The sequence below is a fragment of the Streptomyces sp. NPDC021093 genome, assembly GCF_044333135.1.
In the GTDB taxonomy this organism is placed as follows: domain Bacteria; phylum Actinomycetota; class Actinomycetes; order Streptomycetales; family Streptomycetaceae; genus Streptomyces.
The window spans coordinates 628,545-683,363 of record NZ_JBIRQJ010000005.1; the positions used below are offsets into that span (position 1 = coordinate 628,545).

Annotated in this window: 56 protein-coding genes (1 of these 56 cut by a window edge); 35 read left to right on the forward strand and 21 right to left on the reverse strand. The window is 71.5% G+C overall.

Features of this window, described 5'->3' with window-relative positions; all coding sequences use genetic code 11:
• Positions 1–87: the start of a neutral zinc metallopeptidase gene (locus ACH4SP_RS18745; protein WP_398416145.1), read on the reverse strand. 804 nt of this gene lie to the left of the window's left edge; the window shows 87 of its 891 coding nt (coding positions 1–87); the start codon lies at positions 85–87; the stop codon falls past the left edge of the window.
• Positions 88–380: 293 nt separating this feature from the next.
• Between ACH4SP_RS18745 and ACH4SP_RS18750 the strand changes: the two genes are divergently transcribed.
• The 4 genes from ACH4SP_RS18750 to ACH4SP_RS18765 all read left to right on the forward strand — a co-directional run bounded on the left by ACH4SP_RS18750 (position 381) and on the right by ACH4SP_RS18765 (position 4,451).
• Positions 381–1,154, forward strand: a complete 774-nt coding sequence (locus tag ACH4SP_RS18750; protein WP_398416147.1) for a hypothetical protein — start codon at positions 381–383, stop codon at positions 1,152–1,154.
• Positions 1,155–1,259: 105 nt separating this feature from the next.
• Complete coding sequence (locus ACH4SP_RS18755) at positions 1,260–2,858, forward strand: ABC-F family ATP-binding cassette domain-containing protein (protein ID WP_398416150.1); 1,599 nt, start codon at positions 1,260–1,262, stop codon at positions 2,856–2,858.
• A gap of 424 nt (positions 2,859–3,282) precedes the next feature.
• The gene (locus ACH4SP_RS18760) at positions 3,283–3,501 is read left to right on the forward strand and encodes a helix-turn-helix domain-containing protein (RefSeq protein ID WP_185035675.1); all 219 of its coding nucleotides are present in this window, start codon (positions 3,283–3,285) and stop codon (positions 3,499–3,501) included.
• A 158-nt stretch (positions 3,502–3,659) separates the two neighbouring features.
• Positions 3,660–4,451: an enoyl-CoA hydratase/isomerase family protein gene (locus tag ACH4SP_RS18765; protein ID WP_398416153.1), complete on the forward strand. Its 792-nt coding sequence runs from the start codon at positions 3,660–3,662 to the stop codon at positions 4,449–4,451.
• A 78-nt stretch (positions 4,452–4,529) separates the two neighbouring features.
• Here ACH4SP_RS18765 and ACH4SP_RS18770 read toward each other — a convergent pair whose 3' ends face one another.
• Entirely contained in the window at positions 4,530–5,297 is a 768-nt protein-coding gene (locus ACH4SP_RS18770) for a nucleopolyhedrovirus P10 family protein (protein WP_398416156.1), read from the reverse strand.
• A 101-nt stretch (positions 5,298–5,398) separates the two neighbouring features.
• Here ACH4SP_RS18770 and ACH4SP_RS18775 point away from each other — a divergent pair, with 101 nt between their 5' ends.
• From ACH4SP_RS18775 to amaP, 5 genes are read left to right on the forward strand one after another with little or no spacing between them, the layout of a single operon-like run.
• Positions 5,399–5,905, forward strand: a complete 507-nt coding sequence (locus ACH4SP_RS18775) for an Asp23/Gls24 family envelope stress response protein (protein WP_398416158.1) — start codon at positions 5,399–5,401, stop codon at positions 5,903–5,905.
• A gap of 43 nt (positions 5,906–5,948) precedes the next feature.
• On the forward strand, positions 5,949–6,167 hold the full coding sequence (locus ACH4SP_RS18780) for a hypothetical protein (protein WP_398416160.1): 219 nt from the start codon (positions 5,949–5,951) through the stop codon (positions 6,165–6,167).
• 5 nt (positions 6,168–6,172) lie between these two features.
• Positions 6,173–6,520 carry a hypothetical protein gene (locus tag ACH4SP_RS18785; RefSeq protein ID WP_398416162.1) on the forward strand — a complete coding sequence of 116 codons (348 nt, stop codon included), beginning with the start codon at positions 6,173–6,175 and terminating at the stop codon, positions 6,518–6,520.
• Positions 6,517–7,170 (forward strand): DUF6286 domain-containing protein, encoded by a 654-nt coding sequence (locus ACH4SP_RS18790; RefSeq protein ID WP_398416165.1) that lies wholly within the window; start codon positions 6,517–6,519, stop codon positions 7,168–7,170. The genes ACH4SP_RS18785 and ACH4SP_RS18790 overlap by 4 nt, the downstream gene beginning before the upstream one ends.
• A gap of 7 nt (positions 7,171–7,177) precedes the next feature.
• Positions 7,178–7,759, forward strand: coding sequence for an alkaline shock response membrane anchor protein AmaP (gene amaP / locus ACH4SP_RS18795; RefSeq protein WP_398416167.1), 582 nt, complete (start codon positions 7,178–7,180; stop codon positions 7,757–7,759).
• Between the two features lie 211 nt (positions 7,760–7,970).
• On the opposite strand, the gene ACH4SP_RS18800 is transcribed toward amaP, so the two are convergent.
• From ACH4SP_RS18800 to ACH4SP_RS18820, 5 genes are all read right to left on the reverse strand, one after another.
• The gene (locus ACH4SP_RS18800; RefSeq protein ID WP_398416169.1) at positions 7,971–8,726 is read right to left on the reverse strand and encodes an SDR family oxidoreductase; all 756 of its coding nucleotides are present in this window, start codon (positions 8,724–8,726) and stop codon (positions 7,971–7,973) included.
• Between the two features lie 4 nt (positions 8,727–8,730).
• Positions 8,731–10,668 (reverse strand): glycoside hydrolase family 15 protein, encoded by a 1,938-nt coding sequence (locus ACH4SP_RS18805; RefSeq protein ID WP_398416170.1) that lies wholly within the window; start codon positions 10,666–10,668, stop codon positions 8,731–8,733.
• Positions 10,669–10,742: 74 nt separating this feature from the next.
• Positions 10,743–11,543 carry an SURF1 family protein gene (locus ACH4SP_RS18810; RefSeq protein ID WP_398416172.1) on the reverse strand — a complete coding sequence of 267 codons (801 nt, stop codon included), beginning with the start codon at positions 11,541–11,543 and terminating at the stop codon, positions 10,743–10,745.
• A 178-nt stretch (positions 11,544–11,721) separates the two neighbouring features.
• A complete protein-coding gene (locus tag ACH4SP_RS18815) occupies positions 11,722–12,732 on the reverse strand; it encodes a DEDDh family exonuclease (protein ID WP_398416174.1) in 1,011 nt (336 codons plus the stop codon).
• A gap of 66 nt (positions 12,733–12,798) precedes the next feature.
• Complete coding sequence (locus tag ACH4SP_RS18820; RefSeq protein ID WP_398416176.1) at positions 12,799–13,416, reverse strand: TetR/AcrR family transcriptional regulator; 618 nt, start codon at positions 13,414–13,416, stop codon at positions 12,799–12,801.
• Positions 13,417–13,548: 132 nt separating this feature from the next.
• Here ACH4SP_RS18820 and ACH4SP_RS18825 point away from each other — a divergent pair, with 132 nt between their 5' ends.
• The 9 genes from ACH4SP_RS18825 to ACH4SP_RS18865 all read left to right on the forward strand — a co-directional run bounded on the left by ACH4SP_RS18825 (position 13,549) and on the right by ACH4SP_RS18865 (position 21,677).
• Entirely contained in the window at positions 13,549–14,349 is an 801-nt protein-coding gene (locus ACH4SP_RS18825) for an acetoacetate decarboxylase family protein (protein ID WP_398416178.1), read from the forward strand.
• A complete protein-coding gene (locus tag ACH4SP_RS18830) occupies positions 14,349–15,233 on the forward strand; it encodes an SDR family oxidoreductase (RefSeq protein ID WP_398416180.1) in 885 nt (294 codons plus the stop codon). The genes ACH4SP_RS18825 and ACH4SP_RS18830 overlap by 1 nt, the downstream gene beginning before the upstream one ends.
• 16 nt (positions 15,234–15,249) lie before the next feature.
• Positions 15,250–16,530: an amidohydrolase family protein gene (locus ACH4SP_RS18835; RefSeq protein WP_398416182.1), complete on the forward strand. Its 1,281-nt coding sequence runs from the start codon at positions 15,250–15,252 to the stop codon at positions 16,528–16,530.
• A gap of 59 nt (positions 16,531–16,589) precedes the next feature.
• Positions 16,590–17,816 carry an amidohydrolase family protein gene (locus ACH4SP_RS18840; protein ID WP_398416184.1) on the forward strand — a complete coding sequence of 409 codons (1,227 nt, stop codon included), beginning with the start codon at positions 16,590–16,592 and terminating at the stop codon, positions 17,814–17,816.
• Between the two features lie 25 nt (positions 17,817–17,841).
• Positions 17,842–18,555, forward strand: coding sequence for a VIT family protein (locus ACH4SP_RS18845; protein ID WP_398416187.1), 714 nt, complete (start codon positions 17,842–17,844; stop codon positions 18,553–18,555).
• Between the two features lie 83 nt (positions 18,556–18,638).
• Positions 18,639–18,899 carry a Clp protease N-terminal domain-containing protein gene (locus ACH4SP_RS18850; RefSeq protein ID WP_398416189.1) on the forward strand — a complete coding sequence of 87 codons (261 nt, stop codon included), beginning with the start codon at positions 18,639–18,641 and terminating at the stop codon, positions 18,897–18,899.
• Positions 18,900–18,982: 83 nt separating this feature from the next.
• Positions 18,983–19,921: a sterol desaturase family protein gene (locus ACH4SP_RS18855; protein ID WP_398416191.1), complete on the forward strand. Its 939-nt coding sequence runs from the start codon at positions 18,983–18,985 to the stop codon at positions 19,919–19,921.
• Positions 19,918–20,616, forward strand: a complete 699-nt coding sequence (locus ACH4SP_RS18860; RefSeq protein ID WP_398416193.1) for a lysoplasmalogenase — start codon at positions 19,918–19,920, stop codon at positions 20,614–20,616. The genes ACH4SP_RS18855 and ACH4SP_RS18860 overlap by 4 nt, the downstream gene beginning before the upstream one ends.
• A 17-nt stretch (positions 20,617–20,633) precedes the next feature.
• Positions 20,634–21,677: a zinc-dependent alcohol dehydrogenase family protein gene (locus ACH4SP_RS18865; protein WP_398416195.1), complete on the forward strand. Its 1,044-nt coding sequence runs from the start codon at positions 20,634–20,636 to the stop codon at positions 21,675–21,677.
• 119 nt (positions 21,678–21,796) lie between these two features.
• On the opposite strand, the gene ACH4SP_RS18870 is transcribed toward ACH4SP_RS18865, so the two are convergent.
• Positions 21,797–23,326 (reverse strand): S8 family peptidase, encoded by a 1,530-nt coding sequence (locus ACH4SP_RS18870; protein ID WP_398416197.1) that lies wholly within the window; start codon positions 23,324–23,326, stop codon positions 21,797–21,799.
• 243 nt (positions 23,327–23,569) lie between these two features.
• Here ACH4SP_RS18870 and ACH4SP_RS18875 point away from each other — a divergent pair, with 243 nt between their 5' ends.
• The 3 genes from ACH4SP_RS18875 to moaA all read left to right on the forward strand — a co-directional run bounded on the left by ACH4SP_RS18875 (position 23,570) and on the right by moaA (position 26,720).
• On the forward strand, positions 23,570–23,935 hold the full coding sequence (locus ACH4SP_RS18875; RefSeq protein ID WP_398416199.1) for a DUF485 domain-containing protein: 366 nt from the start codon (positions 23,570–23,572) through the stop codon (positions 23,933–23,935).
• On the forward strand, positions 23,932–25,572 hold the full coding sequence (locus tag ACH4SP_RS18880; RefSeq protein ID WP_398416201.1) for a cation acetate symporter: 1,641 nt from the start codon (positions 23,932–23,934) through the stop codon (positions 25,570–25,572). Before ACH4SP_RS18875 ends, ACH4SP_RS18880 begins: the two co-directional genes overlap by 4 nt.
• Positions 25,573–25,730: 158 nt before the next feature.
• Positions 25,731–26,720, forward strand: a complete 990-nt coding sequence (moaA, locus tag ACH4SP_RS18885; protein ID WP_398416203.1) for a GTP 3',8-cyclase MoaA — start codon at positions 25,731–25,733, stop codon at positions 26,718–26,720.
• Between the two features lie 43 nt (positions 26,721–26,763).
• Here the strand turns inward: moaA and ACH4SP_RS18890 are convergent, their stop codons facing one another.
• Together ACH4SP_RS18890 and ACH4SP_RS18895 are read right to left on the reverse strand one after the other, a co-directional pair.
• The gene (locus ACH4SP_RS18890) at positions 26,764–26,997 is read right to left on the reverse strand and encodes a hypothetical protein (RefSeq protein WP_398416205.1); all 234 of its coding nucleotides are present in this window, start codon (positions 26,995–26,997) and stop codon (positions 26,764–26,766) included.
• Positions 26,998–27,213: 216 nt separating this feature from the next.
• Positions 27,214–27,579 carry a DUF3099 domain-containing protein gene (locus ACH4SP_RS18895; protein ID WP_398416334.1) on the reverse strand — a complete coding sequence of 122 codons (366 nt, stop codon included), beginning with the start codon at positions 27,577–27,579 and terminating at the stop codon, positions 27,214–27,216.
• Positions 27,580–27,792: 213 nt separating this feature from the next.
• On the opposite strand from ACH4SP_RS18895, the gene ACH4SP_RS18900 reads away from it, so the two are divergent.
• Positions 27,793–28,068 (forward strand): GlsB/YeaQ/YmgE family stress response membrane protein, encoded by a 276-nt coding sequence (locus ACH4SP_RS18900; RefSeq protein WP_398416207.1) that lies wholly within the window; start codon positions 27,793–27,795, stop codon positions 28,066–28,068.
• A 153-nt stretch (positions 28,069–28,221) separates the two neighbouring features.
• On the opposite strand, the gene tyrS is transcribed toward ACH4SP_RS18900, so the two are convergent.
• From tyrS to ACH4SP_RS18915, 3 genes are read right to left on the reverse strand one after another with little or no spacing between them, the layout of a single operon-like run.
• Positions 28,222–29,490: a tyrosine--tRNA ligase gene (gene tyrS, locus ACH4SP_RS18905; protein ID WP_398416209.1), complete on the reverse strand. Its 1,269-nt coding sequence runs from the start codon at positions 29,488–29,490 to the stop codon at positions 28,222–28,224.
• Between the two features lie 46 nt (positions 29,491–29,536).
• Entirely contained in the window at positions 29,537–30,931 is a 1,395-nt protein-coding gene (locus tag ACH4SP_RS18910) for a metallopeptidase TldD-related protein (protein WP_398416211.1), read from the reverse strand.
• Positions 30,928–32,487, reverse strand: coding sequence for a TldD/PmbA family protein (locus ACH4SP_RS18915; protein ID WP_398416214.1), 1,560 nt, complete (start codon positions 32,485–32,487; stop codon positions 30,928–30,930). The genes ACH4SP_RS18910 and ACH4SP_RS18915 overlap by 4 nt, the downstream gene beginning before the upstream one ends.
• 187 nt (positions 32,488–32,674) lie before the next feature.
• Between ACH4SP_RS18915 and fabG the strand changes: the two genes are divergently transcribed.
• Together fabG and fabI are read left to right on the forward strand one after the other, a co-directional pair.
• Complete coding sequence (fabG, locus tag ACH4SP_RS18920) at positions 32,675–33,391, forward strand: 3-oxoacyl-[acyl-carrier-protein] reductase (protein ID WP_398416216.1); 717 nt, start codon at positions 32,675–32,677, stop codon at positions 33,389–33,391.
• A gap of 5 nt (positions 33,392–33,396) precedes the next feature.
• Complete coding sequence (fabI, locus tag ACH4SP_RS18925; RefSeq protein ID WP_398416218.1) at positions 33,397–34,158, forward strand: enoyl-ACP reductase FabI; 762 nt, start codon at positions 33,397–33,399, stop codon at positions 34,156–34,158.
• 73 nt (positions 34,159–34,231) lie between these two features.
• Here the strand turns inward: fabI and ACH4SP_RS18930 are convergent, their stop codons facing one another.
• The 3 genes from ACH4SP_RS18930 to ACH4SP_RS18940 all read right to left on the reverse strand — a co-directional run bounded on the left by ACH4SP_RS18930 (position 34,232) and on the right by ACH4SP_RS18940 (position 38,535).
• The gene (locus tag ACH4SP_RS18930) at positions 34,232–36,217 is read right to left on the reverse strand and encodes a helix-turn-helix domain-containing protein (RefSeq protein ID WP_398416220.1); all 1,986 of its coding nucleotides are present in this window, start codon (positions 36,215–36,217) and stop codon (positions 34,232–34,234) included.
• Between the two features lie 106 nt (positions 36,218–36,323).
• The gene (locus ACH4SP_RS18935; RefSeq protein WP_398416222.1) at positions 36,324–37,703 is read right to left on the reverse strand and encodes an MFS transporter; all 1,380 of its coding nucleotides are present in this window, start codon (positions 37,701–37,703) and stop codon (positions 36,324–36,326) included.
• Positions 37,704–37,758: 55 nt separating this feature from the next.
• Positions 37,759–38,535 carry a 3-hydroxybutyrate dehydrogenase gene (locus ACH4SP_RS18940; RefSeq protein ID WP_398416225.1) on the reverse strand — a complete coding sequence of 259 codons (777 nt, stop codon included), beginning with the start codon at positions 38,533–38,535 and terminating at the stop codon, positions 37,759–37,761.
• A gap of 279 nt (positions 38,536–38,814) precedes the next feature.
• On the opposite strand from ACH4SP_RS18940, the gene ACH4SP_RS18945 reads away from it, so the two are divergent.
• Positions 38,815–39,300, forward strand: coding sequence for a hypothetical protein (locus ACH4SP_RS18945; RefSeq protein WP_398416227.1), 486 nt, complete (start codon positions 38,815–38,817; stop codon positions 39,298–39,300).
• Here the strand turns inward: ACH4SP_RS18945 and ACH4SP_RS18950 are convergent.
• Positions 39,278–39,976, reverse strand: coding sequence for a FadR/GntR family transcriptional regulator (locus tag ACH4SP_RS18950; protein ID WP_398416229.1), 699 nt, complete (start codon positions 39,974–39,976; stop codon positions 39,278–39,280). The genes ACH4SP_RS18945 and ACH4SP_RS18950 overlap by 23 nt on opposite strands.
• Positions 39,977–40,084: 108 nt before the next feature.
• Between ACH4SP_RS18950 and ACH4SP_RS18955 the strand changes: the two genes are divergently transcribed.
• The 4 genes from ACH4SP_RS18955 to ACH4SP_RS18970 all read left to right on the forward strand — a co-directional run bounded on the left by ACH4SP_RS18955 (position 40,085) and on the right by ACH4SP_RS18970 (position 42,647).
• Complete coding sequence (locus ACH4SP_RS18955) at positions 40,085–41,434, forward strand: CynX/NimT family MFS transporter (RefSeq protein WP_398416232.1); 1,350 nt, start codon at positions 40,085–40,087, stop codon at positions 41,432–41,434.
• Between the two features lie 65 nt (positions 41,435–41,499).
• Positions 41,500–41,616 (forward strand): SGM_5486 family transporter-associated protein, encoded by a 117-nt coding sequence (locus tag ACH4SP_RS18960; protein WP_398416234.1) that lies wholly within the window; start codon positions 41,500–41,502, stop codon positions 41,614–41,616.
• 158 nt (positions 41,617–41,774) lie between these two features.
• Positions 41,775–41,981, forward strand: coding sequence for a hypothetical protein (locus ACH4SP_RS18965; RefSeq protein WP_398416236.1), 207 nt, complete (start codon positions 41,775–41,777; stop codon positions 41,979–41,981).
• Between the two features lie 147 nt (positions 41,982–42,128).
• Positions 42,129–42,647 (forward strand): SixA phosphatase family protein, encoded by a 519-nt coding sequence (locus ACH4SP_RS18970; protein ID WP_398416238.1) that lies wholly within the window; start codon positions 42,129–42,131, stop codon positions 42,645–42,647.
• Between the two features lie 100 nt (positions 42,648–42,747).
• On the opposite strand, the gene serB is transcribed toward ACH4SP_RS18970, so the two are convergent.
• Together serB and ACH4SP_RS18980 are read right to left on the reverse strand one after the other, a co-directional pair.
• Positions 42,748–43,962, reverse strand: coding sequence for a phosphoserine phosphatase SerB (serB, locus tag ACH4SP_RS18975; protein WP_398416240.1), 1,215 nt, complete (start codon positions 43,960–43,962; stop codon positions 42,748–42,750).
• A gap of 257 nt (positions 43,963–44,219) precedes the next feature.
• Positions 44,220–45,974: a streptophobe family protein gene (locus ACH4SP_RS18980; protein ID WP_398416241.1), complete on the reverse strand. Its 1,755-nt coding sequence runs from the start codon at positions 45,972–45,974 to the stop codon at positions 44,220–44,222.
• A 252-nt stretch (positions 45,975–46,226) separates the two neighbouring features.
• Between ACH4SP_RS18980 and ACH4SP_RS18985 the strand changes: the two genes are divergently transcribed.
• Complete coding sequence (locus ACH4SP_RS18985; protein ID WP_398416243.1) at positions 46,227–48,893, forward strand: FHA domain-containing protein; 2,667 nt, start codon at positions 46,227–46,229, stop codon at positions 48,891–48,893.
• 107 nt (positions 48,894–49,000) lie between these two features.
• Here the strand turns inward: ACH4SP_RS18985 and ACH4SP_RS18990 are convergent, their stop codons facing one another.
• Positions 49,001–49,699 carry a transglycosylase SLT domain-containing protein gene (locus ACH4SP_RS18990; RefSeq protein WP_398416244.1) on the reverse strand — a complete coding sequence of 233 codons (699 nt, stop codon included), beginning with the start codon at positions 49,697–49,699 and terminating at the stop codon, positions 49,001–49,003.
• Positions 49,700–50,238: 539 nt separating this feature from the next.
• Between ACH4SP_RS18990 and ACH4SP_RS18995 the strand changes: the two genes are divergently transcribed.
• From ACH4SP_RS18995 to ACH4SP_RS19010, 4 genes are all read left to right on the forward strand, one after another.
• Positions 50,239–51,396, forward strand: coding sequence for a GAF domain-containing sensor histidine kinase (locus ACH4SP_RS18995; RefSeq protein WP_398416246.1), 1,158 nt, complete (start codon positions 50,239–50,241; stop codon positions 51,394–51,396).
• Between the two features lie 34 nt (positions 51,397–51,430).
• On the forward strand, positions 51,431–52,066 hold the full coding sequence (locus ACH4SP_RS19000) for a response regulator (protein ID WP_398416248.1): 636 nt from the start codon (positions 51,431–51,433) through the stop codon (positions 52,064–52,066).
• A 160-nt stretch (positions 52,067–52,226) separates the two neighbouring features.
• Positions 52,227–52,475, forward strand: a complete 249-nt coding sequence (locus tag ACH4SP_RS19005; RefSeq protein ID WP_398416250.1) for a chaplin — start codon at positions 52,227–52,229, stop codon at positions 52,473–52,475.
• Positions 52,476–52,697: 222 nt separating this feature from the next.
• A complete protein-coding gene (locus tag ACH4SP_RS19010) occupies positions 52,698–52,937 on the forward strand; it encodes a chaplin family protein (RefSeq protein WP_398416252.1) in 240 nt (79 codons plus the stop codon).
• Positions 52,938–53,093: 156 nt separating this feature from the next.
• Here the strand turns inward: ACH4SP_RS19010 and ACH4SP_RS19015 are convergent, their stop codons facing one another.
• Positions 53,094–53,870 carry a hypothetical protein gene (locus ACH4SP_RS19015; protein ID WP_398416254.1) on the reverse strand — a complete coding sequence of 259 codons (777 nt, stop codon included), beginning with the start codon at positions 53,868–53,870 and terminating at the stop codon, positions 53,094–53,096.
• 157 nt (positions 53,871–54,027) lie between these two features.
• Between ACH4SP_RS19015 and ACH4SP_RS19020 the strand changes: the two genes are divergently transcribed.
• Positions 54,028–54,819 carry an ABC transporter ATP-binding protein gene (locus ACH4SP_RS19020; RefSeq protein ID WP_398416255.1) on the forward strand — a complete coding sequence of 264 codons (792 nt, stop codon included), beginning with the start codon at positions 54,028–54,030 and terminating at the stop codon, positions 54,817–54,819.

The following is a 54,819-nucleotide window of genomic DNA, read 5'->3' on the forward strand; positions in this document are numbered from 1 at the left end:
GATCGTGGCCTTTCCGCCGGGAATGCGGCTGCCGCGCACATCCCGGACCTCCGAGCTGTCCAGATTGGCGTCGTCGTCGAACTGCACGGGGCCGCACCACCCTCTGCTTCCGCTGACTCGGCCGGCCGCCCCGCCGGTCGGAGGGAAGGCGGTGCCGGCCGGGCGACGGCGGTCCGTCGCCCTGCGCCGAGTATCAGCCCATTCATTCGCTTGTGCCCTTCTTTCCAGTGCTACGGGGTCGCCGCCGAACGGGGGACGGGCCGCACACCGTCCGCCGTGTCGCCCTGACCCGGCCCTGCACCCGTTCCCGCGCCGATACGTTCTGAGCCAGGCCCGCCCCGTCCCCGGGGCAGCGGCAGCACAAGGGGGAACCCGTACCGATGACCGTCCCGGCCGCCCGCCGCCCCGCCCGGCTGCTCCCGCCCGCCCGGCTCCTCCTCCCGGTCCTCGCGGCGGCCCTCGCCGTCCCCCTCCTCACCGCCGCCCACCAGGCCCGCCCCGCCCCCTACGGCGACCGCCTCACCGCCCACGCACCGGACCCGGCGACCGCCCACGCACCGGACCCGGCGACCGGCCCCGCCCGCCGGGTCAGACAGCGGGCGGCCGACCCCGCGCTCCGGGTCCGCGCGGAGGCCGTCGAGGCGTACGACAGGGCCACCGGACGCAACCGCTGGACGTACGCCCGCACGGGGCACCGCCCCCTCGCCGTGCACCCGGCCCCCGGCCACGCCTTCACGCTCTGGAGCGACGGCCTGGTCACCGACACCGTCCGCGCCGACGGCCGCGCGGTCCGCTGGCACCGGGCCATCCCCGACTTCGACGGCCGCGCCGCCGGTGTGCTGCGGCCCCTCGACCCGGCGGCCGAGATGCTCGCCGTCGTCAGCCCGCGCCACATCGCCGCGTACCGCACCGCCGACGGGGACCTCCGCTGGGTGCTGCCCGCCAGGCCCGGCTGTGCCTTCGCCGCCGACCGCGTCGTCACCGCCGGGCGCACGCTCCTCGTCGCGCAGCCCTGCGCCGAGCCCGCCGCCTGGACCGACCAGGTCGTCCCCGTCGACTCCCTCGGCCGGGTGACACCCGACCGCACACCGCTCGGCAACGGGCGCGCGCCCCGGGGAGCCGGGCCCCGAAAATCGGTTGCGGACGACCGTTAGACTGGGCCGTATGGCACCTCTCCTTGCGCATTAAGCGGCGTCGAAGAAGTAAACCTCCCGCCCGTCAAAACTTCCGCCGTCAAACCCCCGCACAGGAGTTTTTCCGTGATCACCGCCTCCGGCATCGAGCTGCGCGCCGGCGCCCGCATCCTCATCGAGAACGCGTCCTTCCGAATCGCCAAGGGCGACCGCATCGGCCTCGTCGGCCGCAACGGCGCGGGCAAGACCACCCTCACCAAGTGCCTCGCAGGCGAGGGCACCCCGGCCGGAGGCACCATCACCAGCTCCGGCGAGGTCGGCTACCTCCCGCAGGACCCGCGCACCGGTGACCTGGACGTCCTGGCCAAGGACCGCATCCTCTCCGCCCGCGACCTCGACTCCGTACTGCGCAAGATGCGGGAGAACGAGGAGCGGATGTCCACCGGGCAGGGCGCCACCCGCGAAAAGGCGATGAAGAAGTACGAGCGCCTGGAGACGGAGTTCCTCACCAAGGGCGGGTACGCCGCCGAGGCCGAGGCGGCCACCATCGCCGCCGCGCTCGGGCTGCCCGACCGGGTGCTCGGCCAGCCCCTGCACACCCTCTCCGGCGGTCAGCGCCGCCGCGTCGAACTGGCCCGCATCCTCTTCTCGGACGCCGACACCCTGCTCCTCGACGAGCCCACCAACCACCTCGACGCCGACTCCATCGTCTGGCTGCGCGACTACCTGAAGACCTACCGCGGCGGCTTCATCGTGATCTCCCACGACGTCGAGCTCGTCGAGACGGTCGTCAACAAGGTCTTCTACCTGGACGCCAACCGCGCCGCCATCGACGTCTACAACATGGGCTGGAAGCTCTACCAGCAGCAGCGCGAGGCCGACGAGAAGCGCCGCAAGCGCGAGCGGCAGAACGCCGAGAAGAAGGCCACCGCCCTCCACTCGCAGGCCGACAAGATGCGCGCCAAGGCCACCAAGACCGTCGCCGCCCAGAACATGGCCAAGCGCGCCGACCGCCTGCTCGCGGGACTGGACGCCGTCCGGGTCTCCGACAAGGTCGCCAAGCTGCGCTTCCCCGAGCCCGCGCCCTGCGGCAAGACCCCGCTGATGGCGGAGGGCCTGTCCAAGTCGTACGGCTCGCTGGAGATCTTCACCGATGTCGACCTGGCCGTCGACAAGGGCTCCCGCGTCGTCATCCTCGGCCTCAACGGTGCAGGCAAGACGACCCTGCTGAGGCTCCTCGCCGGGGCCGAGAAGCCCGACACCGGACAGGTCATCGAGGGCCACGGCCTCAAGATGGGCTACTACGCCCAGGAGCACGAGACGCTCGACCCGGACCGCACGGTCCTGGAGAACATGCGCTCCTCCGCCCCCGACCTGGACCTGGTCGAGGTGCGCAAGACGCTCGGCTCGTTCCTCTTCTCGGGCGACGACGTCGACAAGCCGGCCGGTGTCCTCTCCGGCGGCGAGAAGACCCGGCTGGCGCTCGCCACCCTGGTCGTCTCGTCCGCCAACGTCCTGCTCCTCGACGAGCCCACCAACAACCTCGACCCGGCCAGCCGCGAGGAGATCCTCGGCGCCCTCCGTACGTACAAGGGCGCCGTCATCCTCGTCACGCACGACGAGGGCGCCGTCCACGCGCTGGAGCCCGAGCGGATCATCCTGCTCCCCGACGGCGTCGAGGACCTGTGGGGCCCGGACTACGCGGACCTCGTGGTGCTGGCGTAGACGCACCGGCACCACCCGCGCCGTTCCGTGGCCCTGGCATATACCGGAGACAAAGGACCAGGCAGTCGCCCTGGTCGGCGGCTCCGGACTGATCCACTTCGACTGGATCATTCGGCCTACGCGTGATCCTTCATCTGAGTGAGTGGCTCTCGTACCCCGGCGCGTCACACCCCGCACTGAGGCCCGCCCCGTCATGGGGCGGGCCTTCGGCGTTCACTGATCGTTTTACGGCGCTGACCTGGTAATTCCTCGCGGTGCCCGGAATCCGGTATGGCGAAGGACACGCGGAATTCGAAATTCCGGCCCCGGCTGTCACTTCCTCCGCGGCGAACCTTGTTGTACGGACCTTGCCGAATGGGTGGCCAGGAAGGCGGGAAGGGGTGATCATGAGAAGTCCAGAGCGCACTTCCTTGAGGAGGCACGGGTGGCCGAGACTCTGAAGAAGGGCAGCCGGGTAACCGGCGCCGCGCGCGACAAGCTCGCGGCAGACCTGAAGAAGAAGTACGACTCCGGTGCGAGCATCCGGGCGTTGGCCGAAGAAACCGGCCGCTCCTACGGATTCGTCCACCGGATGCTGAGTGAGTCCGGAGTGACGCTGCGGGGACGCGGCGGAGCTACGCGCGGCAAGAAGGCCACGGCCTGACAGTCACGCTTCCGGCTGTACCTGGCTGTACCTGTACGCGTACCCAGTGGTGCGCGTACACGGTCGGTGCGGGGCCGGTCGTGGACACGGTTCGCCGGGTGGTTACTGTGCAGTCACTTAACTGGTGACGGCACCGTATCCGACCCCGGAGGCACCCCATGGCTTCGCTCGACCCCGTACTCGACAAAGACGGCGTGCAACTCACCGTCGAGGACGCCGTAGCCACGGTGACCCTGGCCAACCCGGCCAAGCGCAACGCCCAATCTCCCGCTCTGTGGCGGGCGTTGACGGAGGCCGGGAAGGCGTTGCCCGGATCCGTCCGGGTGGTCGTGCTGCGCGGAGAGGGCAAATCCTTCTCCGCGGGCCTCGACCGGCAGGCGTTCACCCCGGAAGGCTTCGACGGTGAGCCGTCGTTCCTCGACCTCGCGCGTGGTTCCGATGCGGACCTCGACGCGGAAATCGCCGCGTACCAGGAGGCTTTCACCTGGTGGCGGCGGGCCGACATCATCAGCATCGCCGCGGTCCAGGGCCATGCGATCGGTGCCGGATTCCAGCTCGCCCTCGCCTGTGACCTGCGGGTCGTCGCCGAGGACGTGCAGTTCGCCATGCGCGAGACCAGCCTGGGCCTGGTGCCCGACCTCACCGGTACGCACCCGCTGACCGGCCTCGTCGGGTACGCCCGCGCGCTGGAGATCTGCGCCACCGGCCGCTTCGTCCACGCGGCGGAGGCCGAGCGCACCGGCCTCGCCAACCTCGTCGTGCCGAACGGTGAACTCGACGGCGCGGTGCGGGACTTGACCGATGCCCTGCTGGCCGCTCCGCGCGACGCCGTCATCGAGACGAAGGCGCTGCTGCAGGGCGCCTCGGGCCGTACGTACGAGCAGCAGCGCAGCGCGGAGCGTGCGGCGCAGGCGCGCAGGCTGCGGGACCTCGCGGGGCTCTCCGACTGATCGTCCGCCCGTATCGGGCTGTTGTCGCGCTACTTCTCGTACGTCACGACTTCTCGTACGTCACGTCGGTCTCGTACGTCACGACTTCTCGTACGTCACGTCGGTGACCAGTACGGCCACCGACGGGTGTTCCGGCAGCGCGTCCGCCACCGCGGCGCGGACCGCCAGGGCCACCTCCCGTGCGGGGTGCTCCCCGGTCACCGCCACCTCCATGAGGACGTGGTGGCCGGGGACCGCCGTGTCGTGGCGCACCGGGGAGCCGAGCACCGAGGTCAGGCGGGCCACGCCGGGGACGGCGGTGGCGGCGCGGGCGGCGACGGCCTCGGGGCTTCCGCCGTTCCCGGGCGCGTCGTCCCGCTGCCGCTGTCGCCCGGGTGGGTCAGTGGGGTCCGGCTTTTCCCGTACGTCGCGCGGTGCCTTCGGCGACTCGCCCAGCAGCCCCGTGACCCGGAGGTCCACCTCGGTCACGGTCAGGCCGAGACGGTCCTCGGCGGCCGAGAACAGGGCCGACCGCAGCCGGTCGGCCGCGTACGGAATCGGCTCCCTGGGCGAGGCCTCGAACTCCGCCTCGATACGCAGCGGTCCGGGCGGCAGCGCGCCGGGGGGAGGCGGCACGGCGGGCGGTTCCCGTACCCCGTCCGGGTCGGCGGGGCCCACCCGGAGCGCGCCGAGGCGCACCCCCGCAACGTCCTTTCCGGCGCGGCGCAGTACGGCGTCCGCCGCGCGTTCCGCGAGCCAGCAGCCGTCCGCCCGGGTGCCCAGCGGCAGCAGTCTGCCCAAGCCCAGCCGCTGTCGTACCGCCCGCGTCCAACCGCCGTCGGGCGCTGAGGGTGCTGTGGATGACATGGGGCTCAGCCTGCCGCATCCACGGCGCGGCATCGGGTATCCGGACTTAATGTGGCAACGGAGTCCAGTACCGCGTACCCCTCGGAAAGGGACGAACGGCGATGGCTGACACCGAACAACAGCGCAGCAACCGGGCCGGTGGCCCGGAGAAGCAACTGCCCCGCACGGGGACGGGCGCCGCACCCGGGGCGAGCACCCCGCAGCGCGGCGGCGGCGCCCCGGCGACCCGTGGCCGCACCACCATCGCCGACGGCGTCGTCGAGAAGATCGCCGGGCTCGCCGCCCGTGACGTGGTCGGCGTCCATGCGATGGGCGGCGGCCTCTCCCGTACCTTCGGCGCGGTCCGCGACCGGGTGCCGGGCGGCAGCACCAAGTCCGTGAGCCGAGGTGTGAAGGCCGAGGTCGGTGAGGTGCAGACGGCCCTCGACCTGGACATCGTGGTGGAGTACGGCGTCTCGATCGCCGACGTCGCCATGGCGGTGCGGGAGAACGTGGTCTCCGCGGTCGAGCGGATGACGGGCCTCGAAGTCGTCGAGGTCAACATCGCGGTCGGCGACGTGAAGCTGCCCGACGAGGAGGACGACGAGCCGGAGCAGCGGCTCCAGTGAGGGCGGCGGAGCGGCGACGGAGCACGAGAGTGAGGGCGGTTCGATGAGTCTGTCTGTGGTCGGCCTGGCGGTCGGCATCGCGCTCGGATTCGCCGGGTACTTCGGCGGGTTCGGAGCGTTCGTGGTCGTCGCGGCGCTGGGGCTGATCGGTTTCGTGGTCGGCCGGTACCTCGACGGCGACCTGGACCCCGGTGACTTCTTGCGGCCCCGGGACCGCGGCGAGCGTGACGACCGGCCCCGGACCCGGCCGCGGCCGCGGTGACTTCGGTGGCGCCGGCGCCCCCGGCCGTGGTCCCCGCCGCCGAGCGGGGCGCCACCCGGATCGCGGACCGGGTCGTCGCGAAGATCGCCGCGCGGGCGGCGCGGGAGGTGCTCGACGCGCCGCCGGAGGGCGGCAGGGCCCCGCACGCCGAGGTGACCGTGTCCGGCGCGGCGGCCCGGGTGCGGATCGGTCTTGAGCTCGGCTACCCGTCCGACATCGGTGGCCTGTGCGCCCTGGTGCGGCGCCAAGTCACCGCGCGGGTGGGCGAGTTGGCGGGCATGACGGTGCCTGAGGTGACGGTGCTGGTCGAGCGGCTGCACCGGGCGGATCCGGAGAGCGGGAGGACGCGGTGAGCGAGCACGTGCCCACGCTGGAGGCCAGGCGGAGTCCGGCCGGGCGGCGCGGCTCCGGGCCCCGCAGACGGTTCTGGTCCGCGCGGCGGATCCCGGCCGGGGTGGCGGCCACGGTGCTGTTCGGCGCGGCGGGGCTGCTGCTGTACGACGTACTGGCGGTACGGTCCGGGCGCCCCGGCATGCGCTGGCGCCGCGATCTCGCGAAGGCCCTGGCGGAGCGTCCGCTGGATCAGGTGTGGATACAGGTGGGCGCGGGCCTGGCGGTCGCGCTCGGTCTGTGGCTGGTGGTGCTCGCGGTGACACCGGGGCTGAGGTCTCTGCTGCCCATGCGGGATCCGCTGCGGGATCCGACGCGGGATCCCGTCCGGGAGGAAGGCGCAGGGGCCGGAGAGGTGCGGGCCGGGGTCGAACGGAGCGCGGCGGCGCTCGTGCTCCGCGACCGGGCGATGGAGGTACCGGGGGTGCAGGGGGCGCGGGTACGGGTGGGACGCGGCCGGGTCACCGTACGGGCGGTCTCGCACTTCCGCGAACTGGCCGACGTACGGGAGGACTTGGGGGAGGCGATGAGGCGCGGCGTCGACGAGCTGGGGCTGGCCCGCGAGCCGGGCATCGCGGTACGGGTGGAACGCGTGGAGGGCGGGAAGGGGTGAACGGCCCATGCGGAATCCGGTGAACAGGGCGCTGTTGGGAGTGCTGGGGCTGATTTTGGTGGGGGTGGGTGGTGCGGTGCTGACGGCGGGGCAGGGCGTCGGGGTTCCGACCTGGTGGCCCTTCGCCGGCCGCGACGACGTACTGCTGAGCGCGGCGGACCGCACCCGGTGGAGGGACGAGTCCTGGTGGTGGCCGGTGGTCGTGGCGACGCTGGCGGTGTGCGTACTGCTGGCGCTGTGGTGGCTGGTGGCGCAGGTGCGGAGCAAACGGCTGGGGACGGTCCGGGTCGCCGACGAGGACGGGGCGGGACGGGTGCTGTTGCGGGGGCGGGCGCTGGAGCGGGTCCTCCGGGAGGAGGCGGAGGCGATGGAAGGGGTCTCGCGGGCCGAGGTCTCCCTGAGGGGCAGCCAGGACGCACCCCGGGTACGGATCGGCCTGCTGCTCGGGCCGACTGCCGCCCCGGCCGCGGCGGTCGGGGAACTCGTGGGGGTGGGTGTGGGCAGGGCCCGCGATTCGGTACGTGTGGGGAGACTGCCGGCGGAGGTGCGGGTGAGGGGGCTCCGGCGGAAGGGGCGACGGGTCGCGTAAGGGTCGCTTGGCGCGGGGCGGCGGGTGGGTGAGCTTGCCTACAGGGCGGGTACGTGGTCGTCGTGCGGGTGCGTCGTGGCTGGTCGCGCAGTTCCCCGCGCCTCTAAATGCCTGCCCCCTAAGCCCCTAGCCCTCTTGGGCGGCGGGGCCGCCCCCCCACTGCGGCACGCCCCCTCCGCGACCGCACGTCCCCGCCGCCGCGCACGCCCGCTCAGAACCCGTGCCGTGCGCCCCCGTCCACCGGCAGCATGACCCCCGTCACGTACGACGCCGCCGGCGACAGCAGGAATGCCGCCGTCCGGCCGAACTCCTCCGCCGTCCCGTACCGCCGCAGCGGAATGCGCGATTCGTGGGTGGCCCGTGCCGCATCGGGGTCCGCGGCGAGGGAGTCCAGGTAGCGGACCCGGTCCGTGTCGATGCGGGCCGGAAGCAGGCCGACCACACGGATCCCGCGCGGCCCGACCTCCACGGAGAGCGACTTCGCGAAGCCCGCGAGACCCGGGCGCAGGCCGTTGGAGACGGTCAGGCCGGGGATCGGCTCGTGGACGGAGGCCGAGAGGACGAAGGCGATCACGCCGCCCTCGGTGAGGGACTCGGACGCGGTGCGGGCGAGGCGTACCGCGCCCAGGAACACCGACTCGAACGCGTCCCGCCACTGCTCGTCGGTGTTGTCCGCGGCAGAGCCGGCCGGCGGACCACCGACGCTGATGAGGATGCCGTCGAAGCGGCCGAAGCGGGTGCGGGCCTCCTCGATCAGGCGGGCGGCCGTCGCCGGGTCGGCGTTGTCGGCGGCCAGCGGGACGGCGTTCGGGCCCAGTTCGCCCGCCGCTGCCGCGAGGGCCTTCTCGTCGCGCGCGGTGAGGATCACCTTCGCCCCGTCCGCGACCAGCTCGCGTGCGGCGGCGAAGCCGAGGCCCCGGCTCGCTCCGGTGACTACGTACACACGGTCCTTCAGTCCAAGATCCATGGCGCTATCCTGCACCCTCCCCGGCGGAGGCCTCCTTCCGGGCCTCTTCCTGGGCTTCTTCCTGGGCCTCTTCCCTGGCCTCCTCCCTGGCCAGTGCCTGGGCCGTGCCCACCAGGCCGATGTGGCTGAACGCCTGCGGGAAGTTGCCCAGCTGGCGGCCCGCCACCGGGTCGTACTCCTCGGCCAGCAGCCCCACGTCGTTGCGCAGGGCGAGCAGCTTCTCGAAGAGTTCGCGGGCCTCCTTCACCTGCCCCGTCAGCAGCAGCGCGTCCGCCAGCCAGTACGAGCAGACCAGGAACGCGCCCTCGCCGCCGGGCAGACCGTCGACCCGGTTGCCCTGCAGGGACTCGTCGGCGCTGTAGCGCCGGATGAAGCCGCCGCCCCGGCCGAGTCCGGCACGTACCGCCTCCACCGTGCCCACCACCCGCGGGTCGTCCGGCGGGAGGAACCCGACCTGGGGGATGAGGAGGGTGGCGGCGTCGAGTTCCGCCGAGCCGTACGACTGGGTGAAGGTGTTGCGCTCCGGGTCGTAGCCCTTCTCGCAGACCTCCCGGTGCACCTCGTCGCGCATCGCCCGCCAGCGTGCCGCGTCGCCCGGAAGGGAAGGGTCCGCCTCCAGGGTGCGGACCGCGCGGTCGGCGGCGACCCAGGCCATGACCTTGGAGTGCACGAAGTGGCGGCGCGGACCGCGCACTTCCCACAGCCCCTCGTCCGGCTCGCGCCACATCGACTCCAGGAAGCCGAGCAGGCTGAGCTGGAGCTTCCAGGCGTGGGGCTTGGCGGCGAGGCCCGCCTTCCGTGCCACGTACAGGGAGTCGACGACCTCGCCGTACACGTCCAGCTGGAACTGGTCGGCGGCGATGTTCCCGATCCGGACCGGGGCCGACCCCTCGTACCCGGCCAGCCACGGCAGTTCCAGCTCGGGCAGCCGCCGCTCGCCCGAGATCCCGTACATGATCTTCAGATCCGCGGGGTCACCGGCGACCGCGCGCAGCAGCCAGTCGCGCCACTGGGCGGCCTCGTCGAGGTATCCGGCGGAGACCAGCGAGCCGAGCGTGAGGGTGGAGTCGCGCAGCCAGCAGTACCGGTAGTCCCAGTTCCGTACGCCGCCGATCTCTTCGGGGAGCGAGGTCGTGGGGGCGGCGACGATGCCGCCGGTGGGGGCGTAGGTGAGGGCCTTGAGAGTGATGAGGGAGCGCAGGACGGCGTTGCGATAGGGGCCTTCGTACGTGCACTTGGCGGCCCACTCCTCCCAGTCCTGGAGGCTGTGCTCCAGGGACTCGTAGGGGTCGATGAGCGGCGGGCGCGGTTCGTGGGACGGGTGCCAGGTGAGGACGAACGCGACCTGCTCGCCCTCGCGGACGGTGAAGGCGGAGCGGGTGCTGTACTGCTGTCCCCAGGTCCTGACCCTGGGCGCCTCCCCGGTGTTCCCGGCGCCCCCGTCGTCCCCCGCCCGGGTGCCCCCCGCCCGAGTGTCCCCCGCCCGTGGCACGTCGCGCAGCCAGATCGCGTCCGGGCCCGCGACCGCGACCCGGTGGCCGTCGGTGTGGCGCACCCACGGCACGATGTTGCCGTAGTCGAGGCGCAGCCGGAGCGTGGAGTGCACCGTGACCTCGCCGGACAGGCCCTCCACGATGCGTACGACATCGGGGGCCCGGTCGCGCTGCGGCATGAAGTCGATGACCTTGACGCTGCCGGACCGGGTCTCCCACACCGACTCCAGGACCAGCGAGTTGCCCCGGTAGGAGCGCGAGACGCAGTTGCCCGCGCCCTCGGGAGCCAGCCGCCAGTGCCCGTTCTCCGCGTTGCCGAGCAGCGCGGCGAAACAGGCCGCCGAGTCGAAGCGGGGCAGGCAGAGCCAGTCGACGGAGCCGTCCCGGCCGACCAGCGCCGCGGTCTGGAGGTCCCCGATGAGCGCGTAGTCCTCGATGCGTTGGGTCACGCTCAGGCGTCTTCCCGGCGGGGCGCGGAACTAAGCAGCCGCATCGGTCACGCAGCGGTACTTCCTGGGGAGGGTTACGCCGACGCGGTGGCGGGTTCCTCGGCCGCGGCGTCCTGCCGGGCGCGCGCCGCCGTGTCCCGCTCGCGCTTCTCGCGCCGTACGAGAATGACCCAGCCGACCGGGACGGCCGCCGCGAACAGCCACCACTGCACGGCGTACGCCATGTGCGGGCCGATCGAGTCGGACTCCGGTTCGGGCACCATCTCCGGGCTGCCGTCGTGCGGGGCGGGCGAGGTCAGTTCGAGGTAGCCGCCGAGTACGGGGCGGCCGAGCAGCTTGGACTGCTGGGCGCTGTTGATCAGCATGACGTGCCGCGGCGGCAGCCCTTCGAGGTCCTTGATGCCGCTGCCGGACGTCGTCTCGTCAGCCTTGAGGCGGCCGGTGACGGTGACTTCGCCCTTGGGCGGCGCCGGGATGTGCGGGAAGGTCTGCTGGTCGGAGCCGAAGGCGACCCAGCCGCGGTTGACGAGGAGGGTGCCGCCGCCCTTGAGGTTCAGCGGGGTGAGGACGTGGAGGCCGACCTTGTCGTCGGCGGACGTCCTGCGCCGTACGACGACCTCGTGCGCGGTGTCGAAGGTGCCGGTGGCGGTCGCCCCGCGCCAGAAGTCGGCGGTGGGCACGGTGTGGCCGGGCGAGGTGAGCTCCGTCACTGGCTTCGGCTTCGCCCTGAGGTTCCCGGCGATCAGCTGATTCTGCGCGACCTTGTGCTCGTGGCGGTGGAACTGCCAGAAGCCGAGCTCGACCATCGCGGGGATGAGGACCAGCGCCAGGAGGGTGAGGATCACCCACTGCCGGGACAACAGGAAGCGGTACACGCTTTGACGGTACCTGGCGCGAGAAGTCCCCCGGTGGGCGGGTTGCCCGAGCCGGGGGACGCGGGGCGAGAGGTGTGTCCCACGCTCGCGGACCGGGGCACCGGCCGCCCTGCGCTGTGGCGGCCGTCACCCGCCCTGTGCTGTGGCGGGTGTCACCCGTCCGAGGGTGCGGGTGCCGTCAGCCGTCCGAGGGTGCGGGTGCGACGTCGCGCAGCAGATGCGTGTACGCGGCCTCGTCGACGACCGGCGTGCCGAAGGCCTTGGCCTTGACCGTCTTGGACGTCGCCGAGTCCGGGTCGTTGGTGACCAGGAGGCTCGTCAGCCGCGACACGCTCGACGCGACGTGCAGCCCCGCCTCGACCGTACGGTCCTCCAGGAGGTCGCGGTCCACCGATGTGTCGCCGGAGAACGCCACCCGCATCCCCTGCATCAGCGGCTTGTCCGCCCGGTAGCGCCCGGGGTTGGGGTACGGGCAGGCGGGACGCTTGCGCGAGGGCCGCCAACTGGCCTGGCCACCGCCGCCGTTGCCGCCGCTTCCGCCGTACGGGGCCTGGTAGCCGATCCGGGGCTTGGCGGGTGCGTCCGACCACTCGGTCAGCGGCCGGCACTCCAGGAGCGGCAGCCGCACCCCGCCCTGCGCCGCCGCGTGCAGGCTCGGCCGGAACGCCTCGGCGAGCACCCGCGCGTCGTCCAGCGCGTGGTGCGCGTGCTGCTGCACGACGCCGAAGTGCGCGGCGAGCGACGCCAGCTTGTGGTTGGGCAGCGGCAGCGCCAGCTCCTTGGCCAGCGCGATGGTGCACAGCCGCTGCTGCACCGGGGCGGTGTGCCCGGCCCGTGCGTACTCCCGGGCGAGCATCGACCAGTCGAACATCGCGTTGTGCGCGACGAGCACCCGTCCGTCGAGCCGCTCGGACAGCTCGCCCACGATCTCCGGGAACAGCGGCGCGCCGCTCAGTACGTCGCTGGTCAGGCCGTGGATCCAGGTCGGTCCCGGGTCCCGTTCGGGGTTGACCAGGGTGTACCAGTGGTCGACGACGTCGCCGTGCGCGTCCAGCCGGTAGACGGCAGCGGAGATTATGCGGTCGTCGCGGGAGAGTCCGGTGGTCTCCACGTCGACGACCGCGTACCCCTGCGGGTAGGCGGTCGGCCAGGTTGCTGCCGCTGTCGTCTGGTCATCGAGCATGGTCACAGAGAATACGGGCCGGGACTGACAGTCCCCTATTCGGCCAGCCCAGAGCCCCTGTTCACCCGGCCGTCACGGCCGCACCAGCGACTCCACCAGCGCCCGCACCGACACCACGAACAGCTTCTCCGGGTCCACCGGCCGCGCCAGCGCCCGGGCCAGGGCCGGGTCCTGCTCCGCCGCCGCCCCGTCCCACAGGTCCTCCTCGCCGGGGTGCTGTGCGGGTGCCCGCTCGCGGTTGCGTTCGACCAGGACGTATCCGACGACCTGGTACTGGACCGCCCGCACCGCCTCCGCCGCGCGCGCACCGCGCAGGCCCGCCGCGTGCACCTCGTGCACCAGGGCCTGCTGGGCGGGCAGGAACATCCGCTCGGTCAGTCCGCGTTCGTGGACCATCGCGACCAGGTGCGGGTGCGCGCGCAGATCGCGGCGCAGGGCGCGGGCGACGGAGACGATGCGCTGGGCGGGGGTGCGGCCGCGCGGACGGATGGCGGCCAGCTCGTGGACGGTGCGCTCGACGAGGGCGTCGAGGAGCGCCTCGCGATTGCCGACGTGCCAGTAGATCGAGGTGACCGCCGTGCCCAGCTCGGCGGCCAGCTTGCGCATGGTGAGGGCGGCGGGCCCGTGCTGCTTGACGTACCGGGCGGCGGTCTCCAGCACTTCCTCGCGGGTGAGCGACGGTCTCGGCATCAGTTCCCCAGATTCGGCAGCGGGCCGCCAACTTCCTTCGGTGCACGGCTCTTTACCCTTCATCGCCACTGCTGTAACTGTGTTACAGGACCGAACCCGAGAACGGCACGACCGACGAAGGGTGGTACGGCGATGGCACGCGTACGGTACGGACCGCGCACCGAGGCCGAGATCGAGGCGGCGCGCACCAGGAGCACCAAACTCCCCGACATCTGGTCCACCGGAGTGGTGGCGGTGTGGGAGAGCGACCCGGACGCGGTGGCGGCCGTCCTGCCGCCGCCCCTCAAGCCCACCGGCCGGCCCCTGGTCCGCGCCAACATCAGCAAGGTCGACCTGCCCGGCTATCCGCTCGGCGCGGGCTCGGTGGCGGTCGCCGCCGAGTACGGCGGGCGCGAGGGCTGGTACCCCCTGGTCATGCCGATGACCCACGAGCGTGCGCTGATCGGCGGACGCGAGGTGTTCGGCGAGCCGAAGAAGCTCGGCGAGGTGACCGTGGAGCGCGAGGGCCTGGTCGTACGGGCGTCCCTCGCGCGGCACGGGATCGCCTTCGTGGAGGTGCGGGGCGCGGTGGACGGGACGCTGGAGGTGCCGGAGGAGCCGACCGAGAAGCTGGACTTCTACTTCAAGTTCCTGCCCGCCGTGGACGGGCACGGCTTCGACGCCGACCCCGTCCTCGTGCAGTGCACGCGGCACGAGAGGGTGCGCAGGCTGGAGAAGGTGAGCGGCGACGTCGTGCTCCGCGAGTCGATGTACGACCCCGTCGCGGACCTCCTCGTCCGCCGCCTCATAGAGATCACCCTCGGCGAGAAGACCAGCGACCAGAGCGGCAAGGTTGTCGAACGGGTCGACGCGCAGGCCCTGTTGCCGTACATCCACCAGCGCTACGACGACCCGCAGCAGATCCTCGACGGCCCGCCGGAGGGGAGCGTCTGATGGAGCTGCGGGCGGGACAGGTCGCCGTCGTCACCGGCGCCGCGAGCGGCATCGGGCTCGCGATGGCGCGGCGGTTCGCCGAGGAGGGGCTCAAGGTCGTCCTCGCGGACGTCGAGGAGGGCGCGCTCGACAAGGCCGCCGCCGAGCTGCGGGACGGCGGGGCGCGGGTCCTGGCGCGCGTCGTGGACGTCAGCGAACGCGATTCCGTGCGGGCGCTGGCGGACACCGCGTACGAGACCTTCGGCGCGGTGCACGTGCTGTGCAACAACGCCGGTGTCGGGTCCGGCGCCGAGGGCCGCATGTGGGAGCACGAGCCGAACGACTGGAAGTGGGCGTTCGCCGTCAACGTCTGGGGCGTCTTCCACGGCGTGCAGGCCTTCGTGCCGCGCATGCTCGCGGGCGGCGAGGCCGGGCACGTCGTCAACACGTCGTCGGGGGACGGCGGCATCGCACCGCTGCCGACCGCCTCCGTGTACGCCGTCACCAAGTCCGCCGTCGTGACCCTGACGGAGTCGCTGTACGCGCACCTCAGGGCGGAGCAGGCGCGGGTGGGTGCTTCGGTGCTGTTCCCGGGGCCGCACATGCTGCGCACCGGTCTGTGGGAGTCGCACCGCAACCGGCCCTCGCGCTATGCCAAGGAGCGCCCGCGGAAGTCGCCCTACCGGAGCCTCGAACAGTGGGAGGCGGCGATGAAGGAGGCGGGCCAGGAGATCGAGTTCACGCCGGTCGAGGAGGTCGCGGGCACGGTCGTGGACGGGATCAGGGCGGACCGCTTCTGGATGCTGCCCGAGAGCGAGCACAGCGACCGGCAGATCCGGGCGCGGTCGCAGTCGATGCTGGACCGGGCCAATCCGTCGTACCTGGAGAACTTCATCCTCGACTGAGGGGCGTGAGCGCACCATGACCGATCGGGACCCCTACCTGATCATTTCCTCCGACTGCCACGCCGGTCTGCCGACCGAGCAGTACCGGCCCTATCTGGACAGCGCCTTCCACCGGGACTTCGACGACTTCCTCGGGCAGCGCGACGCCCGCCGCGAGGAGATGACCCGGCTCGGCGTCCGTAACGAAGCCTTCGCCTCCAAGTGGTTCCAGGACAACGAGGAGGGCCTGCGCGGCGGCTGGGACTCCGCCCAGCGCCTCAAGGAGCTGGACGGTGACGGGGTGGCGGCCGAGGTCGTCTTCCCGGACGCCGACGCCGTCGACAGCCGGACCGCGGCGCCCTTCGGGGTGGGCCTCGGGCTCTCCGGCGACCAGGACCCGGCGCTCGGCATGGCGGGGGCGCAGGCGCACAACCGGTGGCTCGCCGAGTTCGTCGCCGAGAATCCGGAACGCCACTGCGGCGTCGCGCTGCTGCCGATCACCGGCGAGGTCGACAGGGTCGTCGCCGAGGTGCACCGCGCCAAGGAGTCCGGGCTCGGCGCCCTGATGATCCCCTCCATGTGGGTCGACAAGGCGCCCTACCACGACCGGCGTTACGACCCGGTGTGGGCGGCGGCGGCCGAGACGGGCATGCCGGTCGTCACCCACTCGGGCGCCGCGCCCCGGCACGAGTACGGAGACCACCTCGGCATCTATGTGAGCGAGGTGACGTGGTGGCCGGCCCGGCCGCTGTGGTTCCTGCTCTGGTCGGGGGCGTTCGAGCGGCACCCGGGCCTCAGGTTCGGGGTGGCGGAGTCCGGTTGCTGGTGGCTGCCGAACCAGCTGTGGTTCATGGACCGGCTCTACCTGGGAGCCCACGGCGGCAAGAAGCTCTCCCCGTTCGAGGAGCTGAAGCGCCCGCCCAGCGAGTACCTGGACCGGCAGGTGTTCATCTGCGCCACCAACACCAAGCGCCGCGAACTCGCCCAGCGGTACGAGATCGGCGTCGACAACATCCTCTGGGGGAGCGACTTCCCGCACCCCGAGGGCACCTGGCCCAAGACCCGCGAGTGGCTGAAGAACACCTTCCACGACATCCCGGTCACCGAGACCCGGCGCATCCTGGGCCTCGCGGCGGCCGACGTCTTCGGCTTCGACACGCAGAAGCTGGCGCCGCTGGCCCGCCGGATCGGGCCGACGCCCGAGGAACTGGGGCAGAGCGAGGACCAGGCGGCGGTGGAGCACGCCTGGTCCAAGTCCCGCGAGGTGGGCCGCCACTGGCTCACCGACCACGACTTCCCGCAGATCGGGGTCCTGTGATGGCCGGGCCCGTGACGACCGGGGACGCGCAGCCGGACCGCGCTGTGCCGGACCGCGCTGTGCCGGATCACTACACCGTCATCTCCGCCGACTGCCACGCCGGCGCCGACCTCCTCGACTACAAGCCGTACCTGGAGAAGAAGCACCACGCCGACTTCGACGCCTGGGCGGCCACCTACACCAACCCATACGAGGACCTCCTCGCCGACACCGCCGACCGCAACTGGAACTCCGCCCGCCGCCTGGCCGAGCTGGAGGCCGACGGCATCGTCGCCGAGGTCGTCTTCCCGAACACCATCCCACCGTTCTTCCCCACCGCCTCTTTGATGGCACCCGCGCCCACCAGGGAGGAGTACGAGCAGCGGTGGGCCGGTCTGCGTGCCCACAACCGCTGGCTCGTCGACTTCTGCGCCGACGCACCGGGCCGCAGGGCGGGCGTCGCGCAGATCCTCCTCAACGACGTCGACGAGGCGGTACGGGAGATCCGCCGCAGCAAGGAGGCGGGCCTGACCGGCGGCGTGCTCCTCCCGGGCGCCCCGCCGGGCTCCGGCATTCCGGAGCTCTACTCGGCCTCGTACGACCCGATCTGGGCGGTCTGCGAGGAGCTGGAGGTCCCGGTCAACCACCACGGCGGGTCGGCGTCCCCGCCGCTCGGCGACGAACCGGCCGCCCGCGCCGTCTTCATGGTCGAGACGACGTGGTTCTCGCACCGGGCGCTCTGGCACCTGATCTTCGGCGGCGCCTTCAAGCGGCACCCGGGCCTGAAGCTGGTCCTCACCGAGCAGGGTTCCGGGTGGATCCCCGGCATCGTCGAGATGCTGGACTACTACCACTCGCGGCTCGTCGCTGCGGCGACGAGGGCGGCCACCGCCGAGTCCAAGTTCGGCGCGGGGCTCGCCGCCTCCATGGGCCACAGCCCCAGCGAGGTGTGGCGCGACAACTGCTTCGTCGGCGCCAGCTTCATGCGTCCTCATGAGGTGCCGCTGCGCGACCGGATCGGCCTCGACAAGATCATGTGGGGCAGCGACTACCCGCACGACGAGGGCACCGCCCCCTACTCGCGGGAGGGCCTGCGCATCGCTTACGCGGGGCTGCCCCGGGAGGAGGTCGCCGCGATGGTCGGCGGCAACGCCGCCCGCGTGTACGGGTTCGACCTGGACGCACTGGGCGCGGTCGCCGCCAAGGCGGGGCCGACCGTCGAGGAGGTGGCGCGGCCTCTTGAGGAGGTCCCGGCGGACGCGACGAGCCCCGCCTTCGCGCCGGGCGGGTCGGTACGCGTCTGGTGAGACCCCGGGTGGCATCGTCCCCGGCATGACCGAGGACACCGGGAAGTTCGAACCCCACCACGAGGACCTCGGATCCCGCCTGAACTGGCTGCGGGCCGGGGTCCTCGGCGCGAACGACGGCATCGTCTCCACCGCGGGAATCGTCGTCGGCGTGGCCGGTGCCACCGACTCCCGCGCCACGCTCCTGACGGCGGGCCTGGCCGGGCTCCTGGCCGGCTCCATGTCGATGGCGGCGGGCGAGTACGTCTCCGTGTCGACCCAGCGCGACGCGGAACAGGCCGCCCTGAGGCTGGAGAAGCAGGAACTGCGCGAGCAGCCCGAGGAGGAACTCGACGAGCTGACCCAGCTCCTGGAGCGCCGCGGTCTCTCCCCGGAACTGGCCCGCGAGTCCGCCGAGCAGCTCACCGAACGCGACGCCCTGCGCGCCCACGCGCGCGTGGAGCTGGGCATCGACCCCGACGCGCTCACCAACCCCTGGCACGCCGCCCTGGCCGGCTTCGCCGCCTTCACGGCAGGGGCGCTGCTCCCGCTGCTCGCGATCGTCCTGCCGCCCCAGTCCTGGCGGTTGCCCGTCACCGTGGTCTCGGTCCTGCCGGCACTGGCCTTCACCGGCTGGGGGAGCGCCCGCCTCGGGGCGGCCCCGCCGCGCCGGGCGGTGTGGCGGACGATGGGGGGAGGGGCGCTCGCGATGGGTGTGACGTATCTGGCGGGGACGCTGCTGGGGGCGGTCGGGGTCTAGGGCGGGGGCGGTCCGCGAACGCACCCCGGAAGGACCGGTTCGCACGGTTCCGCGCCGGGCGCGAATCGGTCACCATGGCACGTATGCGAGACGAGCGAACTCCCCGTTCCACGCCCCGATTCGACGCCCTCGTCGCCGAGGCGGGCCGGATCGCCGTCGGGCTCGGTCACCAGCACACCGGTGCCGAGCACCTCATGATGGCGCTCCTGCGCGACCCCGACGCCGTACCGACGCAGGTCCTCGCCGAGCTCGTCGACCCGGTCGAGATCGACAAGCGGCTGCTGACGCTGGTCACCTCACCGACGTACCACGAGAACCGGCACTCGGACCGCCCGCACTCCTGATCACCGCTCCTGACAGAACCTCTCACATACTTGTCGGTAACAACCTCTAGTCGGGCCCCCGCCTGCGGCTCTATCGTGCGGGCATGCCGAACCTGCCCGATGTCGTGCTGTGGTCGATACCCGCCTTCGTCCTGCTCACCCTGCTCGAAATCGTGAGCTACCGCCTGCACCCCGACGACGACGCCGAGGGGTACGAAACCAAAGACGCCGCCACCAGCATCACCATGGGTCTCGGCAGCATCGGCTTCGACCTCCTCTGGAAGATACCGATCGTCGCGATCTACACCGCGGTGTACGAGCTGACGCCCGCGCGCATTCCCGTCCTGTGGTGGACGATCCCGCTGATGCTGCTCGCGCAGGACTTCTTCTACTACTGGTCGCACCGGGGCCACCACGTCGTCCGCATCCTGTGGGCCTGCCACGTGGTCCACCACTCCAGCCGGAAGTTCAACTTCACCACGGCGCTGCGCCAGCCCTGGACGTCGCTCACCGTCTGGCCGTTCTACCTGCCGCTGATCGCCTGCGGAGTGCACCCGGCGGCACTGGCGTTCTGCTCGTCCGCGAACCTCGTCTACCAGTTCTGGGTGCACACCGAGCGGGTCGGCAAGCTGCCCCGGCCCTTCGAGTACGTGCTCAACACGCCCTCGCACCACCGGGTGCACCACGCCTCGCAGGGCGGCTACCTGGACCGCAACTTCGGCGGGATCCTGATCGTCTGGGACCGGCTCTTCCGCTCGTTCGTGCGTGAGGGCGACCGCCCCGTCTACGGGCTGACCAAGAACATCGAGACGTACAACCCGCTGCGCGTCGCCACCCACGAGTACGCCGCCATCGCCCGCGACGTACGGGCCGCGCGGACCTGGGGGGAGCGGGCGGGGCGCGTCTTCGGAGGTCCCGGCTGGCAGCCGAAAACGGCGCCAGGGGCGGCCGGGCCCGGGGCGGCCGAGCCGGGGGAAGCCGAGCCGGGGGCGGCCGCGGCCGGGCCGACCGCCCCCGCACCGCAGCCGGAGCGCGCCGCATGAGCCGCCAGAAGCTCGCCACCGCGCTGCTCGCCGCCTTCCTCCTCGCCACCGCCGTCGACCTCGCCGGGCTCCTCGCGGACGTCAGGGGCGTGCACCAGGCGGCCAAGCCGCTGCTGATGCCACTGCTCGCCGGACACGTCGCCGCACGCGGCGGACCGCGCCTGCTGATCGTGGCGCTGCTCTTCGGCTGGGGCGGCGACATCGCCCTCCTCTTTGATGCGGAACCGGCCTTCATGCTCGGGATGGGCTCCTTCGCCCTCGGGCACGTCTGCTACCTGTTCCTCTTCAAGGGCGCGCCGATGCACCGGCCGCTCGGCGCCGCCTACGCCCTCGCGCTCCTCGGCACCGTCGCCCTGCTCTGGTCCGACCTGCCGGCGGACCTGCGCGTCCCGGTCGCCGGATACAGCCTGCTCCTCACCGTCATGGCCTTCCGTTCGAGCGGCCTCGGGATGTACGCGGGCGTCGGCGGCGCCCTGTTCCTGCTGTCCGACACCCTCATCGCGACCGGTGTCGCCCAGTGGCCGCAGCTGCCCGCCCCCGACTTCTGGGTGATGGCCACTTATGCGGCGGCGCAGTGCCTGCTCGCCCTCGGAGTGCTCGGTGCGGGGGCACCGGCCACCGGGGAGGGGACCGCGGGGGCCCGTCGGGCCGGGGCGGCGCCCCGGGCGTACGGTGAGAGGCGCACACCCCTCTGACCAGCAAGGACGCCCCCATGCGTGCCACCGTCATCCACGCTCCCCACGACATCCGGGTCGAGGAGGTCCCCGATCCGGTCGTCCAGCGGCCCACCGATGTGGTCGTACGGGTGCTCCGCGCCTGCATCTGCGGCAGCGACCTGTGGGCGTACCGAGGGGAGTCGGCCAGAAAGCCGGGGCAGCGCATCGGGCACGAGTTCCTCGGCATCGTCGAGGAGGCGGGCGCCGAGGTACGGGCCTTCAGGACCGGCGACCTGGTCGTCGCGCCGTTCGTCTGGTCCGACGGGACGTGCGACTACTGCACGGAGGGGCTGACGACCTCCTGCCCGCAGGGCGGCTTCTGGGGCTCGGTGGGCTCCGACGGCGGCCAGGGCGAGGCCGTGCGCGTGCCGCTCGCCGACGGCACCCTCGTCAAGCTGCCCGCCGACGCGGCGTCCGACGAACGGCTGCTGACCGCGCTGCTGTCCCTCTCGGACGTCATGGGCACCGGCCACCACGCGGCCGTCGGAGCCGGTGTCAGGCCCGGCGGCACCGTCGCGGTCGTCGGGGACGGCGCGGTCGGCCTGTGCGGCGTGCTGGCCGCCAAGCGGCTCGGCGCCGACCGGATCATCGCGCTGGGCCGCCACCGGTCCCGTACCGACATCGCCCGCGCCTTCGGCGCCACGGACGTCGTCGCCTCAAGAGGTGACGAAGCGGTCGCCGCCGTACGGGAGCTGACCGGCGGTCAGGGCGCGCACTCCGTGATCGAGGCGGTCGGCACCGAGCAGTCCATGCACACCGCTGTCTCGATCACCCGCGACGGCGGCGCCATCGGCTACGTCGGTGTGCCGCACGGCAGCGCTACCGGGGTCGACCTGGGCGTCATGTTCGGCCGGAACATCACACTGCGCGGGGGAGTGGCACCGGTACGCGCGTACATCCCGGAGCTCCTCACCGACGTCCTCAACGGGACGATCGACCCGTCCCCCGTCTTCGACCTCACCGTCGGACTGGAAGGGGTCCCCGACGGCTACAAGGCGATGGACACCCGCACCGCCCTCAAGGTCCTCGTCAAGCCGTAGCGCCCCACAGGGGCACGGGGGACCTTGCTCTGAGGGGGCGCGGGGAACTGCGCGACCAGCCACGACGAACCCGCAGCCGACAACGCACACACAGCTCCCCGCGCCCCCCCCGTGAACGCCTAGCGCACAGCGCGCAGTGCGTCGATGATCCCGGCCCCGTAGAAGCCGTTGTCGTTCACGCCGCCCTTGCAGACCGCGTCGATCTTGCCGTCCTTGTCGATGTCGTACGGCTCACCGCACGCGGTGCTCTCGGCCTGCGACGTCAGCATCCGCTCCAGCTGCGCCGGGGTGGCCTTCGGGTGCGTCGACTTCAGCAGCGCGAGGACGCCCGAGACGTGCGGGGACGCCATCGAGGTGCCGTTCTTGTAGCCGTAGCCGCCGCCCGGCAGCGTCGAGAGGATCGCACCGTTGACGGCCGGGCCCTCGGGCTCCTGGTACGCCGTGCGGTCGCCGCCGGGAGCGGCGACGTCGACGACGCCCTTGCCGTAGCTGGAGTACGACGACTTGAGGTTCTTGGCACCGGTCGCGGAGACCGTCACCACGTCGTCCAGCTGCATCGGGATGTCGAGGCACTTCTTCGGGTCGATGGTCCGGCTGGACGGGGTCCCGTCGTTGGGGCTCGACGTGTCCACGATCTCCTTGGAGTCGAGGTCGTAGTTCGAGTTGCCCGCCGAGGCGACGCTGATCGTGCCCTTCTTGTAGGCGAACCGCTGGGCCCGGTCGACGGCCTCGACGAGGGCGCCCTGGTCCGGGTCGTCCTTGCAGTTGAACATCCACGGGTCGGTGTAGTAGCTGTTGTTCGTGATGTCCGCACCGTGCTCGGCGGCGTACACGAAGGCACAGACGACGGCCTCGGTGTAGAACTCGCCGCTGGAGTCGGCGACCTTGATGCCGGAGACCCGGACGTTCGGCGCGACACCGGTGACGCCGACGCCGTTCTTCGCGGCGGCGATGGTGCCCGCCACGTGCGTGCCGTGGTCGGACTCGTCGGCCTTCGGCCGCCACACGCCCGCCGTGGTGTCCGCCTTGCCGCCGACGCAGCTCGCGGAGCCCTTGGCGTCGAAGTTCGGCGCCAGGTCCGGGTGGGTGTCGTCGACACCCGTGTCGATGACGGTGACGTTGACCTTCTTGGAACCGAGGGTCTTCTCGTGCGCCTTGTCGGCACGGATCTTCGGCAGGGCCCAGAGCAGCGGCTCCAGCGGGTCCTGGGCGGCGGCCGCCTTCTTCTCGGCCGCCTTCGCCTCGCTCGCGGAGAGCCGCTGGGTGGCGCCCTCGTCGGTGGTCGCGGCCGCCTTGATCGGCGCGGTGCGCGTGGCGCCCGCCGACTCCACGCCCCGCACCTTGCGGATCTGCTTCCCGAACTCCGGGTTCTGGGAAGTGACGACGATGACGCCTATCCGGTCGTACGAGGTCACGATGGTGCCGTCGGCCTTGGCTATCGCCTTCTTGACCGCCGCCGACGAGGAACCGCCGTCGACGTTCACGACGTACGACAGCTTGGGGCCGTCCGCAGCGGGTGCCGCGACCGGCGCGGCCTCAAGAGGTGCCGCCGTCGCCGAGGTCATCGGCAGGAAGCCGAGCGAGGCCGTCAGTGCCAGACCGACCGGGATCGCCAGTGCGCGCGACCGTCTGTTTCCCAGATGAGCCATGGGTTCTCCACATCATCCGTGCCGAACGCCCCACCGCCGAGACGCGGTTGGACGGGTACATGACCAGCGAAGCTATCGCTGATCAACGCTCCGTATCAATGAGTTCGGAAAAGAAAACGCGCCCGTTGAACCGAGTCGCCACGCGCGCCGTGCCGTTGTCAGGGGGAGGCAAGCCCCATCCGCCCCCATCCCAGTGAGGTCCCTTTGACCCGCCCCATCGCACCCGCGTCGCGAGGAGAATCCGTGGCTACCGATGCACCACCGCCCAAGGGCGGCCCGGACACCAGCCCTGCCGGGCCCACGACGGAGCAGTTCGTCGAGGTGCAGGAGAGCGCGGAATTCGGCGAACTGCGCCGTGCCCACCGCTCCTTCGCCTTCCCCCTGACCATCGCCTTCATCGCCTGGTACCTGCTGTACGTACTGATGTCGAACTACGCCGGCGACTTCATGGGAACGAAGCTCTTCGGCAACATCAACGTCGCACTCGTCTTCGGCCTCGGCCAGTTCCTGACGACCTTCCTCATCGCCTGGTTCTACTCGCGGCACGCGGCGAACAAGCTCGACCCCAAGGCCGCAGCGATCAAGTCCCGCCTGGAGGCCGGAGAATGAACCCCCTCAACCCGGCCCACCAGGGCTGGCAGCTCGCCGCGGGAGAAGGCGCGGGCGACCACCGCGGCCTGATCATCACCCTCTTCGGCCTGTTCGTCGTCGCGACCCTCGTCATCACCGTCTGGGCCGGCAAGCAGACCAAGAGCGCCTCCGACTTCTACGCGGGCGGCCGCCAGTTCACCGGCTTCCAGAACGGCCTGGCGATCTCCGGCGACTACATGTCCGCCGCGTCCTTCCTCGGCATCGCCGGATCCATCGCCCTCTTCGGCTACGACGGCTTCCTGTACTCCATCGGCTTCCTGGTGGCCTGGCTGGTCGCCCTGCTGCTCGTCGCCGAGCCGCTGCGCAACTCCGGCCGCTACACGATGGGCGACGTCCTCGCGTACCGCATGAAGCAGCGCCCGGTCCGCACCGCCGCCGGTACCTCCACCATCGTCGTGTCGATCTTCTACCTGCTCGCGCAGATGGCGGGCGCCGGCGTCCTCGTCTCGCTGCTCCTCGGCATCACCAGCGACGGCGGCAAGGTCGCCATCGTGGCCCTGGTCGGCGTCCTGATGATCGTGTACGTCACCATCGGCGGCATGAAGGGCACCACCTGGGTACAGATGGTCAAGGCCGTCCTGCTGATCGCGGGCACCCTGCTCATCACCTTCCTGATCCTGCTGAAGTTCAACTTCAACGTCTCCGAGCTGCTCGGCGCCGCCGCCACCAACAGCGGCAAGGAAGGGTTCCTGGAACCGGGCCTCAAGTACGGCGTCAGCGCGATGTCCAAGCTGGACTTCATCTCGCTCGGCATCGCGCTCGTCCTCGGCACCGCGGGCCTGCCGCACATCCTGATCCGCTTCTACACCGTGCCCACGGCCCAGGCCGCCCGTAAGTCCGTGAACTGGGCGATCGGCATCATCGGCGCCTTCTACCTGATGACGATCGTGCTGGGCTTCGGGGCCGCCGCGCTCCTCAAGCCCGAGGACATCACCGCCTCCAACAAGGCGGGCAACACGGCGGCCCCGCTCGCCGCACTCGAAATCGGCGGCGGCGCCGGATCCACCGGCGGCGCGATCCTCCTCGCCGTCATCTCGGCCGTCGCCTTCGCCACGATCCTCGCGGTCGTCGCGGGCCTCACCCTCGCCTCGTCGTCCTCGTTCGCGCACGACATCTACGCGAACGTCATCCGGCGCGGCAAGGCCACCGAGAAGGAGGAGATGAAGGCCGCCCGCTGGGCCACCGTCCTCATCGGCATCGTCTCCATCGCACTGGGCGCCCTCGCCCGCGACCTCAACGTCGCGGGCCTCGTCGCCCTGGCCTTCGCGGTCGCCGCCTCCGCCAACCTGCCGACGATCCTCTACAGCCTCTTCTGGAAGCGCTTCACCACCCAGGGCGCACTGTGGTCGATCTACGGCGGCCTCTTCGCCGCGGTGTTCCTGGTGCTCTTCTCGCCGGTCGTCTCCGGAAAGCCGACCTCGATGTTCAAGGGCGTCGACTTCGCCTGGTTCCCGCTGGAGAACCCGGGCCTGATCTCGATCCCGCTGGGCTTCCTGCTCGGCTGGCTCGGCTCGATCCTCTCCAAGGAGGAGCCCGACAAGGGCAAGTACGCCGAGCTGGAGGTCAAGTCCCTGACGGGCACCGGAGCGCACTGACCCGTCCGCCCGCCGTCCGTTCGTACGCACCCCGGGGCCGCGTCGTAGAGTCCTACGACGCGGCCCTGCCGTGCCTCGTGGCAATCGGCCCCCGATCGTTGTCAGTGCCGTCGCGTAGTGTCGGAGATACCAGTCACCCATCGGGGAGGGGGCCCACAGTGCTCATCGACACCTATGGCCGGGTCGCCACCGACCTGCGAGTTTCGCTGACGGACCGCTGCAATCTGCGCTGTACGTACTGCATGCCCGAAGAGGGCCTCCAGTGGCTCGGCAAGCCGGATCTGCTCACCGACGACGAGATCGTCCGCCTGATCCGCATCGCCGTCACCGACCTGGGCATCACCGAGGTCCGCTTCACCGGCGGCGAGCCGCTGCTCCGCCCCGGCATCGTCTCCATCGTCGAGCGCTGCGCCGCCCTGGAGCCGCGCCCCAAGATGTCCCTCACCACCAACGGCATCGGCCTCAAGCGCACCGCCACCGCCCTCAAGGCCGCCGGGCTCGACCGGGTCAACGTCTCCCTGGACACGCTGCGCCCCGACGTCTTCAAGACCCTCACCCGCCGCGACCGGCACAAGGACGTCCTGGAAGGCATGGCCGCCGCCCGCGACGCCGGCCTCACCCCGGTCAAGGTCAACGCCGTCCTGATGCCGGGACTCAACGACGACGAGGCTCCCGACCTGCTCGCCTGGGCCGTGGCCAACGACTACGAACTCCGCTTCATCGAGCAGATGCCGCTCGACGCCCAGCACGGCTGGAAGCGCGACGGAATGATCACCGCCGGTGACATCCTGGAGTCCCTGCGCACCCGCTTCGCCCTCACCGAGGAGGCCGAGGGCGAGCGCGGTTCCGCGCCCGCCGAGCGCTGGGTGGTGGACGGCGGCCCGCACCGGGTCGGCGTCATCGCCTCGGTCACCCGCCCGTTCTGCCGGGCCTGCGACCGCACCCGGCTCACCGCCGACGGCCAGGTCCGCACCTGTCTGTTCGCCCGCGAGGAGTCCGACCTGCGGGCCGCCCTGCGCTCGGACGCCACCGACCAGGACATCGCGGAGCTCTGGAAGGTCGCCATGTGGGGCAAGAAGGCGGGCTCGGGCCTCGACGACCCCACGTTCCTCCAGCCGGACCGCCCGATGTCGGCGATCGGCGGCTGACGGGGCCTGCCCGGGGGAGGGGGGAGGAGGGGGCTGACGGGGCCTACTGGCCGGGTTCCTGCCGCTCCTGGCGCTCGTCCCACTCGGCGAGCGTCACGACGTCCTTCAGGAATCCTCGTACGCCCAGGAACTGGGAGAGGTGCTCGCGGTGCTCGTCGCACGCGAGCCACGTCTTGCGGCGCTCCGGCGTGTGCAGCTTCGGATTGTTCCAGGCGAGCACCCAGACCGCGTCCGCGCGGCAGCCCTTGGCAGAACAGATCGGTGCTTCGTCACTCACGAGTCGTACATCCCCAAGCGCCTGTGGTCACCCCGTACGCGCTCCCACACATCCGCCTGAAAAGGCGACGCCGAGCAGCCACGGGGGGAGCTGCCCGGCGTCGGTCCGTCGCTCCGACGGGGGATGCGGAGCGCCTATGAAGTATGTCATGGGGTACGGGGTGCGGTGCACCGGAACTTCATGATTGATCTGAGCTTTTCTTGAGCCTGGGTGGAGCTAAGTGGTCCGCCCCCGTGGGTCGTTGACCGAGTCGGCGGGCTCCGGGTCCATCACGGTGCCCTCCAGCGGAGGGCCCAGCGCGGGCCGTACCGGGGCGGGTACGAAGGTCGTCGGCAGGGACTTCGCGCCCTCCCGGCCACCGTTCGCGATCACCACCGAGACATACGGCAACAGCACTCCCAGTGCAAGGGCCACGATCGCCACGGGACGCTCCACGTTCCACAGGACCGCGGCGAGGATGACCGCCAGCGTCCTGATCGACATGGAGATGACGTACCGGCGCTGCCTGCCCCGCACGTCGTCCGCGAGTGACTGCCGTGCCCCGGTGATCCGGACGACCCCGGTTCCGCGCAGCTTCCGCACCACGATTCCACCACCCGATTCCCGTGCCGGGCACTCCCCGTCCCGGACCCGTCCACCGTACGCCCGCGCTCCGACAGGCGGCAGAGCGGGGCCGGTCCTGCCTGGGCAAAGCCGGACCGGCGTACCGCGTATGGCGGTGTCCGACATGCGCCGTACGGGGGATCCGCCGAGACTTGATCACAGCGCACATCCGCGCCGGTACGAGGAGGCGACATGAGTTGGTTGTGGGCAATCATCGTCGGGCTTGTGCTCGGTCTGATCGCCAAAGCGATCATTCCGGGCAAGCAGCAGATCCCGCTCTGGCTGACGACGGTCTTCGGCATCGTCGGATCGGTGCTGGGCAACTGGCTCGCCACGAAGTTCGGCATCAACGAGACCAAGGGCATCGACTGGGGCCGGCACCTCCTCCAGCTGGCCGGAGCCGTGGTGATCGTCGGCCTGGGCGACGCGATGTACGCGGCGGTCCGGGGCAACAAGAGACACACCTGACCGGCGTCAGAGCCGGCACGCACAGGCACAGGCACACGGACATGGCCGTGGCCGGGATCCCCGCTCACCCGCGGGGGTCCCGGCCACGGCCGTATCGGCCCGGAGCGCCGTGGGCCGTATCGGCTACGGAGCGCCGCGCGCTCGACGCTCGATTCAGCCCGCCGCGACCTCGATCGCCGCGAGGTTCTTCTTGCCCTTGCGCAGCACCAGCCAGCGGCCGTGCAGCAGCTGGTCGGCGCCGACCTCGGCGTCCTCGGCGGTGACCTTGACGTTGTTCACGTACGCGCCGCCCTCCTTGATGGTGCGCCGCGCGCCGCCCTTGCTGGGGGCGAGGCCCGCCGCGATCAGCAGGTCCACGACCTGGCCGAGGCCCTCCACCTTCGCGTGCGGCAGCTCGGAGAGAGCGGCCTTCAGCGTCGGCTCGTCGAGGTCGGTGAGCTCGCCCTGCCCGAAGAGGGCCTTCGACGCGGCGATGACGGCCGCCGTCTGGTCGGCGCCGTGCACCAGCGTCGTCAGCTCCTCGGCCAGCGCGCGCTGTGCGGCGCGCGCCTGCGGACGCTCCTCGGTCTGCTGTTCCAGCTCCTCCAGCTCCGGCTGCGTACGGAAGCTGAGGATCCGCAGGTACTTGGAGACGTCGCGGTCGTCCACGTTCAGCCAGAACTGGTAGAACGCGTACGGCGTGGTCATCTCCGGGTCCAGCCAGACGGCGCCGCCCTCGGTCTTGCCGAACTTGGTGCCGTCCGCCTTCGTCATCAGCGGCGTCGCCAGCGCGTGCACGACGGCCTCCGGCTCGACCCGGTGGATCAGGTCGAGACCGGCGGTGAGGTTGCCCCACTGGTCGCTGCCGCCCTGCTGGAGGACGCAGCCGTACCGGCGGTACAGCTCCAGGAAGTCCATGCCCTGGAGCAGCTGGTAGCTGAACTCGGTGTAGCTGATGCCCTGCTCGGACTCCAGCCGGCGGGCGACCGAGTCCTTGGTGAGCATCTTGTTGACCCGGAAGTGCTTGCCGATGTCCCGGAGGAACTCGATGGCCGACAGGCCGCCGGTCCAGTCCAGGTTGTTCACCATCGTCGCGGGATTGGCGCCCTCGAAGTCGAGGAACGGCTCGATCTGCGCCCGCAGCCTGGCCACCCACAGCTCGATGGTCGCCACGTCGTTCAGCGTCCGCTCGGCGGTCGGCCGGGGGTCACCGATCTGCCCCGTCGCCCCGCCCACCAGCGCCAGCGGGCGCAGCCCCGCCTGCTGGAGCCGACGCATGGTGAGCACCTGCACCAGGTGCCCGACGTGCAGGCTGGCCGCGGTCGGGTCGAAGCCGCAATAGAACGTGACGGGGCCGTCCGCGAGCGCCTTGCGCAGTGCGTCTTCGTCAGTGGACTGGGCGAACAGCCCGCGCCACTTCAGCTCGTCGACGATGTCCGTCACGATTCTCGTATCTCCTTGGATGTGCGTGAAGCTTTACCGCCCGAGGTTATACGCCCCGGCTGACAGAACTCATATTGAAATCCGGCACCCGCAGTGCGGGCATCGCGGCCCGGGTGAACCAGTCGCCCCATTCCCTGGGCAGCGTCTTCTCCGTCACACCGGCCTCCGAGGCCCGCGAGAGCAGGTCGACGGGCGACTCGTTGAACCGGAAGTTGTTCACTTCGCCCACCACCTCGCCGTTCTCGACCAGGTACACGCCGTCCCTGGTCAGACCGGTCAGCAGCAGGTTCGCCGGGTCAACCTCGCGGATGTACCAGAGGCAGGTCAGCAGCAGTCCGCGCTCGGTGGCCGCGACCATCTCGTCCAGCGTCTTCGTGCCGCCCGCGTCGAGGATCAGGTTGTCGATGTCGGGGGCGACCGGCAGCCCGGTCAGGGCGGCGGTGTGCCGGGTGGTGATCAGCCGCTCCAGCTTTCCGTCCTTGATCCATTCGGTCGGGGCGAGCGGCAGCCCGTTGTCGAACACGGACGCGTTCCCGCCCGAGGAGTGCGCCAGCGTGAACGGCGCCGCCTCCAGGCCCGGCTCGGCCGGGTCGCTGCGCAGCGTCAGCGGCAGCGCGGACAGCGTGTCCCCGAGCCGGGTCGAGCCGCCGGGCCGGGAGAACACCGTGCGCCCCTCCACCGCGTCCCGCGCCCCCGACGACCACAGCTGGTAGACGAGCAGATCGGCGACCGCGCTCGGCGGCAGCAGCGTCTCGTACCGTCCGGCGGGCAGGTCGACGCGCCGCTCGGCCCAGCCCAGCCGCTGCGCCAGCTCCTCGTGCAGGGCCGCCGGGTCGACGTCCCCGAAGTCGCGGGTGGAGCGCCCGGCCCAGGCCGATTTCGTACGGTCGGGGGACTTGGCGTTCAGTTCCAGGGTGCCGTTGGGCTGGTCGTGCCGGAGCCGCAGCCCCGTCGACGTACCGAGATAGCTGGACGTCATCTCGTGGTTCGCGAAGCCGTACAGCTCCCGTCCGCCGGCCCGCGCACGGGCGAAGGCCTCGCCGAGCGCGGGGGCGAAGGTGTCGAAGACGGCCGACGACGTCTCGGCGGGTGCATCCCGGAAGTCCTTCGACACGGGCACCCCCTCGACCAGCGGCCGCGCGTCCTCGGCCGGACCGGCCGCACGCGCCGCCGCCTCCGCCGCCCGTACCAGCGGCTCCAGCTCGTCGGCGGTCACCGCGGACCGCGACACGACGCCCGAAGCGGTGCCCTCGGACCCGTCGACGGTCGCGACGACGGTCAGGGTCCGCCCGCGCGTCACCCCGTTCGTGGTCAGGGCGTTCCCCGCCCACCGCAGGTTCGCGGACGACTCCTCGTCGGCGATGACGACGCACCCGTCGGCGGTGGACAGCTCCAGCGCCCGCTCGACGATCTCGTAGGGTTTGCTGCTCGCGCGGCTCATCGCCCGGCCTCCTGCGTGGTGTTCAAGATGTTGACGCCCCGGAAGAGGGCGGAGGGGCAGCCGTGCGAGACGGCCGCGACCTGGCCCGGCTGGGCCTTGCCGCAGTTGAAGGCGCCGCCCAGGACGTACGTCTGGGGGCCGCCGACCTTCTCCATCGAGCCCCAGAAGTCGGTGGTCGTCGCCTGGTACGCGACGTCCCGCAGCTGTCCCGCCAGCTTCCCGTTCTCGATGCGGAAGAAGCGCTGTCCGGTGAACTGGAAGTTGAAGCGCTGCATGTCGATCGACCACGAGCGGTCGCCGACCACGTAGATCCCGCGCTCCACACCCCCGATCAGGTCCTCCGTCGACAGACCGCCAGGATCCGGCTGGAGCGAGACATTCGCCATCCGCTGCACCGGCACGTGCCCGGGGGAGTCGGCGTACGCACACCCGTTGGACCTGTCGAAGCCGGTCAACCTGGCGATCCTGCGGTCGAGTTGGTACCCGACGAGCGTGCCGTCCTTCACCAGGTCCCAGGACTGCCCGGCCACGCCCTCGTCGTCGTACCCGATCGTGGCGAGCCCGTGCTCCACGGTCCGGTCGCCGGTCACGTTCATCACCGAGGAGCCGTACGTCAGCTCGCCCAGCCGGTCGAAGGTCGCGAAGGAGGTCCCCGCGTACGCGGCCTCGTACCCCAGCGCGCGGTCCAGCTCGGTCGCGTGCCCGATCGACTCGTGGATGGTCAGCCACAGGTTGGACGGATCGACCACCAGGTCGTACGCCCCCGCCTGCACGCTCGGCGCCCGCATCTTCTCCGCGAGCAGCGAGGGAATCTGCTCCAGCTCGCTCTCCCAGTCCCACCCGGTCCCGGTCAAGTACTCCCAGCCGCGCCCCACCGGCGGCGCGATCGTCCGCATCGAGTCGAACTCGCCGGACGTGCCGTCCACGGCGACGGCCGTCAACTCCGGGTGCAGCCGCACCCGTTGCTGTGTCGTCACCGTCCCCGCCGTGTCCGCGTAGAACTTGTTCTCCTGCACGGTCAGCAGCGACGCGTCGACGTGCGCCACCCCGTCCGCCCGCAGCAGCCGGGCGCTCCAGTCCGCCAGCAGCGCCGCCTTCTCCTCGCCCGGCACGTCGAACGGATTGATCTCGTACGAGGAAACCCAGGTCCGGTCCTCGTGCACGGGCTCGTCGGCCAGCTCCACGCGCTCGTCCGACCCGGCGGCCTTGATCACCTTCGCGGAGAGCTTCGCCATCGCCACGGCCTGCCCGGCGACCCGGGCCGCCGCGTCCATGGACAGATCGACTCCGGACGCGAACCCCCAGGCCCCGCCGTGCACCACGCGCACCGCGTACCCGAGGTCGGTGGAGTCCGCGGATCCGGAAGGCCGCGCGTCCCGCAGCCGCCAGGAAGCGCTGCGCACCCGCTCGAACCGGAAATCGGCATGGTCGGCGCCGAGCGCACGGGCCCTGGCGAGGGCGGCGTCGGCGAGGGCGCGCAGGGGCAGCGCCGTGAAGGTGGGGTCGACGGAACGAGGGGAAGGGCGGGTGGCACGGGAAGGGGGGGGCTGCGGCACGGATGTCTCCTGTCGTCGAGACGAGGTCGCTCTGATCATGTCGTGTCGGGGGGCGTCACGCCCAGTCCCTTTTCTGTAGGGACCCGACAGTGGTCGGAAGGTGGCGCTGTCAGAGCCCGATTCTCCGTACGAGCCCCGGTACCGATAGTTTCGATCAGTACCAGACCGCTATCGAAAGGGTGATCCGTTGAGCCGCTCGGTTCTCGTCACCGGAGGAAACCGGGGCATCGGCCTCGCCATCGCCCGCGCCTTCGCCGACAACGGCGACAAGGTCGCGATCACGTACCGCTCGGGTGATCCCGCGGAGCTTGAGAAGGCGGGCTTCCTCGCCGTCAAGTGCGACATCACCGACACCGAGCAGGTGGAGCAGGCCTACAAGGAGATCGAGGAGAAGCACGGGAACGTGGAGGTGCTGGTGGCCAACGCCGGCGTCACCAAGGACCAGCTCCTGATGCGCATGTCCGAGGAGGACTTCACGTCCGTCCTCGACACCAACCTCACCGGCACCTTCCGGGTCGTGAAGCGTGCCAACCGCGGCATGCTGCGCGCCAAGAAGGGCCGCGTCGTGCTGATCTCCTCGGTGGTCGGCCTGCTGGGTTCCGCCGGGCAGGCGAACTACGCCGCCTCCAAGGCCGGTCTGGTCGGTTTCGCGCGCTCGCTCGCCCGCGAGCTGGGTTCGCGCAACCTCACTTTCAACGTCGTCGCGCCGGGTTTTGTCGACACCGACATGACCCAGGCGCTCAACGAGGAGCAGCGCAAGGGCATCGTCGCCCAGGTGCCGCTCGGCCGTTACGCGCAGCCCGAGGAGATCGCCGCCACGGTGAAGTTCCTCGCCTCCGACGACGCGTCGTACATCACTGGAGCCGTCATCCCGGTTGACGGCGGATTGGGCATGGGTCACTGATCGCCATGAGTGGAATCCTCGAAGGCAAGAACATCCTCATCACGGGTGTCCTGATGGAGTCCTCCATCGCCTTTCACGCGGCCAAGGTGGCGCAGGAGCAGGGTGCCAACGTCATCCTGACCGCCTGGCCCCGCCCGACGCTGACCGAGCGCATCGCGAAGAAGCTGCCGAAGCCGGCGAAGGTCATCGAGCTGGACGTGACCAACCAGGAGCACCTGGACCGCCTCGAAGGCCTCGTCCGCGAGGAGCTCGGCGGCCTGGACGGCGTCGTCCACTCCATCGGCTTCGCCCCGCCGGGCGCCTTCAACTTCCTCGAAGCCACCTTCGAGGACGTGTCGACGGCGATGCACGTCTCCGCGTACTCCCTGAAGTCGCTCACCATGGCCTGCCGCCCGCTGTTCAGCGACGGCGCCTCGGTGGTCGGCCTCACCTTCGACGCGCAGTTCGCCTGGCCGAAGTACGACTGGATGGGCCCGGCCAAGGCCGCGCTGGAGGCCACCAGCCGCTACCTCGCCCGCGACCTGGGCAAGGAGGAGATCCGCTGCAACCTGATCTCCGCGGGCCCGCTCGGCTCCATGGCGGCCAAGTCCATCCCGGGCTTCTCCGACCTCGCGGACATCTGGAACACCCGCTCCCCGCTGAACTGGGACATGGGCGACCCGGAGCCGGCGGGCAAGGGCATCGTCGCCCTCCTGTCGGACTTCTTCCCGAAGACGACGGGCGAGATCATCCACGTCGACGGCGGCGTGCACATGATGGGCGCCTGAGCAGATCCATCGGGCGGGTGGGGGTGCGGGTTCCCCCATCCGCCCTTGTGCTGTTCGATGGGCCCAGGGCCGGTCACGTGCGGGTGCGTCGTGGCTGGTCGCGCAGTTCCCCGCGCCCCTGGCGGGGGCTACGGCCCCCGCTCAACCGGTGCAGCCGCAGCGCCAGTTGCAGTTCCAGTGCCCGCTCCGGTGCGTTCCAGTCGGGGCCGAGCAGCCGGCCCACCCGCTCCAGACGCTGCGTCACCGTGTTGACGTGCACATGGAGCTCGGCCCTGGCCCGCGACAGGGACGCCCCGTGCGCGTAGTACGCCTCCAGGGTCCTGATCAGCTCGGTCCCCTGCTTCTCGTCGTACTCCAGTACGGGGCCCAGTACGCGTGCGGTGTACCCGCCGACGTCCGCGCGGTCGCCCAACAGGACGCCCAGGAAGCCCAGTTCGACGACGTCCGCGCCCTCCCCGGTGCGGCCGAGCGCGTGCAGGGCGTTCAGGCAGCGCACCGACTCGGCGTGGATGCGGGGGAGGCCTTCGGGCCCCTCGGCGGGTCCGGCCGCGCCGACGGTGACCGGTGAGTTCAGGATGCGACCCAGGTCGTGGGCCAGTTCGCGGGCGAGCGGGGCCACCTCCGCGGGGGTCGCAGGGGCCACCAGGACGACCTGGCCGTCCCGCGTCCCGGCCAGCGCTCCCAGGGCCCTGGCCCGCCGGGCGGCCTCCGCGGACAGCCGGGTTCTGAGCTGCGGCGCACAGTCCAGTACGGCCACCGCGTACGGCCTCGCCAGGTCGACGCCGAGCCGCCGGGCGCGCAGCGCGAGACTGCCGCCGCCCGGGTGCCGGGACGGTGCGGTCAGCAGGTCGTCGAGCAGTTCGCCCCGCACCCGGTCCTCGGCCTCGGCCACCGACCGGCGCAGCAGCAGCACCAGGGCGGTGACCAGCGCGGCGCGCTCGAAGAGACGCAGGTCGGCGTCGGCGAGAACGGGGCCGGAAGCGGTCGCGGCGCCCGGGTTCGTCGCGCCCGGTCCGCCCCGTCCCGTGAGGACCAGGCACCCCAGGAGTTCCGTTCCGGCGACCACCGCGCAGGTCCAGCGGTTCTCCGCGTACACGGCCCGGCCGCTCGTACGGGACTCCGCCAACCCCCTTGCGGGCGGCGCCGGTTCGCCCCCGCCCACCCGGGCCAGCTCCGTGCCGTCCGAGTCGTGGACCGTCAGCCCGCCGCCGAGCAGCGCCGCGATCTCGGCCGCCACGTCCGCCACCCCGCCGCCGCGCAGGACGAGTTCGGTGAGCCGGTCGTGCGCGTCCGAGGCGCGGCGCAGGGCCTCGCTGTGCGCGCGGGCCGTGGCGTTGGCCGCCTCCAGACCGGTGAGCGCGGCCCGGGTCTCCTCCATGAGCCGGGCCCCGTCGATGGCGACGGCCGCGTGGTCGGCGAGCGAACCGAGCAGCGCGATGGCGTCCGGCGTGAAGTCGCGGGGCGCCCGGTCGGCGGCGAACAGCACTCCGATCACCCGGTCCCCGAGCCGCAGCGGCACCCCGAGGATGCCGCGCAGCCCCTCCTCGCCCACCCCGCGGTCGATCTCCCCGGTGTGCCGGAACCGGTGGTCGGTGCGGTAGTCGCGGCTGGCGTACGGGCGCGCGGTCTGCGCCACCAGACCGCCGAGCCCGTCGCCCATCCGCAGCCGCAGCTGCTGGAAGGCCGCGGACACCGATCCGTCCGTCACCCGCATGTAAGTGTCGTGTGCCGCCGGGTCGTTGAGGGTCAGGTACGCCACGTCCGCGCCCAGCAGGGTGCGGGCCCGTCTGACGATGGCGCGCAGTACGGCGTCCAGACCGCGCAGCGCCGCCAGGTCGCCCGCCGTGTCGAACAGCGCGGCCAGCTCCGCCTCCCGCCGCCGGTGCTGGTCCAGGGTGCGCCGTACCGCGAGGGCCGCCTCCGTGGCCTCCGCCAGCCAGGCGGCACCCGGGACGTCGGCCGCCCTCGCCCGCGCGGCCGGGACCGCGAGCTGTTCGGCGGGGGCTCCGGCGGCGAGCAGGTCGAGCAGCTCGCGCAGGGCGTCGGCGGCTTGGGTCATGGCGGCGGGGGTCCGTCCGTACGGGAGGAGACACAGGACGCGTCCCAGCCTGCCGCGCCCCGCGCGGGCGCGACGGACCGGGGTGCGGTGAACCAGCGGGCCCCGGTCAGGCGCGCTCGGCCGGTGCTGCCCTCTTCGGCGTCGTCGTCGCCGGCCCCGCCTCGTTCCTGGCCAGGTCCCGGCCCCTCGTCTCCCGGGCGAAGAACACCGTCACCGTGGTGACCAGCGCCGCCCCGCCCAGATACAGGCTCAGCGGCAGCGACGTGTCGAAGTCCTTCAGGAGTTCCACGGCGATGATCGGGGCCAGCGCTCCCGCCACGATCGACGCGAGCTGCGAGCCCATCGACGCACCCGAGTACCGCACCTTGGTGTCGAACATCTCCGAGATGAACGCCGCCTGCGGCCCGTACATCGCCCCGTGCAGCAGCAGCCCCGCCGTCACGGACAGCGTGATCACCGCGAACGACTTCCCGTCCAGCAGGGCGAAGAACACGAACGCCCACACCGCCATCCCGACCGAGCCGATCAGCGTCACGGGCCGCCGCCCGATGCGGTCCGACAGCGCCCCCCACAGCGGGATCGTCACGAAGTGCACGGCCGAGCCGATCAGCACCGCGTTCAGGGCGGTGGACTTGGGAAGGCCGAGGTGGGCGGTGACGTACACGAGGAGGAAGGAGGTGAGCAGGTAGTACGAGACGTTCTCGCCGAAGCGGGTGCCGATGGCGGTGAGGACCTCGCGCCAGCTGCGCCGGAACACCTCGACGACCGGGGCCCGCTCCTTGATCCCGCGCTCCGCGTCCGCCCGCGCCCTGGCCTGCGCGGCCAGGAAGACCGGAGACTCCGAGACCGAGACCCGTATCCACAGCCCGATGATCACCAGTACGCCGGACAGCAGGAACGGGATGCGCCAGCCCCAGGCCAGGAAGGCCTCTTCCGACTGGACGGCCGCGAGCAGCGCCAGCACACCGGTGGCCAGCAGGTTTCCGCCGGGTGCGCCCGCCTGCGGCCAGGAGGCCCAGAACCCGCGGTGCTTGTCGCCGCCGTGCTCGGAGACGATCAGCACGGCCCCGCCCCACTCGCCGCCCAGGGCGAAGCCCTGGATCAGCCGCAGCACGGTCAGCAGGATCGGCGCGCCCACGCCGATCGAGTCGTACGTGGGCAGCAGACCCATCGCGAACGTCGCGCCGCCCATCAGCAGCAGGCTCAGCACCAGGAGCTTCTTGCGGCCGATCCGGTCGCCGAAGTGCCCGAAGACCACCCCGCCCAGCGGCCGGGCGGCGAAGCCGATGGCGTACGTCACGAAGGCGAGCAGCGTGCCGACCAGGGGGTCGCCCGAGGGGAAGAAGAGCGTGTGGAAGACGAGGGCGGCGGCCGATCCGTAGAGGAAGAAGTCGTACCACTCGACGGTCGTGCCGATCAGGCTCGCGCCGACGACGCGTGCGATGCCGGTGCGCGGGGGAGCGCCGGGGGCCGAGGTGTCGGTCATGGTGGGTCACCGGTTTCGGGAGAGGTGGAAGGTGCAGGAGCGGTGTGGCGGAGTGTCAGCCCGCGGTCCAGCCGCCGTCCAGAGGCAGGGAGACGCCCGTGACGGACGCGGAGTGCGGCCCGCACAGCCAGAGCACGGCCGCCGCCACCTCCTCGCCCTCAAGGAGCCGCTTCACGGGCGAACGGGCCAACAGGACCTCGGACAGGACCTGTTCGGGACCGATGCCGTGGACGGCGGCCTGGTCACGGATCTGACCTTCCACCAAAGGGGTGCGCACATAGCCGGGGTTGACGCAGTTGCTGGTCACCCCGTGCGGGGCGCCCTCCAGGGCGGCGACCTTGCTCAGCCCCTCCAGCGCGTGCTTCGCCGCGACATAGGCGCTCTTGTACGGGCTGGCGCGCAGCCCGTGGACGCTGGAGACGTTGACCACTCGGCCCCACTGGCGCGCGTACATCTGCGGGAGGGTGTGGCGCATCAGCAGGAACGGGGCCGTCACCATCACCCGCTGGATCAACTCGAAGCGCTCCGGCGGGAATTCGGTGAGCGGGGCGACGTGCTGGAGGCCGGCGTTGTTGATCAGGATGTCGACGTCGGCGGGGAGGGAGCCGACGGCGTCGGGGTCGGCCAGATCAACCGTGTGAGGCTGCCCGCCCGCCTCCCCGGCCACCGTCTTGGCGGCCTCGCCGTCGCGGTCCACCACGTGCACGGAGGCCCCGGCTCCGGCGAGGGCCAGGGCACAGGCCCGGCCGATGCCGCTGCCGCCGCCGGTCACCAGGGCGCTGCGGCCGTGCAGGGAGGAGGGCGGGGCCGGAGCTGCGGAGTTGCTCGTCATGGCCGGAAACAGTAGAGAGACGTCCGGCCGGCTCCCATGTGACGGAACACCACAATGAGGGCTCCGGACATGGGGGGCGCCTCCATCTCGCCCCACGTCCCCCGTACCCGCACCCCGTGGAGATCCGCCTCCCCGGGGCACGTCCGGCGGGCAGCCCTTCGCGACGGAACGTGCTCGTCAGGCGCCTCTCAAGTCGAAAACCCCGCAGACTCCCCGCAGACTGATCGAACCGGGACATACCCGGCCCGGGTCCGGGTGCGGCGGGGGAGGAGGTGGCGGGTGTCGGCGTACGGCAGCAGAACAGCGGCGCTCGCCCTGTCCTCGATACTCCTGGCCGGACTCGCCGGGACGGCGGTCCATGCCGCGCTTCCCGGTGCTCCCGCGCCGGAGGCTCCGGTGACCGTGTCCGCCGGGTCCGGGACCCCCGTGTCCTCCGAGTCCTCCGAGGAGCCCGCCCCCGCCAGGACTGCGGGCTCCGGCTCCACCTGCCGCACGGCGGTCGAGCGGTCCCGGGTCGTCGCCTACTGCCACAACCCGTACCCCGAGGTCGATCTGGTCCGGCTGCACACCGAGTGCGTCCGCTGGTGGGACATCGACGCCGACGGCGGTCAGGTCACGGTGGGCCCGGCCGAGACGGTACGGCTCTCCGGCCGCTGCTGGAAGGAGGTCGCCGGCGCCTGGGTCAGCCACGAACGCGCCCCCGACGGTCCGTCCGACGCCCCGCTGCCCGGCGCCGGGACCCTCAGCCGTGCGCGCACCCCGTGAGGCAGCCGCGCTCGGCCAGACACTTCAGCGAATAGCCTGCGGCCTCGGCGGCGGCGGTCTCCTCGTCACCCGCCCTGATCGCCTCGATCAGCCGCGCGTGGTCCATGTGGTCCTCCGGCCGCAGCTCGTGCCCGATGTCGTCGCGCAGCCAGTCCCGCAGCAGATCGCCGAGGTCGGCGTAGAGCCCGATCAGCACGTCGTTGTGGGAGGCGGCCACCACCGCCAGGTGCAGCGAGGCGTCCGCGGTCACGAACTGCTCCGCGTTCCCCGAGGCCCAGGCCTCCTCGCGCCGTGCGAGCAGCGCGTCCAGCTGCCTGACGTCCTTGTCGGTACGCCGCTGAGCCGCCAGCCGCCCGGCCGACGACTCCAGCGTGGAGCGCAGCTCGGCGATGTGCAGCGGGTCCGCGTCCGCGAACCGGCGGTGCATCACCCCGGCCAGCTCGCTCGTCGCCAGTACGTACGTCCCCGAGCCCTGCCGGATGTCGAGGAGCCCGTTGTGCGCGAGCGCGCGCACCGCCTCGCGGACCGTGTTGCGCGCCACCCCCAGCTGCTCGACCAGCTCGGGCTCGGTCGGAATCCGTGACCCCACGGGCCACTCGCCGGAGGTGATCTGGTTCCGCAGGGCGGTGATCACCTGGTCGGAGAGTGCGGAACGCCGGGGAGAGGTCAGCGTCATGGTGCTCCTCGTTCGGGGTCGGTGGGCGAGGTGTGGCGAGAGGTGGAAAGAGCATTCTGCCCGGAACCGATTGGACAACCAATCATCCCATGATTCTATGATGGTCACATGCCTGTCGACGAAACCCGGACCCTGAGCCCCGAGCCCAGCACCGCACAGAAGCCCCGAACCGCCCCCGCGGCCGCCCCGCGGAAGAACACGCCCGTGTACTCCGTGTGGCTCGTCCGGCTCATGGTCGTCGGCCTGGTGCTCGCCGCGCTGAACCTCCGCCCCGCCATCACCAGCCTCGGCCCCCTCCTCGAAGAGGTCCGCAAGGGGCTCGGGATGAGCGGCGCCGTCGCGGGCCTCGTCACCTCCGTGCCGTCCGTCTGCTTCGCGGTCTTCGGCATCATGGCGCCGCGCCTCGCCCGCAGGTTCGGCCCGGCCTCCATCGTCTGCGCGGGCATGGCCGCGATAGCCGTCGGCCTGTTCCTGCGGCCCTTCGCCGGCGGCACGGCGGGCTTCCTCGCCGCCAGCGCGCTCGCCCTCGTCGGCATCGCCGTCAGCAACATCCTGCTGCCGGCCATCGTCAAGCAGTGGTTCCCCGACCGCGTCTCCACCATGACCGGTCTCTACTCGATGGCCCTCGCCATCGGCACCTCGCTGGCCGCGCTCTCCACCGTCCCCATGACCAAGGCGCTGGGCGGCAGTTGGCAGACAGGACTCGCCGTCTGGGGCATCCTCGCGGTCCTCGCGCTGTGCGTCTGGCTGCCGCTGGCCGTCAGGCACGGCCGCGACCGGGGCAGGTCCGCCGCCGGTACGAAGCCGGAGACCGAGACCCCCGACGTCGAGGCGCTGGAGTCGGCCGCCGAGACACCGGCCCCGGCCCCCGCGCTGCGCATGGTCCGCTCCCGTACCGCCTGGGCACTGGCCTGCTTCTTCGGGCTCCAGGCCACGGCCGCGTACATCACCATGGGCTGGATGCCGCAGATCTTCCGCGACGCCGGCATCTCCGCCGGTACGGCCGGAGTCCTGCTGGCGCTCACCATGGCGATGGGCGTCCCGCTCGCCTTCGTCATCCCGCGCGTCGCCACCCGGCTGACGCACCAGGGCCCCGTCGCCGTCGTCCTCGGCCTGTGCGGCCTGTCCGGATACGCGGGCCTCTACCTCGCCCCGGCCGGCGGCGCCTGGGCCTGGGCGCTGCTGCTCGGCATCTCCAACTGTGCGTTCCCGCTGGCCCTCACCATGATCGGACTGCGCGCCAAGAGCCACCAGGGCGTCGTCAAGCTGTCCGCCTTCGCGCAGAGCATCGGCTACCTGATCTCCATCCCCGGCCCGCTCCTCATCGGTGTGCTGCACGACGCCAGCGGCGGCTGGGGCCTGCCGATCGCTCTGATGGCGGCCCTGATGGTGCCGCAGATGGTCGTCGGCGTCCTGGCCGGCCGCAACCGTACGGTCGAGCGCGAACTGGCCGCCTGACCGGCGCCGGGCACGGCCCCCGACCCGGGCTCGGGGGAGGGGGCAAAGGGTGCGAGACTGGCGGTATGCCAGTACACGACCCGACCCCCCAGAGCGGTCAGAAGAAGCTCCTGATCATCCTCGGCGCGATGCTCGCCGTCACCGTGATCATCGGCGTCATCGCGACGATCGCCTCCCCCTGAACACCGGCGCCGGGGCGCATGGTGGGGCTGGCCCCACCATCCCCTAGGGGGCTGGACTCAGGGTGAAGTGGGGAGTTCACCGGATGGGCGCGGGCGCCCGCACTCCGTAGGTTCGAGGTTGTCCCTCAGACACACCCGTTCACTCCTCGGAGGCGGCCATGTCGGCCCCCATGCACACCGCCCGCCGCACGGCCAGCACCGGCAAGCGCCTTCCGTGGTGGTCCGTCGTCCTCCCGGTCGTCGCCTTCGTCGTCCTGCTGACGCTGATGACCGGCCCGGGCCAGGCCCATGCCGTCGGCGCGACCTCGGAAGCGCCGGGCATCGCCTACCTGCTGGAGCGGGTGCTGGACGCCCTCTCCCTCTGATCCCTCTGACCGCCGCCCTCTCCCACCGGGATCGTCACCCTCTCCCACCGGCGGTCCCGCCGGTCGTCCCGCCGGCCGTTCACCCCTGGCGGGAGAGCCCGTCAACACCCCGGGCCCCGGCGCGCATTCCGTGGCAAGCTGGGGTGCATGAGCGTCGAAACACCCCGCAGGATCGTCCTTCTCCGGCACGCCAAGGCCGACTGGCCGCAGGTGTCCGACCACGACCGGCCGCTTGCCGAGCGGGGTCGCCGGGACGCCCCCACCGCAGGCCGCAAGCTGGCGGACACCGGCATCACCTTCGACCTGGCCCTGTGCTCGACCGCCGCCAGAACCCGTGAGACCTGGAAGCTGGCCGTCGCGGAGCTGTCGTACCGGCCGAAGACCGTCTACGAGGACCGGCTGTACGAAGCCTCGCTCGGCGAGCTCATCGCACTGCTCAACGAGACCGCCGACGAGGTGAACGACCTCCTTGTGATCGGCCACAACCCCGGCATGCACGCCCTCGCCGACGCCCTCGCGGGACAGGCCGACCCCGGCGCACTGGCCCGGATGACCAAGAGCGGATTCCCCACGGCGACGTACGCGGTCGTCGAGTTCACCGGCTCCTGGAAGTCCGTGGAGCACGGCGTGGGCCGGCTGACGGACTACTGGGCCCCGCACGACTGACGGACGCCCACCACCGCCACGCACAGGGCCCCGGAGAGACAGCTCTCCGGGGCCCTGCTCGGACCGTGCGGTGTTCGGTGCAGGTGTACCCGAACTGTGTTCAGTGCAGGTGTACGGCGTCCCCGTCCGCCGCCTCGACCTCTTCGCGCGTGATGCCCAGCAGATACAGCACGGTGTCCAGGAACGGTACGTTCACGGCGGTGTCGGCGGCCTGCCTGACCACCGGCTTGGCGTTGAACGCGACGCCAAGACCTGCCGCGTTGAGCATGTCGAGGTCGTTCGCACCGTCGCCGATCGCCACCGTCTGGTCGAGCGGGACCCCGGCCTCGGCGGCGAACCGGCGCAGCAGCCGCGCCTTCCCTGCCCGGTCCACGATCTCGCCGACGACCCGGCCGGTCAGCTTCCCGTCGACGATCTCCAGCGTGTTGGCGGACGCGAAGTCCAGCGCGAGCTCGTCCTGGAGCGCGTCCGTGACCTGGGTGAACCCTCCGGACACGACGCCCACTTGATACCCGAGCCGCTTGAGCGTACGTACGAGAGTCCGGGCGCCGGGCGTCATCCGCACCTCCGCCCGCACCTTCTCCACCACATCCGCGTCGAGCCCCTCCAGCAACGCCACACGTGCGTGCAGCGACTGCTCGAAGTCCAGCTCCCCGCGCATCGCCTGCTCGGTGACGGCGGCAACCTCGGCCTCGCACCCGGCGTGCGCGGCGAACAGCTCGATGACCTCGTCCTGGATGAGCGTCGAGTCGACGTCCATCACGACGAGCCGCTGGGCCCGCCGGTGCAGCCCCGCCGACACGACGGCCACGTCCACGCCGATCCCCGCCGCCTCGACGGCGAGCGCGGTCCGCAGGGGTTCCGTCTCGACGCCGGATACGGCGAACTCGACGGCGGTCACCGGGTACTTGGCAAGGCGGAAGATGCGGTCGATGTTGCCACCGGTGTCGGTGATCCTGGCCGCTATGGCCGCCGTCGACTCGGCGGTCAGCGGATGCCCGAGCACGGTCACGTGCGAACGGCCGCTGCCGCGCGGCCGGTTGTCGCCCGTACCGGAGATGATCTCGGTCTGGAGGTTGAGGGACTCGGCCCAGCTGTGCACGGTTGCCCGCAGTTCGCCCGATGTGCTGACGGTCGGCTCGGTGACCAGCACGCACAGGACGATGCGGCCACGGGTGACGACCTGCTCGATGTCGACGACGTCGACGGAGTAGGCGGCGAGGGTGTCGAAGAGCCCGGCGGTGATCCCGGGGCGGTCCTTCCCGAAGATCTTGACGAGAAGGGTGGGGACGTCGGTATTCGGCAGTGCGCTCATGGTGTCTCCACCGTATCGCCCGACGCCTGAGCATCCCCTACCTGTCCCGCCTGGCGGACAGGGGAGACGCGGGCCCGCGGGGCGGCGGTGGGGTGGGGCGGTCGCGGAGGGGCGTGCCGCGGTGGGGGTTAGGGCTCTAGGGGCAGGCATTTAGGGGCGCGGGGAACTGCGCGACCAGCCACGACGCACCCGCACGAAACCCACCCACCGCCTTGCGCCGAGCAGCCCGCACACTCACGCCACACCGCAGATGAGCCCTACCTCCGCCCCGGCTCCCCAGGCGGCGGAGGCTCCTCCTCGGGAGACTCCGCCGGCCACCGCCGCCCCCCACGCCCCGGCGGAGCCCCCGGCGGCCGCGGCGGCCCCGGAATCCCCGTGATCGTCGGCGCCGCATGCCGCCCGTCCTTCGTCTTGCGATGCGGCACGGACCCCATCGACCCGGCCGGCGGCGGCGTCGCTCCCGCCGCCCTCGCCCCGGGCCGATCCGTGGGCGGCTCCCGATACCGATCGTCCTCCGCCGGCCGCAAGTAGGGATTCGCCTCCCCAGCCCCGTACGAGGACGAAGGCGACGGCCTATAGGGCCCCACCCCGTACGCCACATCCGGATAGGTCCGGTCCCCCCGCCCTGTTCCCCCCGGCCGAGGCCGGGCCAGCGGCGCCGCCCGCCACCCCGCCGCGCCCGAGGCGCACGCCAGCAGTGCCCCCGCCGCACCGGCCCCGGCACCCCACACCACTCCCAGCAGCAACGCCATCGGCAGGCTCCCGCGCAGTTCGAGCCCCGCCCCGAACGCGTCGAAGCCCAGCACCGAGAGCGACGCGTCCGCCGACACCCCGGTCAGCCACACCAGCAACGGCAGCCCCAGCCCCGTCACCGCCCCCAGCGCCACCGCGCACTGTCCCGCGTAGCCAGCCACCGTCAGGTCCTCGCGGGGTGTCCGCGAGGCCGCGAGCACACCCGCGTACAGCATCATCACGGCGGTGGCGACGGCCAGCAGCCAGACCCGCCCGTCCAGTTCGGCGAGCCGGGCCACCGTGAGCGGCCGTTCCGCGCCGCCCGAGAGCAGCTCGTCGAAGGGTGTCGGCAGCACATTCACCAGCTGTCCCGTCGCATGGCCGGTCCACGGCACGAACAGCCCCACCGGTATCGCCAGCCACACCCCGTTCGGCGCACCGAGCAGGGCCGCCCCGAGCACCCGCCCGGGGTGGTCGTCGCCGATCGCCGCGTACAGGGCCGCCGCGATCCCCGCGAGCACGGCCACCACCAGCACCGCGACCAGTGCGGACGCGGCCGGGCGGAGCACCCGGTGCACCGCGTCCCAGCCGCGCGGCAGCGGCGTACGGCGCGAGGCGAGCAGCGCGATCAGCAGCACCCCCACCACCCACACCGTCCCGCCGAGCAGCGAGCTCCCCGTATTGACGCCGAAGCCGACCGTCGCCTTCGCGTCGACGAGGTCGGAGATCTTGCCGGGAAGGAGTCCGCCGAGGTCACCGAGCGAGTCCGGGAGCTTGTCCGCGATGCCACCAGGAAGATCGTTTCCGGGAATTCTGTCGAGTCCGAGCTTCGCGCCGTCAATCGTGATGACGTCGTGACCCGCCCATGCGAGGCCACCCAGAGTGATGAGGAACAGCGCCGCCGCCGCGCCCGCCCGGACGGCCAGTTCGGTGCCGGGAATCTCCCGTCCGGCGCTCTTCAGCGACCGCAGGAAGAAGAAGGCGAGCAGCAGGGCGCCGACCAGACCCACACCAAGTGGCGCAATGTCGACGGCGGTTCGGGCGGCGGCGCCCTCGATCCCGAAGGCCGACACGTTACCGGTCGGGGTCACGGAGCCGCCCACCGCGAGGACGACGACGGCGGCGGTCATCGCGCGCAGCGACCCGGCCGTATCCGCACCGAGCAGGTGCAGACCCAGCGCCGCCGTGCCCGCCATTCCCACTAAAGCCCAGCTCACAGCGGCAACTGAGGCGAGCAGAACATCGCCCCAGCGCACGCCGCCCCGACCGTTCGCATCCATCAGGCCACCCGATCCGTACCGGTAAGTCCCAATCGGCCAACTCGCGCATGATCCGTACGCAGTCGTACGCACTCATGGTCGCTTACCACTCTCCGGTGGTGTTTCTGCCGAGTCAACGGGCGTGCGGCGGTCGCGCGCACCCCCTCTTCACATGGCCCGACTTTCGTATTCGAGCCCGGGCCTGAAATAGTTCCCCCCGATGTTCACCATCCCTAGACTCCCGGTGACGGGCGTAACTACGGGGGACAACTAGTGGGGCATGGAGTGCCGGAACTCGTACTGGAATTGAATGGAAGGACCTGGGCTCTCGATTCGTCCAGGTCGTACACCCTGGGGCGCGATCCCCAGGGCGACGTGGTGATCGACGACGCCAGGGTCTCCTGGCGGCACGCCACGATCAGCTGGGGCGGCCGTAGCTGGGTGATCGAAGACCACGGCAGCACCAACGGCACGTACGTGCAGGGTCAGCGCATCCACCAGATGGAGATCGGCCCCGGCTCCGCCGTACACCTGGGCAACGCGACGGACGGGCCGCAGCTGGGCCTCTCCGGATCGGCCGGAGGTGCGGGTTCCGCCGCACCCCAGCAAGCCGCACCCCAGCAGGCGGCGCCGCAGCAGCACCAGCCCGCGGCGCACCAGCAGGGTCAGCCCCAGCAGGCAGCGCCGCAGCAGGGCCAGCACCAGCAGCCGAGCTGGCAGCAGCAGTCCGGGCAGGGCCAGGCGCCGCAGCCGAGCTGGCAGCAGCAGTCTCAGCAGCCGCAGCACCAACCGCCTCAGCAGCAGCACCAGCAGTCCGCGCAGGGGCAGCAGCCGCAGTACCAGCAGCGGCCCGCCGCCCAGGCCCACGTGCCCCAGCCGGGCCAGGGCGCCTCGCCCGGCGGCGCCGCGGGGGCCCCGCCGGTGTACGGCGACCGCAGCCCGACCACGTTCCACCAGATGGCACTCGGCCGCGTCATGCGCATCGGCCGTGCCCTGGAGAACGAGCTGGTGGTCTCCGACCTCCAGGTCTCGCGGCTGCACGCCGAGTTCCACGCGACGCCCGACGGCCGCATGGAGATCCGCGACCTCGGCTCGCACAACGGCACGTACATCAACGGCCAGCCGATGCAGAAGTCGGGCACGGCGCTGCTCGGCCCCAACGACATCGTCGGCGTCGGCCACTCCACCTTCCGCGTCGTCGGCGACCGGCTGGAAGAGTTCGTCGACACCGGTGAGGTCTCCTTCTCCGCCCGCCACCTCACGGTGACGGTCGACGGCGGCAAGGACATCCTCAAGGACGTCTCCTTCGGCGTCCCCGAGAAGTCCCTCATCGCGGTCATCGGCCCCTCCGGCTCCGGAAAGTCGACCCTCCTCAAGGCGCTCACCGGCTACCGGCCCGCCAACAAGGGCGACGTCCTCTACGACAACCGGAACCTCTACAAGCAGTTCGCCGAGCTGCGCCAGCGCATCGGTCTGGTCCCGCAGGACGACATCCTGCACAAGGAACTGACCGTCAAGAAGGCCCTCAAGTACGCCGCCAAGCTGCGCTTCCCCGCGGACACCACGGAGAACGAGCGCAACCAGCGGATCGACGAGGTCCTCGGCGAGCTCAAGCTGGACATCCACAAGGAGAAGAAGGTCACTTCTCTCTCCGGCGGCCAGCGCAAGCGCGTCTCGGTGGCCCTGGAGCTCCTGACCAAGCCGTCGCTCATCTTCCTGGACGAGCCGACCTCGGGCCTCGACCCGGGCATGGACCGCGACGTCATGCAGCTGCTGCGCGGCCTCGCCGACGACGGCCGCACCGTCCTGGTCGTGACCCACTCGGTGGCCGAGCTCGCCATCTGCGACAAGCTCCTCGTGATGGCGCCGGGTGGCTCCGTCGCGTACTTCGGTCCGCCCGAGGAGGCGCTCAACTTCTTCGGCTACAGCACCTGGGCCGACGTCTTCTCCGCCTTCGAGAACTACCGCGACTACGACTGGGCGGGCCGCTGGCGCGGTTCGCAGCACTACCAGATGTACGCAGCGGACATCGACGCCGTCGCCGCCCAGTCCGTACACATGCCGCCCCCGCAGCAGATGCGCCCGCCGAAGCCGCAGGGCTGGGGTGCGCAGCTGATGACGCTGATCCGGCGCTACGTCTCCGTCATCGCGTCCGACAAGGGCTTCATGGGCCTGATGGTGATCCTGCCCGCCGTCCTCGGCCTGGTCAGCGTCGTCATCCCGGCCGACTTCGGACTCGGCCCGCCCAAGAAGCCGTCCATCTACAACGGCGACGCGGGAACCATCATGCTGATCCTCGCGGTCGGCATGTGCTTCTCCGGCGCCGCGAACTCGGTCCGAGAGCTGATCAAGGAACGGGTGATCTACGAGCGCGAACGGGCCACCGGCCTCTCCCGCTCGGCGTACCTGATGTCCAAGGTCATCGTCCTCGGCGTGATCACGGCCATCCAGGGCGTCATCATCTGCGGCATCGGCTTCTCCACCCGGGACCTCCCGGCGGAGGGCCTGATCATGCCGCCCGCGGTGGAGATCTGCGTCTCCGTCATCGCGCTCGGCTTCACCTCGATGATGTTCGGCCTCGTCATCTCCTCGCTGGTGAAGACCTCCGAGAAGACGATGCCGCTGCTGGTCATGTTCGCGATCGTCCAGGTCGTGTTCACCGGCATCCTCTTCAAGGTGTACGGACAGGTCGGCCTGGAGCAGTTCGCCTGGCTGATGCCGTCCCGCTGGGCCATCGGCGCCGCCGGCACCACGCTGGACCTCGCCCACCTGATGCCGCCGTGGGACCGGCAGAACCCCACCGACCTCGACCCGCTCTGGGAGCACACGGCCTCCCAGTGGGGCATCAACATCGCGGTGCTGCTCGCACTCGGCCTGATCTGCGGCTTCGCGGTCGCCCGTCTGCTGCGCCGGCACGAGCCCGAGGTCATGCGCAAGTGACGAAGCACTTCTCGTACGTACGAGAGCGCTGCGTGTAGGTACGCGAAGAGGGCGGCCCCCCGGATCGGAATCCGGGGGGCCGCCCTCTTGTCTGTCCGCGTGCGGACTCAGTAGGCGCCGTTGACGTTGTCGATGGAGCCGTACCGGTCGGCGGCGTAGTTGGCCGCGGCGGTGATGTTGGAGACCGGGTTGTAGATGTCGTGCGGGGTGCCCGGCACGTGGTACGCGTTGAACGTCGGCTGGATGACCTGGAGGAGGCCGACGGACGGGGTGCCGTTCTGGGCGTTGATGTCCCAGCCGTTCATGGCCCGGGGGTTGCCGGTCGACTCGCGCATGATGTTGCGGTGCAGCCCGTCGTACGAACCGGGAATGCCCTTCGCCTTCATCACGGCCAGCGCCTCGCGGATCCACCCGTCGAGGTTGTTCGCGTACACCGGCTTGCGGGCGGCGGCGCGGCTCGCGGCGGCCTGCTCGTCGGCACGCTTCTTCGCCTCGGCCTTCGCCTTCGCCTCAGCCTTTGCCTTCGCGTCGGCCTTCGCCTTGGCCTCCGCCTTCGCCTTGGCCGCCGCGGCGTCCTTGACCCGCTTGTCGGCGACGGAGTGCTGCTCGGCGATGCTCGCCTGCACGGTGCTGCTGCCCTGCGAGGCAACCGTCGCGACCGTCGCCATGTCCTGCGTGCCCGCCTCGGCGGAACCACCGCCGGGCAGAAGGGTGAGCGCGAGGGAAGCGGCGCCGAGAGCGGCGACACCGGCGATCGAGACCCGGTGGGTCTTGGTCAGGCGACTATGGCCAGGAGCGGAGGACATGCAGACGTACCTCTCGAAGGGGACAAGGAAGCGCCGCGGACTCCGAGGACTCCGCGACGGCAGCCATTGTTAGCGGCCGCAAAATCCCCAGGCAAAGGTGTGATGTACGAAGCCGGATAGTGGACCGGGGGTCGCCAGGACCCACCCCGCACCCCCACACCCCCCGCTCACACGCCCTTTACACGTCCACTACGCGCCTTCGTAAGTGACCTGCGTCCTATGCCCGGCCTCACACCACCCTCACGACAAACTCACCAACCGTAACCACTGCAAAGCAATCGGCTACCAGAGTGCTGCGACGCTCGCCCTTCTCCGCCCCGCCCTCGGCCCCAAGACCCACCTCGGCCCCAAGCCCCACCCCCGTCCCAAGCCCCAGATCCGTCCCAGGGCTCACCTCTGTCCCAAAGCCCAGGTCACTCCCACCCCACGACCGCCCCGCGCCCGCCCGGCCCCCGCCCCGAGACCTAGTCCCCAGGTCCCTCCCCACTGCCGCCGCAGGGCCGATCCCGTCCCCCTGCCCCACCGGTACGGTGACCGACATGACCCCCGGCCTCCACCCCACCTCCGGCGGCCTGGCAGCCGTCAGTTCCGCCCTCCTGGCCATGAGCCGCCACCTCGAAGTCCGCGACGTCCTCAAGACGATCGTGGCCTCCGCCCGCGACCTCCTCGACGCCGAGTACGCCGCACTCGGCGTCCCCGACGACCACGGCGGCTTCGCCCAGTTCGTCGTCGACGGCGTCAGCGACGAACAGTGGAAGGCCATCGGCCCGCTGCCCCGCCAGCACGGCATCCTCGCCGCGATGCTGCACGGCGCCCAGACCGAGCGCCTCGCCGACGTGCGCAAGGACCCCCGCTTCGGGGGCTGGCCGGACGCCCACCCCGACATGTCCGACTTCCTCGGCCTCCCGATCCGCGACGGCGACGAGGTCATCGGCGTCCTCTTCCTCGCCAACAAGCTCTGCGCCAAGCCCGCCGACGGCGGCTGCGGCTTCACCGCCGACGACGAGGAGCTCCTCACGATCCTGGCCCAGCACGCCGCGATCGCCCTCACCAACGCCCGCCTGTACGAGCGCAGCCGCGAGCTCACCATCGCCGAGGAGCGGTCCCGCCTGGCCCACGAGCTGCACGACGCCGTCAGCCAGAAGCTCTTCTCGCTGCGCCTCACCGCCCAGGCGGCCACCGCCCTCGTCGACCGCGACCCGGCCCGCGCCAAGGACGAGCTCCAGCAGGTCGCCGCCCTCGCCGCCGAAGCCGTCGAAGAACTCCGCGCAGCCGTCGTCGAACTGCGCCCCGCCGCCCTCGACGAGGACGGCCTGGTCGCCACCCTCCGTACCCAGATCCAGGTCATGGACCGCGCCCACAGCGCCCACGTCGTCTTCGACAGCTGCGGTGTACGCGCCCTGCCCGCGGCCCAGGAGGAAGCGATGCTCCGCGTCGCCCAGGAAGCCCTGCACAACGCCCTGCGCCACTCCGGCGCCGACCGCGTGGATGTCGTACTCGAAAAGCGGGACGACCGCGTCCGCCTCAGCATCGCGGACGACGGCTGCGGCTTCGAGCCCGGGGGGGTGCGCCGCGCGGGCCGCCACCTCGGCCTGGTGTCGATGCGGGACCGGGCGAGCGGCGTCGGCGGCAGGCTCACAGTGGATTCGGCGCCCGGAAAGGGCACCACGATCACCATGGAGGTCCCCGGTGCCTGAGGCCGGCCAGAACGTCCCGTCCCAGGGAGCGAAAGTGAAGATCCGTGTCCTGCTGGTCGACGACCACCAGGTCGTACGGCGAGGACTGCGCACGTTCCTCGAAATCCAGGACGACATAGAGGTCGTCGGTGAGGCGGGCGACGGCGCGGAGGGGGTCGCCCAGGCGGAATCCCTGCGCCCCGACGTCGTTCTCATGGACATCAAGATGCCCGGAGCCGACGGCATCGAGGCCCTGCGCAAGCTCCGCGAGCTCGCCAATCCGGCGAAGGTGCTGATCGTCACCAGCTTCACCGAGCAGCGCACGGTCGTCCCCGCCCTGCGGGCGGGCGCCTCGGGATACGTGTATAAGGACGTCGACCCGGACGCCCTGGCCGGCGCCATCCGCTCGGTCCACGCCGGCCATGTGCTCCTCCAGCCCGAGGTCGCCGGCGCCCTGCTCTCCCAGGACGAACCGCACAACGGCCACGGCCGGAACACCTCCCTCACCGACCGCGAGCGCGAGGTGCTCGCCCTGATCGCGGACGGCCGCTCCAACCGGGAGATCGCCCGCGTCCTCGTGCTCTCCGAGAAGACCGTCAAGACCCACGTGTCGAACATCCTGATGAAGCTGGACCTCGCGGACCGCACCCAGGCCGCGCTCTGGGCCGTCCGACATGGCCTGACGGACTGAGCGGCACCCCGTACGAAGCTGATACGGAGCGTCGTCCTCCGGCCTGAGTTTCATACTGTCGTGTGTACGTCATCCGAATGGCGCAACCTGTTCGGCGCGGAGCCGTTCTTCATGGCGTGCTGCGGCGGCTGGCCGTGGCCACCGCTAGGAGGAACCTGAAGTGAAGAACCTGAAGAAGGCCGCTGCCGTCACTCTGGTCGCCGGTGGGCTCATCGCCGCGGGCGCCGGTGCCGCCTCCGCCACCGGTCACGGTGCGGACGCCAACGGCAAGGCCGTCGGGTCGCCGGGCGTCGGCTCCGGCAACCTGGTCCAGGCCCCGGTGCACATCCCCGTGAACGCGGTCGGCAACACCGTCTCCGTCATCGGTGCCCTCAACCCGGCCTTCGCGAACGACGGCGTCAACAGCTGACCGACCTCCCCCGGGTCGCGTCCCGAGAACGGCCCCCGGCATCAGCCGGGGGCCGTTCCGCATGCCGGGCCCCCGCCGCGCCGTGCGCGTCGATCGTCCGCCTATTCGTCCGAACGGGGGGCATCCGTGCCCTGGCCCGTGTCATCCGGTCGGCCCGGACGTTTCCCAGCGTGCGACCCCGCGGCTGGGGCCGCTCCGCTCACTGCAGGAGGAACACTTCCCATGAACACTGCCAAGAAGGCCGCCCTGGTCCTCGCCGTCGCCGGCCTCGCCGCGGGCGCCTCCGCCGGTGCCGCGTTCGCCGACGCCGACGCCGACGGCACGGCCACGCACTCCCCGGGCGTCGGCTCCGGCAACCAGGCCCAGGTCCCGGTGCACGTCCCGGTGAACGTGGTCGGCAACACGGTCAACGGCATCGCCGGCCTGAACCCCGCCTTCGGCAACACCGGCGTGAACAGCTGACGTTCGCCGCTCCCCGCACCACCCGAAAGCCCCGCAGCCTCCTGCTGCGGGGCTTTCCCCCTGCGGTCCCGGAGAACCCTCCCCCTGCGGCCCCGGAGAGCCCTCCCCCTGCGGCCCCCGGAGAAGCGGTCCCGGAGAGCGGCAACCGCCGCCCCCTCACGCCCTCTCCTCCACCACCACTCCGTACGCCGCCACCATCGCCCGCCGGGCCACCCTCTCCACCGGCCTCAGCGCCTCCCCCCGGGCCCAGATCTCCGAAGCGCTGACAGCACCCCCGTGCCCGCTCCCGTACGCCAGGGACACCATCAGCCCCACCCGTCGCGCCATCTCCAGTACCCGCACCGCACGGGGCGGGTACCCGGGAGCCAGGACCTCGCGGGAAGCCTCCGCCCTGGCCCGGTAGGCATCGAGCGCCGCCGAAGCCACCGGCCCCGACCCCGCCACGTCCAGCCGCGTCAGCACCGCCGTCGCGTCCCGCAACGCCTCCGCCAGCTCACGCTCCGCCTCCCCGAGCGACGGCACGTCCGCCGGCGGCGCGTCCCGCACCGGCGAACACACCCACGTCACCTCCACCCGCACGTCTCCCGCGGGACCGATCTCCTCGACCTCCGGTACGAGCCCGAGCGCGGCCCCCGTACAGACCACCGCCTCCTGCGCCTCCAGCGCCCGCGCGTTGAACTCCGGCGGCCCGCTGAGTCCCAGCGGATGCCCCGGCGCGGGCAGTGCCACCCGCAGCCCGGTCGCCCCGAGCACCCGCAGCCGCCCCAGCGCCAGCGTGAGTCCGACCGGCGCGTCCTCTCCCGGCAGCCCGGTCACCCGGTGCACCGCGTCGTCCCCGACAACGGCGGCCGCGGCGTCGTCCGGCGAGACGAATCCCCCCAACAGGGCATTTCCCCAGGCCGCCAGCATTCCTGAACGTGGTTCCGTGAGCATGCGGACAGCCTAGATTCCCGCGCCCGCCCGCCCCAAGATGCGGCCCAAGAGCGGTCCCAAGGGCAAGACTGTCCGACCGGTGGCGTAGGTTTTCCTTGGGCGCTGTGCCCACAGGCACACGCGACATTTCGATACTGCATGGGGAGACAACGCGCTCATGAGCGATGTACTGGAGCTGGTGGACGTATCCGTGGTCCGCGACGGACGGGCTCTGGTGGACGACGTCTCCTGGTCGGTGAAGGAAGGCGAACGCTGGGTCATCCTCGGGCCGAACGGCGCCGGCAAGACCACGCTGCTGAACATCGCCTCCAGCTACCTCTTCCCCTCCTCCGGCTCCGCCACCATCCTCGGCGAGACCCTCGGCAAGGTGGACGTCTTCGACCTCCGCCCCCGCATCGGCATGGCCGGCATCGCCATGGCCGAGAAGATGCCCAAGCGCCAGACCGTCCTGGAGACCGTCCTCACCGCCGCGTACGGCATGACCGCCACCTGGCACGAGGACTACGACGAGGTCGACGAGCAGCGCGCCCGCGCCTTCCTCGACCGGCTCGGCATGACCGAGTTCCTGGACCGGAAGTTCGGCACCCTCTCCGAGGGCGAGCGCAAGCGCACCCTGATCGCCCGCGCGATGATGACCGACCCCGAGCTGCTGCTCCTGGACGAGCCGGCCGCCGGTCTCGACCTCGGCGGCCGCGAGGACCTGGTCCGCCGCCTCGGTCGGCTGGCCCGCGACCCGTACGCCCCCTCGATGATCATGGTCACGCACCACGTCGAGGAGATCCCCCCGGGCTTCACGCACGTCCTCATGATCCGCCAGGGCAAGATCCTCGCCGCGGGCCCGGTGGAGACCGAGCTGACCTCGCGCAACCTCTCGCTCTGCTTCGGTCTGCCGCTCATTGTCGAGCACCGCGGCGACCGCTACACCGCACAGGGCCTCCCGATGGGCTAA

What these genes read in the sequence shown, in the direction of transcription:
- ACH4SP_RS18830 (WP_398416180.1), top strand. Translation starts at nt 14,349, where the DNA reads ATGGAGCTGCGGGCGGGACAGGTCGCCGTCGTCACCGGCGCCGCGAGC.
- ACH4SP_RS18855 (WP_398416191.1), top strand. Translation starts at nt 18,983, where the DNA reads ATGCCGAACCTGCCCGATGTCGTGCTGTGGTCGATACCCGCCTTCGTC.
- ACH4SP_RS18910 (WP_398416211.1), bottom strand. Translation starts at nt 30,931, where the DNA reads ATGAGCCGCGCGAGCAGCAAACCCTACGAGATCGTCGAGCGGGCGCTG.
- ACH4SP_RS19020 (WP_398416255.1), top strand. Translation starts at nt 54,028, where the DNA reads ATGAGCGATGTACTGGAGCTGGTGGACGTATCCGTGGTCCGCGACGGA.
- ACH4SP_RS18965 (WP_398416236.1), top strand. Translation starts at nt 41,775, where the DNA reads ATGTCGGCCCCCATGCACACCGCCCGCCGCACGGCCAGCACCGGCAAG.
- ACH4SP_RS18970 (WP_398416238.1), top strand. Translation starts at nt 42,129, where the DNA reads ATGAGCGTCGAAACACCCCGCAGGATCGTCCTTCTCCGGCACGCCAAG.
- ACH4SP_RS18800 (WP_398416169.1), bottom strand. Translation starts at nt 8,726, where the DNA reads ATGGATCTTGGACTGAAGGACCGTGTGTACGTAGTCACCGGAGCGAGC.
- ACH4SP_RS18950 (WP_398416229.1), bottom strand. Translation starts at nt 39,976, where the DNA reads ATGACGCTGACCTCTCCCCGGCGTTCCGCACTCTCCGACCAGGTGATC.
- ACH4SP_RS18860 (WP_398416193.1), top strand. Translation starts at nt 19,918, where the DNA reads ATGAGCCGCCAGAAGCTCGCCACCGCGCTGCTCGCCGCCTTCCTCCTC.
- ACH4SP_RS19010 (WP_398416252.1), top strand. Translation starts at nt 52,698, where the DNA reads ATGAACACTGCCAAGAAGGCCGCCCTGGTCCTCGCCGTCGCCGGCCTC.
- ACH4SP_RS18880 (WP_398416201.1), top strand. Translation starts at nt 23,932, where the DNA reads ATGAACCCCCTCAACCCGGCCCACCAGGGCTGGCAGCTCGCCGCGGGA.
- ACH4SP_RS18865 (WP_398416195.1), top strand. Translation starts at nt 20,634, where the DNA reads ATGCGTGCCACCGTCATCCACGCTCCCCACGACATCCGGGTCGAGGAG.
- ACH4SP_RS18935 (WP_398416222.1), bottom strand. Translation starts at nt 37,703, where the DNA reads ATGACCGACACCTCGGCCCCCGGCGCTCCCCCGCGCACCGGCATCGCA.
- ACH4SP_RS18765 (WP_398416153.1), top strand. Translation starts at nt 3,660, where the DNA reads ATGGCTTCGCTCGACCCCGTACTCGACAAAGACGGCGTGCAACTCACC.
- ACH4SP_RS18990 (WP_398416244.1), bottom strand. Translation starts at nt 49,699, where the DNA reads ATGTCCTCCGCTCCTGGCCATAGTCGCCTGACCAAGACCCACCGGGTC.
- ACH4SP_RS18870 (WP_398416197.1), bottom strand. Translation starts at nt 23,326, where the DNA reads ATGGCTCATCTGGGAAACAGACGGTCGCGCGCACTGGCGATCCCGGTC.
- ACH4SP_RS18825 (WP_398416178.1), top strand. Translation starts at nt 13,549, where the DNA reads ATGGCACGCGTACGGTACGGACCGCGCACCGAGGCCGAGATCGAGGCG.
- serB (WP_398416240.1), bottom strand. Translation starts at nt 43,962, where the DNA reads ATGAGCGCACTGCCGAATACCGACGTCCCCACCCTTCTCGTCAAGATC.
- ACH4SP_RS18750 (WP_398416147.1), top strand. Translation starts at nt 381, where the DNA reads ATGACCGTCCCGGCCGCCCGCCGCCCCGCCCGGCTGCTCCCGCCCGCC.
- amaP (WP_398416167.1), top strand. Translation starts at nt 7,178, where the DNA reads ATGCGGAATCCGGTGAACAGGGCGCTGTTGGGAGTGCTGGGGCTGATT.
- ACH4SP_RS18980 (WP_398416241.1), bottom strand. Translation starts at nt 45,974, where the DNA reads ATGGATGCGAACGGTCGGGGCGGCGTGCGCTGGGGCGATGTTCTGCTC.
- ACH4SP_RS18775 (WP_398416158.1), top strand. Translation starts at nt 5,399, where the DNA reads ATGGCTGACACCGAACAACAGCGCAGCAACCGGGCCGGTGGCCCGGAG.
- ACH4SP_RS18820 (WP_398416176.1), bottom strand. Translation starts at nt 13,416, where the DNA reads ATGCCGAGACCGTCGCTCACCCGCGAGGAAGTGCTGGAGACCGCCGCC.
- ACH4SP_RS19015 (WP_398416254.1), bottom strand. Translation starts at nt 53,870, where the DNA reads ATGCTCACGGAACCACGTTCAGGAATGCTGGCGGCCTGGGGAAATGCC.
- fabI (WP_398416218.1), top strand. Translation starts at nt 33,397, where the DNA reads ATGAGTGGAATCCTCGAAGGCAAGAACATCCTCATCACGGGTGTCCTG.
- ACH4SP_RS18960 (WP_398416234.1), top strand. Translation starts at nt 41,500, where the DNA reads ATGCCAGTACACGACCCGACCCCCCAGAGCGGTCAGAAGAAGCTCCTG.
- ACH4SP_RS18780 (WP_398416160.1), top strand. Translation starts at nt 5,949, where the DNA reads ATGAGTCTGTCTGTGGTCGGCCTGGCGGTCGGCATCGCGCTCGGATTC.
- ACH4SP_RS18930 (WP_398416220.1), bottom strand. Translation starts at nt 36,217, where the DNA reads ATGACCCAAGCCGCCGACGCCCTGCGCGAGCTGCTCGACCTGCTCGCC.
- ACH4SP_RS18835 (WP_398416182.1), top strand. Translation starts at nt 15,250, where the DNA reads ATGACCGATCGGGACCCCTACCTGATCATTTCCTCCGACTGCCACGCC.
- ACH4SP_RS18850 (WP_398416189.1), top strand. Translation starts at nt 18,639, where the DNA reads ATGCGAGACGAGCGAACTCCCCGTTCCACGCCCCGATTCGACGCCCTC.
- ACH4SP_RS18845 (WP_398416187.1), top strand. Translation starts at nt 17,842, where the DNA reads ATGACCGAGGACACCGGGAAGTTCGAACCCCACCACGAGGACCTCGGA.
- ACH4SP_RS18995 (WP_398416246.1), top strand. Translation starts at nt 50,239, where the DNA reads ATGACCCCCGGCCTCCACCCCACCTCCGGCGGCCTGGCAGCCGTCAGT.
- ACH4SP_RS18770 (WP_398416156.1), bottom strand. Translation starts at nt 5,297, where the DNA reads ATGTCATCCACAGCACCCTCAGCGCCCGACGGCGGTTGGACGCGGGCG.
- ACH4SP_RS18900 (WP_398416207.1), top strand. Translation starts at nt 27,793, where the DNA reads ATGAGTTGGTTGTGGGCAATCATCGTCGGGCTTGTGCTCGGTCTGATC.
- ACH4SP_RS18955 (WP_398416232.1), top strand. Translation starts at nt 40,085, where the DNA reads ATGCCTGTCGACGAAACCCGGACCCTGAGCCCCGAGCCCAGCACCGCA.
- ACH4SP_RS18940 (WP_398416225.1), bottom strand. Translation starts at nt 38,535, where the DNA reads ATGACGAGCAACTCCGCAGCTCCGGCCCCGCCCTCCTCCCTGCACGGC.